Source organism: Croceicoccus sp. BE223, assembly GCF_031457155.1.
GTDB lineage: Bacteria > Pseudomonadota > Alphaproteobacteria > Sphingomonadales > Sphingomonadaceae > Croceicoccus.
This window is the reverse complement of record NZ_JAVDWB010000006.1, coordinates 168,742-225,322: the sequence shown is the minus strand read 5'-3', so window position 1 is coordinate 225,322 and position 56,581 is coordinate 168,742. Positions and strand designations below refer to the sequence as shown.

The window sequence follows — 56,581 nt, the reverse complement described above, 5'->3', positions numbered from 1 at the left end:
CGAGGCGGTCGATCTGCGCGCCTCGGTCCCGGTCGGTCCGGTCGAGCTTTACGGGCGGGTCGAAAACCTCTTCGATGCCGGGTACGAGACGACGGCGGGCTACAACACCGGCGGTCGCGGCGCGTATGTGGGCGCGCGGGTCCGGATGTGAGCGGGGGGCGCTGAGGATGCACATTGGCGCGAAGGTGGCGGGCATGGCGGCGATGCTGTTGGCCTGCGCCTGCGCGCCCGGCGCAGTTGGCGGCAGTGGCGGCGGTGGCGGTGGCGGCGGCAGTGGCGGCGGGGCGGAGCCGCTGCGCATCGTGTCGCTCAACCCCTGCGCCGACGCGATCCTTGCCGAAATCGCGCCGGACCGGCTCGTCGCGGTCTCGCATTACAGCCAGGACCCCGCCTCGACCTCGATGGACCTCACCCTTGCGCGCCGGTTTGCCGGCATCTCGGGCTCGGCGGAGGAGGTTGCCGCGCTCGCCCCCGATGTGGTGATCGCGGGCACCTTCCTGCCGCCCGCGACCGAGCAGGCGCTGGTTCGCATGGGGTTTCGCGTCGTCAAGACCGGTTCGATCGCGTCGGTCGACGATGCGCGGGCGCAAGTGCGCGACCTGGCGGCGCTGACCGGGCGCAAGGCTGCGGGAGAGGCGATGGTCGCGCAGATCGACCGCGCGCTCGCCGCTGCCGCGCCGCCGGTCGGGGCCGCACCGATCCCGGCGATGATCTGGCAGGGCGGCGGCATCGTTCCGGGCGAAACGACGCTGGTTTCCGATCTTCTGGCCCACACCGGTTTTGCCAATTTCAGCGCCGGGCGCGGGCTGGGGCAGGGTTCGGTCGTCCCGCTGGAGGACGTTCTGGCCAATCCGCCGCGCGTGCTGATGGTCGCGGGCGGCGGGCGGATGATGGAGCATCCCGCTCTCGCGTCGCTTGCCCCGGCGACGATGCGGGTGCCGCTCGATCCGGCGCTGACCTTCTGCGGCGGGCCGACCATCCCCCGCGCCGCCGCCCGCATGGCCGCCATCCGCCAACAGGTCCTGCGCTGATGCGGCTCAACCTCGCCCTCCTTCTCGCCATCGCCGTGGTCCTGCCGCTGTCGCTGCTGGCGGGGCGGGTGTGGATCGATCCGCTCGACAGCACCGTGCCGCATGCCGCCGCGATCCTGGCCCAGTTGCGCCTGCCGCGCGCCCTGCTCGCGGTGATCGTCGGCGCGGGGCTGGGCGGAGCCGGCGCGGCGATGCAGGGATACTTGCGCAATCCCTTGGCCGATCCCGGCCTGTTCGGCATCGCGCCCGCCGCCGCATTCGGCGCGGTGCTGACCCTGTTTCTGGGCATGGCGGCGGTGCCGTTCGTCCTGCCCGCCGCGGCCTTGGCGGGCGCGGCGGGGGCGATGGCGCTGCTGGCGCTGATCGCCGGGCGGACCGGCGGCATCGCGCTCTTCACGCTGGCGGGCCTGATGATCGCGAGCCTTGCCGGCACGCTCACCAGCCTCGCCATTTCGCTGTCGCCCAACCCCTTCGCCACCAGCGAGATCGTGACCTGGCTGATGGGCGCCATCGCGGATCGCAGCTGGGCCGATGTCGCCGTCGCCGCGCCGCTTACCGCGGCGGGCCTCGTCATCCTGTGGCGCATCGGCCCGCTGCTCGACGCGCTCATGCTGGGCGAGCAGGCGGCGCTGTCGCTGGGGGTGGAGGCACGGCGTCTCGTCTGGCAGATCGTCGCCGGGATCGGCCTCGTCGTCGGGGCGGGGGTGGCGGTGGCGGGCATCGTCGGCTTCGTCGGCCTGATGGTGCCGCATCTGGTGCGCCCTTTCACCGATCGCCGCCCGTCGAGCCTGCTCGTGCCCAGCGCCCTGGCCGGAGCCTTGCTGGTGCTGGTCGCCGACACGGCCTGCCGCCTGCTGCCGCTCGCCAGCGAGCTGCGGCTCGGCATCGCGCTCTCGCTGCTCGGCGCGCCGTTCTTCCTCGCGCTCCTGCTGCGGATGCGGAGGGAGCTGGCATGATCGTCGCGCGCGACCTGACCGTCCGGCGCGGCGGGCGCGACGTGGTGCGCGACGCCGGTTTCGCCCTGCGCCCCGGCGAACTCACCGCGATCTGCGGACCCAACGGCGCAGGCAAATCGAGCCTGCTCGCCGCGCTTGCCGCCTTACTGCCCTTCGAAGGCGAAGCTTTGCTGGCCGAGCGGCCCATCGCGGCGATCCCGGCGCGCGAACGGGCGCGCGCCATCGGCTTCCTGCCGCAACGGGCCGAAGCGGCGTGGGACGTGTCGGTGCGCACCCTTGTCGAACTGGGCCGCCTGCCGTGGCGCTCGGTGCCCGGGCGGCTCGCGCGGGCGAGCCGGGAAGCGGACCGTGCCGCCGTCGATGCCGCGCTTGCCGCGATGGAGCTGGCCGATCTTGCCGATCGCCCCGTCTCCAACCTGTCGGGCGGGGAGCGGGCGCGGGCCTTCATGGCGCGGGTGCTGGCGGGAGAGCCGGACTGGATCCTCGCCGACGAACCGCTCGCCAGCCTCGACCTCGCGCATCAGCAGCGGCTGGCCGCCTGCCTTGCCGATCAGGCGCGGCGGGGCCGGGGCGTTGTCGTCGTCATGCACGATCTCGCCGCGGCGATGAACCATGCCGACCGGGTCCTGGTGCTCGACCGGGGCCGGGTGGTCGGCGACGGGGCTCCCCTGTCGACGCTGACCGAAGCGCTGATCGGGCGGGTCTGGCAGGTCGAGGCGCACTGGCTCGGCGAACCGGGCCGCCGCGCGCTCGCCTTCGGGCAAGGCGCTTGAAGCGTGCAGGGCGGTTGAGGCGTGCAGGGCGCTTGAAGCGGGCGGGGCGAACGGGCAGACTGCGCTCCATGATCCGCCCGCGTCCCGCCGCCGCCTTCGCCGCCGCCTTCGCCGCTATCGCCTCCTTGGCGCTTGCACCGCCGCCCGTTCTTGCGGGAGAAGCGCCGCGGCCCGTCGATGTCCGCGCGGTCGCCGCGATCGACTGCACCCTTCGCCTCACCAGCGACACGATGACCGACGTGCCGATGATGCAGGATACCGCGCATGATGCGGCAGCCTGCCGCGCCGCCTGCGAACGCTATGCCGCGGCGGAACTGGTGCCGCTGCGCGAGGCGATGACGGTGCTGCGCTATACCTGCCTGTTGCGCGACGAGGTGGTCGCAGAGGTCGATCTCAAGGCCTGAGGATCAGGCCCGCAGCGCATAGCGCACCACCGGTTCGTAGTGCGAGCCGGAGCGGGTGAGCGTGCTTTCGTACAGGGTCAGGTGGTCGACCCGCATCGGCCCTGCCGAAAGGCCGCCATGCGCCGCCAGCCACGGCCCCACCAGCCCGGATGAACGGTTCAGCCGCGCCAGTGTCACATGCGGCGTGAAGCGACGGGTCTCGGGCGCGCACCCGGCCATGACCAGCGCTCGCTCCACCTTCTTCTGCAACGCCGCCAGTTCGGGGCTGGCCGCGACATCGGCCCAGATCGCGCTTGGCCAATCGCCCCGCGCGAAATGCCCGACGCCGCGCAGGGTCAGCGCAAAGGGCGCGGCGCGCACCCGGCCCAGTGCGGCGGCGATGTCCTCGGCCAGCGGGGTGTCGACCTCGCCGATGTAGCGCAAGGTCAGGTGAAGCTGCGTCTCGTCCTGCCAGCGGGCGTTCTCCACCCCGTCCATCATGTCGATCAGGGCATCGATGACCGGTTCGCTGGGGCGGACGGCGACGAAGAGACGGTGCGACATGGCCGCAGCTTTTGCCCGATCGCCGCGCGCGGGGCCAGATCGCCGCGCAACGTCGTCGCGAATCCCGGCATGCGCAGATCGGCGGTTGTGATCATTCCCGCCGATACCCACATCACGCCACTGCGGACGCCCCCGCGCGGCCTCTTTACACGACAGAACAAAAATGGAACACGCTGCATCATGGCACTGACCACGATCTCCGTGCGCGGCGCGCGCGAGCATAATCTCAAGGGCATCGACATCGATCTGCCGCGCGATGCGCTGATCGTGATCACCGGGCTGTCCGGCTCGGGCAAGTCGAGCCTCGCCTTCGACACGATCTATGCCGAAGGGCAGCGCCGTTACGTTGAGAGCCTCTCGGCCTATGCGCGCCAGTTCCTCGAGATGATGCAGAAGCCCGATGTCGAACACATCGACGGGCTCAGCCCCGCGATCAGCATCGAGCAGAAGACGACGAGCCGCAATCCGCGCTCCACCGTCGCGACGGTGACCGAGATCTACGACTACATGCGCCTGCTCTGGGCGCGGGTCGGGGTGCCCTATTCACCCGCCACCGGCCTGCCGATCGAGGCGCAGACGGTGTCGAACATGGTCGACCGCGTCATGGCCCTGCCCGAAGGGACGCGCGCCTACCTGCTGGCCCCGGTGGTGCGCGGGCGCAAGGGCGAATACCGGCGCGAACTGGCCGAATGGCAGAAAGCCGGCTTCCAGCGCGTGCGCATCGACGGCGAGATGTACCTGATCGAGGAAGCGCCTGCGCTCGACAAGAAGTACAAGCACGACATCGAAGTCGTGGTCGATCGCATCGCGGTGAAGCCGGGGATCGAGACGCGGCTGGCCGACAGCTTCGAACAGGCGCTGAAGCTGGCCGAGGGCCTCGCCTATGTCGATCTTGCCGACGGCGTCGTACCGGGGCGCGAGGGCGAGGCCGAGCGGAGCGCCGGCGCGGGCGGCAATGTCACCGGCGGCCAGATGAAGGGCGCAGGGCTTCCCGCCAACCGCATCGTCTTCAGCGAAAAGTTCGCCTGCCCGGTCAGCGGCTTCACGATCGAGGAGGTCGAGCCGCGCCTGTTCTCGTTCAACGCGCCGCAGGGGGCCTGCCCCGCCTGCGACGGGCTGGGCGAAAAGCTGCTGTTCGACCCGCAGCTGGTCGTGCCCAACGAGCACCTCTCGCTGAAGAAGGGCGCCATCGTTCCCTGGGCGAAGTCGAACCCGCCGTCCCCCTACTACATGCAGGTGTTGGCCAGCCTGGCGAAGGAATTCGGCTTCGGCCTCGACACGCCGTGGGACGAGCTTTCGGGCGAGGTGAAGGTCGTCATCCTCCACGGCACGGCCGGCAAGCCGGTGCCGCTGACCTTCAAGGACGGGCGCAAGGAATACACCGTCAAGAAGCCGTTCGAGGGCGTCATCGGCAACCTCAACCGCCGCATGCTGCAGACCGAGAGCGCCTGGATGCGCGAGGAGCTGGGCAAGTACCAGACCGCGCAGCCGTGCGAAGTGTGCGACGGCAAGCGGCTCAACGAAAAGGCGCTGGCGGTCAAGATCGCCGCCACCGACATCGCCACCCCCACCAAGATGAGCGTCGCCGACGCCAAGGGCTGGTTCCTCGCGCTGCCGGACAAGCTGAACGACACCCAGAACCAGATCGCCCGCGCCATCCTCAAGGAAATCAACGAGCGGCTGGGATTCCTCGACAACGTCGGGCTCGACTACCTCAACCTCGACCGGACCAGCGGCACCCTGTCCGGCGGAGAGAGCCAGCGCATCCGCCTTGCCAGCCAGATCGGCAGCGGGCTGTCGGGCGTGCTCTATGTCCTCGACGAGCCTTCCATCGGCCTGCACCAGCGCGACAACGACCGCCTGCTCGAAACGTTGAAGCGGCTGCGCGATCTCGGCAACACGGTCATCGTGGTGGAGCATGACGAGGACGCGATCCGCACCGCCGACTACGTGGTCGATCTCGGCCCCGGCGCGGGCGTCCACGGCGGCGAGATCGTCGCGCAGGGCACCTTGAAACAGGTGCTGAAGTCCAAGGCCTCGCTCACCGCCGCCTACCTCAACGGCACCCGGCGGATCGAGGTGCCGGCCACGCGCCGCAAGGGCAACGGCAAGACGCTCACCGTCCACGGCGCGCGGGCCAACAACCTGAAGGACGTGACCGCCGCGATCCCGCTCGGCACCTTTACCTGCGTCACCGGCGTATCGGGCAGCGGCAAGTCGAGCTTCACCATCGACACGCTCCACGCCGGCGCGGCGCGGGCGCTGAACGGGGCGCGGGTCGTCGCCGGCGCGCACGACAGGATCACCGGCCTCGAACACTGCGACAAGGTGATCGAGATCGACCAGTCCCCCATCGGCCGCACCCCGCGGTCGAACCCGGCCACCTACACCGGCGCCTTCACCCAGATCCGCGACTGGTTCGCGGGCCTGCCGGAATCGCAGGCGCGCGGGTACAAGGCGGGGCGCTTCAGCTTCAACGTCAAGGGCGGCCGGTGCGAGGCGTGCCAGGGCGACGGCCTGATCAAGATCGAGATGCACTTCCTGCCCGACGTCTACGTCACGTGCGAGGAATGCCACGGCAAGCGCTACAACCGCGAAACGCTGGAGGTGAAGTTCAAGGGCCACTCGATCGCCGACGTGCTCGACATGACGATCGAGGACGCGGAGGAGTTCTTCAAGGCCGTGCCGCCGATCCGCGACAAGATGCACATGCTGAACGAGGTGGGGCTGGGCTACGTCAAGGTCGGGCAGCAGGCGACGACGCTGTCGGGCGGAGAGGCGCAGCGGGTCAAGCTCGCCAAGGAACTCTCCCGCCGCTCCACCGGGCAGACGCTCTACATCCTCGACGAACCGACCACCGGCCTGCACTTCGAGGACGTGCGCAAGCTCTTGGAAGTGCTTCACCGCCTGGTCGAGCAGGGCAATTCGGTGGTGGTGATCGAACACAACCTCGACGTCATCAAGACGGCGGACTGGATCATCGACATGGGCCCCGAAGGCGGCGTCCGCGGCGGCGAGGTCGTCGCCGAAGGAACGCCGGAGCAGGTCGCGAAGAACGAGCGCAGCTTTACGGGGGGGTACTTGGCGGGGATGTTGGGGAAATAAATTTAGGATGGTATGATAGTTTTGGCGGATATCGGTTAGATTTAAGGGGCAAGTAGTTCCAATGAATATATCCAAGCTCCAAAACTAGGGCATTGCTCACATATAGTTTGAAGACCGATTTCAGAGGCTGCAATGTTGCCAAAAAGGACTTTGTCATAATTATTGATGATTGCTTGCACGCGCTTCGACGGAGCAGTCTCGGGCGAATCGTTAATATGCTCTGGGGTCTCAAACTGAGACCTGATCTCTTGCAGTTGAGGTGCTTTGCTGGCGAATCCGAGTGAATGAGCAAAAGTACTACAATCCGAAAACAGTAGAGCCTCAAATTCGTGCATCATAACGAATGGCAAAAATCGACCTACGATATTGGAACGAGTTTCAAAATCTGCGGATAGGGCCGTTCTAATAGAGACTGATTTCTCAGATGGATTGCCAACTGAATTGCGACCAGGCCATGTATTTGGCAAAGCATAATAGTCTACCATAGTTGTTGCGAAGCATTCTGTGTCTTCTTTTAGATGCCTCGAAACATCAGAGTAGACTACGTCCCAACTCTTTATACCCCCTCTTCTTGAACGATTTCGAGCATTGCCTAACAATCTCGCTCCAACCGACTTGTAGCCTAGATTGTATAAATGAGGCGCTAAAACCACATTTACAAAGGTTTCTTCGGTTTGTCCTTCTACGTGGACAAGGAGCCTAGTCATAACTTTTGCCTAGTCTTGGCCGTCCGCCAATCTCAGCTTTCTCCCAAAGTTGTCCAAGGCTGTAATCTTCTAGCCATCCTTCGAGCTTGGCTGATTCCAAGCGGGAAAATTGTGTGGCTCCATCCACCCTGTCAGCGACAAGAACATCGTCGGGTTCGAAGTTGTCCAACAGAAAGGCGGATTGGGTTGAAATAATAATTTGGCTCGTTTTTGAAGCGTATCTAATCAGACCAGCCAACACCGAGAGCGCATAGGGGTGAAGTCCAAGTTCAGGCTCGTCAATAAGGATAACTGATGGCTTATAAATACTTGGCTGTAGTAATAAGGTCGCGAGCGCGATGAACCTTAAGGTGCCATCGGAGAATGATGCCGCCGACATAAATTTATCGTGGCCATTTTCAATCCAGTCTAAATTCAACTTATTTTCATTAAGCTCAAGAGGTTCCAATACGAAACTACCAAAAAACGGAGCTACATCGCGAATAGTTGAAATAATTCTTTTGTAGTGATCGGGAAATTTCTCTTTTAAAAGATATAATACGGCCGCGATGTTTGAACCATCTGGACGAAGAAATCGGTTATCATTAAGTTCGGCAGTTTTTTTCAAAGGGGCATCTGATGAAGTATCGTGAAAGTGATAAAGTCTCCACTTTTCTAGATGCTGCCTAACATAATGGGCCACCGGGCGGGCCTGAGGTTCACTGATTCCCGCCTCGGCTTCCTTGCTAACGACCGGCAATCCGAACGGTTGGTCGTAACGACTTTTATCCCAAAATGATGCGCTTTCGGAGAACGGGACTAGGCGGTTTCGATCGTCACCAAGTAGCCTGATCTCGTATTGGTTAGTCTCGTCCTGAAAAGAGATACGAAACTCAAGCTCGTCGGTCTCGCTACGCCCATAGTACAAAAACTCATCGGCGCCCCCGCCGCGCTTCACTGTTTCCTCTAGACGACCCTCTCGAATGGCATGGAGGAACGAGAAGGCGGAAATGAAATTTGACTTTCCCGAACCGTTTGCGCCGATAATCACATTGACGTCGTGGAGCCTCAGCTTTTCGACGCTCTTCAGGCTCTTGAAGCCTTTAATGGTGATCCAGTCTAATGCGGGCATTATCGTCCAACTAGCTGTAAGCACGCCGCGGAGCAACGGATGTCTAGTCCAATTGCTTTCCTACAGCCCCCATCCCCTATAAATAGACCGGTTCCCTGCTCCCAGCCGCACAGGTGAACCGATGACCCGCACCCCCTCCGCCACGCCGAACCTGCCCGAACCCGTCGCGCCCGAAGCCGTCGCCCTGCGCGCCCGGGCCGATGGCTGGACGCTGGAGCGGCAGCGGGGCTTTCTCGAGGCGCTGGCCGATTGCGGGTCGGTGCGGGCGGCCTGTGCCCGGGTGGGGATGAGCGCGCAGTCCGCCTATGCGCTGCGCCGCCGCTCCAACGCGCGGGCCTTTCGCCAGGCGTGGGACGCGGCCCGCGCGATGGCCGCGCACGTGCTGGAGGAAGCGGCGTGGGACCGCGCCATCAACGGCACCGTCCGCCAGCATTTCTACCACGGCGAACTGGTCGGCGAAACGCGGGTCTATTCCGATCGCCTGCTGCTCGCCCTGATCGACCGCAACCGCGCCGCGCAGGCCCTGGCCGAAACCGAACCCGACGTCGTCGAGCGCGTCGCCGCCGACTGGGACGCGGCGCTGGACCGGCTCGGCACCGGAGACTGGCTGCGCAGCGAGGACGATGCGGACGAGGAATGGGCCGAAGCCTGGGCCGGCGACTGGGCCGAGGCGGCCTCCGAACTGCGCGACGGGGCCGGAGATCCCGCGCTCGAATCTCCATCGGCGTCCGCTTTCGCGCCGGGCGTGTCAACTTCGTCAACTTCCGACGCAGAATGCGGCGCTAACCCGGAATTTACCATCCCGCGCTAGGCGAAGGGAGTCTGTTCAGGAGGAATTGCGATGGTGGCGGGTGCACGGGTTGGACGAGCGGTGGCGGTGGCCGCGCTGATGGCGCTAACCGCGGCGTGCGACGATCCGCAGCCCGGCCTGCAGGACAAGGTGCGGGTGGAAAAGGTGGTCAGCTGCAAGGATGCCGTCGGCCACCTCGCCAAGACGAGCAAAACCCGCAACCAGCTTTGCGAATGCACTACCTCGCGCCTTGCGCAGGAGGGGCTGGCGATGGCCGACCTGATGGGCGACAAGCGCGACCGGGCGATGGAGCAGCTGCGCTGGTGCATGGCGCAAGTAGGTCTTTTGCCGAAACCGGCGCCGGCGGACCTGCGCTCCCCGATCGACCCGGCCCAGGTGGAGGAGATGGAGGCGAGCGCCACCCCCGCCGAGGCGAGCGAGACGGCGGCGCCCTGAAGCCCGGCCGCCTGAAGCCCGGTCGAGTCCCGCTCAGTCCGAAACGAGGGTTAGGGCGACCCGGTCCTGCCCGCGCGCCTTGATCCCGATGGCGTCGGCGGCGGCTTCGGACAGGTCGATCAGGCGGTTGCCGTGGAACGGCCCGCGGTCGTTGATGCGGACCACGATCGACTGCCCGGTGCGCTGCGAGGTGACCTTGACCTTGCTGCCGAAGGGCAGGGTGCGGTGCGCGGCGGTAAAGCCGCCGGGGTTGAACCGCTCGCCGCTGGCCGTGGGCCGTCCGGCGAAACGCGCGCCGTACCAGCTCGCATTGCCCGCGCCGATCGGCTCGGCCTCGTCCTCCGCTTCGGCCACTACCGGCGCCGGGGCGGCAAGCGCGGCCACGCGAACCGGTGCCGCGGGCACCAAGGCCTGGCGTGCGATGGGTGAGGCGATGTCGGTCTGGAAGCCCGGTTCCGCGACGGTCATGTCGTCGGACACGGCCCATGCGGCGGTCGCCGGGGCGATGGCCGCGAAGGCGAAGGCGAACGCCAGGCGCTGCATCCGGACAGTCCGGGTAGCTACGCGATGATGGCGTACGGTGCGGTGCAGTGATGTCCCGTCCATGGCGGTGTTATACCACCACGGAGCTGTGAATTGGTGTCGGCTGGTCCCACTTTCGCCACAATCGAACCGCGAATCACGCGGCGTCGGGCAATCTGGCGAGAATTGGAGGGGCGAGTCGCGCCACGGTCAGCAAAAAGCAAATGGGGCCGGTATCGCTACCGGCCCCACTCTCACCGACGCGTGGTCCCAGGGGGAACTTGGCGCCCGGCGTTTCAATTCCCGAGCCCTCAGGCCCGCGAACCTATGTCGCCCGGCGCTCGCGCCGGCATCCGGATCATCCGGGGGGTCGGTCCGGCGAAGAAGAGCGTTCTCTTCTCCCGTTCCGTGTCTCGGTCGATCCGAAACCGTCCTTCCGTTGTGGTCCGTCAATTTCCGTTCGGCCATGGCCCCAAGGGGTTTTGGCTTCCCTTCGATGTCGCACCGGGAAGCCCGGTCATGCCTTCGCGCCTTTCGCCGCTCCGGTCGTTCCTCATCCGCGACCCTCGAAAGGTCCGCCGGACGCTGGTTCGCCCCTTACTGCGCGGCATTCGCCGACATATCGTCCGTTCTCGAAATTCCCTTGGTTTTCGGTGCCTTGCGGCTCGATCCGGGGAGAGCTTCGTTCCCTTCCGACAACTGAAAGGTGATCCTAGCGGGCGAGTCGTTCAAGCGGGGACGCGAAAAGTTATCCACAGATCGCCGATTTGGCGGTGGACAAAGGTGGACAAACCCGTCATTGAGACCGGCTGCGCCGCATTCGCGAGATGGCTTCGCTATCGCGGAAGAAGAAACCGGCAGTTCTGTTGCCGCGGGGAGAGCCGGTTCAGCGGCCCCGCTTGGATAGCAGTTTCAGGCGCAGCGCGTTGAGCTTGATGAAGCCCTCGGCATCCTTCTGATCGTAGGCCCCGGCGTCGTCCTCGAACGTGACGTGGCGTTCCGAATAGAGCGAGTTCGGCGACTTGCGGCCGACGACACTGGCCGAGCCTTTGTAAAGCTTGAGGCGCACCGTGCCGTTGACCGGCGCCTGGCTGTGATCGATCGCGGCCTGAAGCATCTCGCGCTCGGGCGCGAACCAGAAGCCGTTGTAGATCAGTTCGGCATACTTGGGCATCAGCTCGTCCTTGAGGTGAGCCGCGCCCCGATCGAGCGTGATCTGTTCGATGCCGCGATGCGCGCGGGCATAGATCTCGCCGCCCGGCGTTTCATACATGCCGCGCGACTTCATGCCGACGAAGCGGTTCTCGACGAGGTCGAGCCGGCCGATCCCATGCTTTCGGCCCAGCTCGTTGAGGGCGGTCAGCAAGGTCGCCGGCGACATCGCCTCGCCGTTGAGGGACACGCCGTCGCCCTTCTCAAAACCGATCTCGATGTATTCGGGGGTATCGGGCGCGTCTTCCGGGTTCACCGTGCGCGAATAGACGTAGTCAGGGGTCTCCTCCCACGGATCCTCGAGAACCTTGCCCTCGGACGAGGTGTGCAGGAGGTTCGCGTCGGTGGAGAAGGGGCTTTCGCCGCGCTTGTCCTTCGGCACCGGGATCTGGTGCTGTTCGGCCCAGGCGATCAGCGCGGTGCGGCTCGTCAGGTCCCATTCGCGCCACGGGGCGATGACCTTGATGTCGGGATCGAGGGCATAGGCCGAGAGTTCGAAGCGGACCTGGTCGTTGCCCTTGCCGGTCGCGCCGTGTGCGATGGCATCGGCACCGGTCTCGTGGGCGATCTCGATCAGCCGCTTGGAGATGAGCGGGCGGGCGATCGAGGTGCCGAGCAGGTAGTCGCCTTCGTAGCGGGCGTTGGCACGCATCATCGGGAAGACGAAGTCGCGGACGAATTCCTCGCGCAGGTCGTCGATGTAGATGTGTTCGTCGGGCACGCCCATCAGCTGCGCCTTCTTGCGCGCCGGCTCCAGCTCCTCGCCCTGGCCGAGGTCGGCCGTGAAGGTCACGACCTCGCAGTTGTAGGTGACCTGCAGCCACTTCAGGATGACGGAGGTGTCGAGGCCGCCCGAGTAGGCCAGGACGACTTTCTTGATGGATTCGCTCATGCGCGCCGGTTAGGCGGGCGCCGCCCGGTTCGCAAGACTCTCTTGTCCCCGATGCCGCTACGGCAAGGCTATTCAGCGCCCGGCGAGCAGTTTCGCCTCCGCCGGCAGCATGTAATCGCGTGTCAGCGGCAGGGCGTGGCGATCGCGCACGTACTGGATCTGATAGTTGCACATGCCGCCGTTCTCGAAAGCGGCGGTCGCGCCCGAGAGATAGAACGTCCACATCCGGAAAAAGCGGGGGTCGTACATCGCCTCGATCTCCGCCTGATGGGCCATGCAGCGAGCATACCAGCAACGCAGCGTCTTGGCGTAGTGGACGCGCAGGGTTTCGACGTCGCTGGCGATCAGGCGCACCTTCTCGCTTGCCGCCACGGTTTCCGAGAGCGCCGGGATATAGCCGCCGGGGAAGATGTACTTGTTGGTGAAGGCGTCCGTCGTGCCCGGCCTGCCCATGCGTCCGATGGTGTGGACCAGCGCGACGCCGTCCTGGTGCATCAGGCTGCCGAGGCTACGGAAATAGGTTTCGAATTGCGGCTGGCCGACATGCTCGAACATCCCGACCGAGACCACCCGGTCGAATGTGCGGCCCGATCTGGCCAGGTCGCGATAGTCGATCAGCTCGAAGTGGGTGAGGTCGGCAACGCCGGCCGCCTCGGCCCGCTTGCGGGCAAGGGCGAGTTGTTCCTCGCTCAGCGTGATGCCGGTGACGTGCACGCCCGCCCGCTGGGCCAGGAAGATCGCCATTCCGCCCCAGCCGCAGCCGATGTCGAGCACCTTGTGCCCCGGTTCGAGCGCCAGCTTGGCGGCGATGTGCGCGAGCTTGGCTTCCTGCGCCTGTTCCAGCGTGGTGACCCCGTCGCCCCAGTAGGCGCAGGAATACTGCATGTGCGGCGTGTCGAGCATCAGCGTGTAGAGATCGTTGCCTATGTCGTAGTGGTGTGCGACGTTCGATTTCGCGCTTTGCGCACGGTTCGTGGCGGCGCGCAGGAAATCGAGGCGGTTGCGAATGCGGCGCAGCATGGTGGGCGGGCGAAGGCCCTGTGCCCGGTCCCACGGCTGGTTGGCGCGCAGCAGGTGAATCAGTTCCATGATGCCGCCGCCCTCGATGGTCAGCTTGCCGTCCATGTAGGCTTCGGCCGCGCCCAGCCGCGGATCGGTCAGGATCTGGCGCGCGGCCCCTTCGGCGAGGCGGATCGAAAGGTCCTCGAACCCCGGCGACTGGTGGCCAAAGCGGTCGACGCGCCCGCTGGCATAGTGAACTTCGAGCGTACCCTTGCTGACGGTGCTGGCGAAGAAACGGGCGAGAATACGGTCGGTTGCACTCATGGCCGGAATGTAAACCCGCGTTCCCGGCCGATTGCAAGCCGGGCTTCAGCCCTGTTCGCGGGCCAGAAACAGCACGTCGCGAACCTGCGTCATCAGGTGCTGTCCGGAATCGACGAAGATCGCCTGTCCGTTGGCGAGCGTGCCGCCCGCGAGGAACAGCGCCGCATCGGCCAGTTCCCTTGGCTGGGTCAGCCGGCGAAGCAGGTTCATCCGCCCGCTCGCTTCATGCTCGGCCTCGGCCTGGTCGAAACTGGGCAGCATTGCACCGGGATGCAGCGCGTGGACGCGGTCGGGCGTTCTTTCGCAGGCGATGGCAAGCATCTCGCTCGCTGCGGCGAGCGCGGCCTTGGCCATCGTGTAGCTGAAGAAATCAGGATTCATGTTCGCCAGCTTCTGATCAATCACGTTGATGACCGTGCGCCCGCCGGCGGCGCGGGCCTGCGCGAGAAAGGCCTGGGCCAGCAAGACGGGCGCGCGGGCATTGACTGCCATCGCCTCCCCGAAGACGGCATCGTCGGTCCGGGCGGCGGTATCGAGTTCGAAGACCGACGCGCAGTTCACCAGCGCCCGCCAATCCGGCAGCCGCGCGGCAAGGGCATCGACGGCAGAGGTGATCGCGGATCGGTCGGCCAGATCGAAGGCGATCGTCTCGGCACTGGGGAGCGACGCGGCGAGCGTCTCGGCCTCTTCGAACGAATCGCGATGATGAATCACGACGTGCCACCCTTCGGCGGCAAAGCGGCGGGCCATCGTGGCGCCAAGGCGCCGTGCAGCGCCGGTGATGAGGACAGAGGGAAGGGCGCTGCTCACCACGACTATGGACCATGGATCGAAGCCGAGGGCAATCGGGCAGATGGATGCGAAAAGGGGCCGGTTGCGCCTGGCAACCGGCCCCCTCGGTGATCATGTCGCTTGTGCGATCAACGGCAGCGGGCATCGCCCCTGTCGATCGCGCGACCGATGATCGCACCGGCCGCGGCACCCAGGATGGTGCCGGCCGTCCGATCCCGGCCACCGTCGACCTCGCGTCCGATCAAGGCACCGCCCGCGGCGCCGATGATCAGGCCAGTCGTGCCGTTATCGCGGCGGCAGTAGTACCGTCCGTCGTCGCCACGCCAGTAACGGTCGCCCCGATACATGCGGCGCGGTTCATAGTAGCGCCCGCGGCTATCGTAGTAGCGAGCGCTTTCCTTGGCCCGCTTGCCGTGGGCCGGGGCCCACGACGGCGGATCGGCAAAGGCAGGGGCGGCGGGGATCGCGACGGCTGCCGCCAGCACGGCACCGATCAAACCCTTCTTCATCACATCGTCCTTTCTCTTTCTCGACCGCTTTTGGGCGGCGCTTGAAGTCGAAACTGCAACCCCGAACTCGAACGGAGGATGAACCGCCCGGTCAGATTCCAGATTACCGGCCAAGGGTTTCCGAGATGCGATGAATTGCGCTTAAGCCGATCTTCACCATGACCGACCGCTCAGAGCGCGGCGATCTGTTCCTCCGCCGCGGCGATCGCGCCTTCGGGGCCATGCACGCCGACACCGTGAGCGCGCACGAACGTGACGTCGTCTACCCCGATGAAGTTCATGAACGCCTCGAGCAGACCCTCGTGGTAGGTCAGCGGCGCCTCGCCCGGTTGGTAGCGACCGCCGGCCGAGGAGCCGATGATGACGCGGCGACCGCCGGCCAGGCCTTCGACCCCGTTTTCGCCATAGCGGAACGTGACGCGCGGGATGCCGAGACGGTCGATCCACGATTTGAGGTTGGAGGGGATCGTGAAATTGTACATCGGCGCGCCGATCACCACTACGTCCGCCGCAAGGAATTCGTCGAGCACCTTGCGCTCCACCCCGGCGGCCGCCTTCATGTCGTCGGTCTGGTCTTCGGCGGGAAAACGGATCGCCCCGGTCAGCACCGGATTGAGGTGGGCGAGCGGCTCGGTGCCCAGGTCGCGATAGACGACCGTCGCGCCGGAACTGTCGGCCTTCAGCTTGTCGACGATGCGGGCGGTGAGGGCGCGGGTGACCGAGCTCGCCCCGGTGGTCGCGCTGTCGATGTGCAGGATATTCACTTTGCAATTCTCCGGTATCAAATGATAACTACCGACATATGGAGATCGACCTCGCACCTGCACAAGAAGGCACAGAAAGATCACAAGGTGACACGCATGTTACCGCGGCCATAGAGGCCGTTGGCGCGTGCCAGGCGGTGACCGACATGCTGTCGCGCGTCGGTGACAAGTGGTCGATGCAAGTGGTCATGAAGCTGGGCGAGCAATCGCGCCGCTTCAACGAGTTGCGCCGCATCGTCGACGGGATCTCGCAACGCATGCTGACCCGGACTCTCCGCAATCTCGAGCGTGACGGGCTGGTCAGCCGAACAGTGACGCCGACGGTTCCGCCGCGCGTGGATTACGCGCTGACCCCGCTCGGCCGGTCGTTGTGGGGGCCCGTGGCGGGGCTCAGCCAGTGGGTGCTGGACAATCGCGGCCGGATCGAATCATCGCGGGCGGCCTACGACTTGCGCGAAGAAGACTGATCAGCTTTCCAGTGCGGCCTGTTTCTCGGCCGCGATCCGGTCCAGTTCGGAGCGGCTCTTCTTTTCGGCAGCGGTCTTCAGCTGGCCGCAGGCCGCATCGATGTCGCGCCCGCGCGGGGTACGGACCGGCGCGCTGATTCCCGCCTCGAACACGATGTCGGAAAAGCGGCGGATCCGTTCGGGCGACGAACACTCGTAAGGGGCACCGGGCCACGGATTGAAGGGGATCAGGTTCACCTTGGCCGGCAGCTTGTACTGCTTGATCAGGCGCACGAGCTCGCGGGCGTCCTCGTCGCTGTCGTTGCGGTCCTTCAGCATCACGTATTCGAAGGTGATGCGCCGCGCGTTCGAGGCGCCGGGGTATTCGGCGCAGGCCTGCAGCAGTTCCTCGATCCCGTACTTGCGGTTGATCGGCACGATTTCGTCACGGATGTCCTTGGTCACCGCGTGGAGCGAGACGGCAAGATTGACGCCGATTTCCTGGCCGCACCGCTCCATCATCGGCACGACGCCGCTGGTCGAAAGGGTGATGCGCCGCTTCGAGAGCGCCAGTCCGTCGCCGTCCATCACGATTTTCAGCGCGTCGCGCACGTTGTCGAAATTGTAGAGCGGCTCGCCCATGCCCATCATCACGATGTTGGTCAGCAGGCGCCCGTCGGACGTATAGCTGCCCTCGTCCTCCTCGGCGTCGAGGCCGGACATCGAGCCCTTGGGCCACTCGCCCAGCGCATCGCGCGCCAGCATGACCTGGCCGACGATTTCGCCCGGCGTCAGGTTGCGGACGAGGCGCATCGTGCCGGTGTGGCAGAAGCGGCAATTCAGCGTGCAGCCGACCTGGCTCGAAACGCAAAGGGTGCCCCGGTCTGCGTCGGGGATGAAAACCATCTCGAAATCGTGGTTGTCCGCTGTCCGCAGCAGCCACTTGCGGGTGCCGTCGGTGGAATGCTGGGCCTCCACCACTTCGGGCCTTGCGATCACGAAACGCTGCGCCAGCCACGGGCGCGTCGTCTTGGCGATATCGGTCATCGCCTCGAAGTCGGATACGCCGCGGTGATATATCCAGTGCCAGACCTGCTTGCCGCGCAGCTTGGCGGCCTTGGCATCCAGCCCCGCCTGCTCGAACAGGGCGGCAATCTGTTTCTTGGGCAGTCCGAGCAGATCGATGCGACCGTCGGCGCGGGGGGTAACCTCCCGCGGGACGGGAACGGGATCGATGTGACCCGGGACAGGCATGTTCATGTGCATGGCGCGCCATATAGGGAGGAAACCCCGCGCGCGCAAAGGGCGCGCGAAATCGCGCCATGCCGCTTAGGTTCCACGGAAAATCGCTGTCGTCACGGCCGGTCGCATCTGAGGCACGCCTCGTCGTCGTTTCGTGCTGCAACTGCGTTAAGTCGTTCTGTTGTCTGGTGTTCATGAAACATCGCGCGATTTCAGACATTTCCCCGATCCACCCCGCAAGTCGGGGGAATGAGGGAAATGATTGGAGTTATCATGAAGAAGATTATTGCCATTCTCGCTGCGGGCACCGCTTTCGGCGCCGTCGCCATGCCTGCCGCCGCGCAGGACATGCAGGGCGGAAACTTCACTGGCCCGCGCGTCGAGGCGATCATCGGCTACGACGCCTCACAGGCTGGTTCCAGCTCCGACAACGACATCAACGACCAGGACGACCAAGACATCAGCGGCCTGCTCTATGGTGTGGGTATCGGCTATGACATCGACATGGGCGGAGCGGTCTTCGGCATCGAAGGTGAATACACCGACTCGACCGCGAAGACGGAATTCAGCGACGGTGCCGATTTCGAAGGTTTCGGCCTTGGCAGTGTCGACACCGGTCGTGACCTCTATGTCGGTGCGCGTATCGGTGCCAAGGTCAACAACGACCTGCTCGCCTATGTGAAGGGCGGCTACACCAACACGAAGTACAACGTGCTGGCGACTGACGGCGAAACCGAACTTGAGCAGGACATCAACGTCGATGGCTGGCGCGCGGGCGCGGGCCTTGAGTACGCGATGAGCGACAACATGTTCACCAAGATCGAGTACCGCTACTCGAAGTATTCGGAAGCGGAATTCGAGAATGGCGACATGCCGGACAGCGACCGCTTCGACATCGACACCGATCGTCACCAGGTCGTCGCGTCGGTCGGCATGCGCTTCTAAGCGCATTGCGATCAAAAGCTGAAAGGAGCGCGGGTCGGGCAACAGGCCCGCGCTTTTTCGCCGTCAGCGACAGGCCATTATCTCAGCGGCAGGCCATGATCGCTGCGTCGATGGCGCTTGGCGCGCCGCGCAGCTTATAGCTGTCACGAAAGAAACGTCCTGTCGCATCGCGCGCGCCAACCGTCATCGTGTCGGACCTGCGCATCGCCGCGGCGATTGCACCAGTCTGCGCGGGATTTGCGCTCCAGGCACTGTCGGCGGCTCCCGCCAGGCGGAAGCGCCGCCGGCCGACGTCGAGCGTGACGGCCGCGCCGCGGGCAAGCGTGCGGGAAAGGCGCATCGTGAATCGCTGCGGCGCGACGCCGACACTCGCGAACGGTTGGCGTTCGCGGGCATAGGGAGAGGATTCGGCCATGGCGATTGCGTAGCAGCGGCTGTCGTCGCGAAACGCACCCCAACCTGCGTGCGCCGAAACCGGCTGCGGCGCAGCGAGCCCGGGAGGCGCAAGCAGGAGCAGCGAGAACGATCCGATGAGAGGGCCGATCCGTCTAACCATAGGCGATCGCCACGATTTCCCACTCCTTGTCGCCGGAAGGAAGCCTTACCGTGCGCAAGTCGCCGATGCGCGCCCCGCGCAACGCCCGCGCCAGCGGCGAGCCCCAGCCGATGAGACCCGTTCCCGCATCCGCCTCGTCGTCACCGACAAGGGTCACGGTGCGGTGCACGTCGTCCTCGTCGGCGATGGTGACGGTCGCCCCGAAGAAGACCTTGCTCCGATCGGGCTGCTCGGCAGGATCGACCACGCGCGCCGCCTTCATCCGGCGCGCCAGGTGCGCCAGTTCCCGATCGATTTCGCGCAGCCGCTTGCGACCGTAGATGTAGTCGCCATTCTCGCTACGGTCGCCGTTGCCAGCGGCCCAGCTGACGATATCGACGATCTTGGGGCGTTCGGTCCCGAGCAGGAGGTCGTATCGCGCGCGCAGGGCCGCAAACCCCGCTGGCGTGATCGGATTGCCCTTGACCTTGACCGGATCGCTCATGCCCCGCCCTTGGCGCGCGAGGGCGATGCGGGCCATTACTGGCCCGGCCGTTTCCCAAGATAATAGCTGAGCGGATAGTCTCCGCTCCGATTGCCCGTTCCCGGATAGAGCGCATCGTAGAATGCCGCGTTTTCCAGCACGCGCGCCACGTAGCGCCGAGTTTCGGTGAACGGGATCTTTTCGATCCAGTCGACCCAGCCGATCTGCCCGGTGCGTGGATCGCCGTTCTGGCGCAGCCACTTGTTCACGTTGCCCGGCCCGGCGTTGTAGGCCGCCACGGCCAGCGGATACGAACCGCCGTAATTGTCCAGCATCCTGCCGAAATAGCCGGCGCCCAGCCGCACGTTGTATTGCGGATCGGCAATCAGCGAATCGCGATTGTACGACATGTACATCTTACCGGCCTGCTCCTGCGCAGTGCCGGGCATCAGCTGCATCAGTCCCCGCGCGCCGGCATGGCTGGTCGCGTCCTGCGCAAACTGGCTTTCCTGGCGGCTGATGGCGTGGATCATCGACCACGAACTGCCGACACCTGCCGGAACCTCGATCCGCGGGAAGGCGTAGTTGGCAAAGGCGTAAACCTGCGCGGTCGAAGCCTCGCGCCCGGCGATGACGCCGAGATCGCGGCGACCGATATCGCGGGCGAGATCGGCGATCAGGGCAAAATCCTCGGCAGTCTGCGCCTGCTGACCCAGTTCGCGGAAGAAGTAGACCGCCGTGCGCCAGTCTCCGGTGCGGCCGACTTCGCGTGCGGCCTGAACCAGCGGCTTGGCGTTGAAGGCGACACGCTTGTCCATGGAAGGCGCGGGCAGGGTGGCAGCGGGCGCCTTTAGCGGGCGGCCCAGCTTTTCCAGCGCGAGTTGGCCGTAGAACTGATCTGGGTAGGCGGCGGCGGCCTCGTAGTTGCGACGCGAGACATCCTTGAGGCCCGCGCGATCCGCCGCCAACCCGGCGAAATAGAATCCCTTGGTTCGAGCAGGGGCGGTGCGCTGGCTCTTGCCGTAGGTCTCGAACATCTCGGCCGCGCTGCGGGCATCCCCGCGCGCCAGTGCGGATTCTCCGAGCGGATAGAACAGCTTCTCGTATTCGTCGCGAATGCCGGTCGAAAGCTTCGACACATCCTCGTTCGGCGCAAAGGCCTCGGTTGCGCGGCGGGCGATCTTCACCGCCGTCTGGACATCGCCCATCGCCAGGGCATCGCCGGCCTGCAGCCGCATCTCTGTGACGAAAGCCTGCGGATCCGCGGGAGTGCGCGAAAGCCTGGGCGCGTTGACGATCGCGAACCGCGCGGCCGAGCCTTGGCCGCTGGTGCGCAACTGGCGCGCACGATTATAGAGCCAGCCCGGATCGCCGCTCGCCTCTGCCGGAACCGTCAGGCCGATCGTCGTGGGGTCCTGCCCCTGCAGTGCGGCGAGCCGGGCCATCATCAGGCCGCGCGATGGGCCGCTGACACGCACGACCTGGCGCTGCGCCGCCTCGACGTCGGCTTGCCACAACAATTCGTTCATGCGGGCGTTCTGATCATCGGCGGTGAAACGCGTGCCGAACAGGCTGGCCATGGTCGCCTCGGCGACAGGCGACATCGAACCGCCTCGCCACGCCTCGCGAGCGACGGTCAGCGCCTCGGGTCTGCCGAGAGCCTGCAAGGCCAATGCGTATTGCGCGCGGGCAAGATTGCCGACAGGCGGATGGCGATCGAAGAAAGCGACGAGACGGCCCGGCGCGACTTGCGAATTTTCCAGCGCCTTTTCCGCCTTGCCCTGCAGGAAATCCTCGCGCGGGAAGCCGGAATACTGGCTGATGAAGCCGGCATATTCCTCGAAACTGCCACCAGGCTGCGCGATCAGCTGGTTCCACCGGGTCACGGCATAGCTCATCGGGCCCGGCCGGGCGGCCATGCTGCGCATCCGCGCCTTGTCCCAATCGGACGGAGCCCATTGAATCTCGCCGAAAGTCTGCGGCGTTGCGCTGCGCGCCGGCGCCTGCGGCCTGGCGGCAAGGGCCTGCTCGTCCTGCGCCATGGCCGGAGCCGCGAACAGTCCGCCGGCAGCCATGCCGAAAACTGCGGCGGTTGCGAGCAAAGAGTATCGACGGTTTGCCATGCTGGACATAATAGGGTCACCCTCCTTATCAGCCCCTGAACGGTTAGGCGCAATCGGTGGTTCCGTCTTGACCGCAACGTCGTTTTCCACCGTTGAACCTGTCCCGAATCGGAGCCTTTCACTGATGTTTTCTGGGTCCATTCCCGCTCTTGTCACTCCGTTTCGCGACGGCGCCGTCGACGAAGATGCGTTTCGCCGACTGATCGACTTCCAGATCGAGAACGGCTCGTCCGCGCTTGTGCCCTGCGGCACGACGGGCGAGGCCTCGACGCTGACCAACGCGGAACACCACCGTGTAATCGAGATTTGTGTCGAGCATACGGCAGGGCGCGTCCCGGTCATCGCCGGTTGCGGTTCCAACGATACAGCCAATGCGCTGATGCACATGACCTTTTCGAAGCGCTACGGCGCATCCGCGGCACTGGTCGTCGCACCTTATTACAACCGGCCGAGCCAGGCCGGACTGATCGCGCACTTCTCGCACCTTGCGGAACGGGTCGATTTGCCGATCATACTCTACAACGTTCCCGGCCGCACGGTTACCGATATCGAGCCGGAAACGGTCTGCGAACTGGCCAAGCGCTTTCCCGACCGCATCGTCGGAATCAAGGACGCGAGCGGCGACCTGTCGCGGGTGGTCGATCACCGCATGGGCATCGGCCCGGATTTCTGCCAGCTTTCGGGCGACGACGAACTGTCGCTGCCCGCCAACGCCGCCGGCGCGGTCGGCTGCATCTCGGTCACGGCGAATGTCGCCCCCAAGCTCTGCGCCGAATTCCAGCAGGCCTGCGTCGACAACGACTTCGCCCGCGCGCGCGAGCTTAATGACCTGCTCTATCCGCTCCACTACGCGATGTTCGAGGACGCAAGCCCGGCACCCTGCAAGTATGCGATGTCGCGCGTGCTCGGCTGGATGACGGACGACTTGCGGCTGCCGCTGGTGAAATGCTCCGACAAGGCGAAGGCCGCGGTGGACGAGGCGCTGGCCCACGCCGGGCTGGTCTGAGGCGAGCGGCCTGCCCGGTCATCAGTCGGGCGGGCCATGCTGGCCGACGCAGGCCATCGCCCTCCGGAGCATCCGGAGCCGCGCTGCCGTGATCGCAAACCATGCCCCTTTCGCATCGCGACCGCTCGCACTACATGCGCGCCATGGCACGGCCCAAACCCACCGAGTTCGAAAAGACCAAGACCGTCGCCGAGAACCGGCGGGCGCGGTTCGACTATTTCATCGAGGACGTCTACGAGGCGGGCATCGCGTTGACCGGGACCGAGGTGAAGGCGCTTCGTTCCGGGGAAGGCTCGATCGCCGAATCTTATGCCGAGATCCGCGACGGACAGGTCTGGCTGGTGAATGCCAATGTGCCCGAATTCAGCCACGGCAATCGCTTCAACCACGAACCGAAGCGTCCTCGAAAGCTCCTGCTTCATGCGCGGCAAATCGAGAAGCTGTTCGGCGCGGTCGAGCGCAAGGGCATGACCCTCGTGCCGCTTTCGGTCTATTTCAACGGCAAGGGCCGGGCGAAGGTCGAGCTGGCGCTGGCCAAGGGCAAGCAGACTCACGACAAGCGCGCGTCGATCAAGGAGCGCGACTGGAAGCGCGACAAGGCCCGTGTCCTGCGCGAACATAGCTAGCGTCCGCTGCGACCTGGGCTTTGCCGTGCTTACGGCTGACAGTGGCTGCCGCGCGTCAGGTTGATGACAAATCGCGTCAGGCGCGGCAAGGATGGTGACGGCGTTAACCTGGGGTGTATGTGGGGCGCGCTATCGGGGTTTGACCGGGGCTGATGCCCGGTCGTGACGGCTGGAAAGAGTTTCATGACGAAGGGGATCGGGCGGCGGGTTGCGGCTTGGACACGTTCCAAGATGCCCACGCGCGAACAGATGGAGGCGAACCGCTTTATCCGCCCCTATGCGCATCGCGTCCTGCGATCCGAATTGTGGCGTTTTACCCGGCGATCGGTGCCGCGCGGCGTGGCGCTGGGCATCGCGGCCGGCATCATCATTCCGCTGGGCCAGATCTTCGTCGCCGCGATGCTGGCGCTGCCATTCCGGGCCAACGTGCCTGTCGCCGCGGCGCTGACGTTCGTCACCAACCCGATCACCACGCCGCTGGTCTGGCTTTTCGCCAACTGGCTGGGCTCGTTCCTGCTCCGCATCGACGAGGTGACGCGCGTCGCGCCGGTTTCGGTGGCGATGCAGCAGACCGACTTCGACCGTTTTCTCGAATGGCTGACGGGCGAAACGCTGGTCACCGCCTTCGGCCTCGTCGCGCTTGCCGTATTCACCAGTGCGCTTGGCTATCTCGTTTCGGGCTGGATCTGGCGCTGGATCGTCGCGCGCAAGCGGACGCGCATGATCCGCGCCCGCCGCGAACGGCTGGACAGGGCACGGCATACGGAAGCTGAGGCCTGATGCTCGGCCCGCTCCGCGATTTGCCTTCGCGTAGTGTGCCCGATGCGGCCCTGATCGGCCTGGCCATCGTGGCCAGCGCCATCGCCATCCAGGTGATGACCGACCTCTGGCCGCTGACGGCGGCCTATGCGGGGGCGCTGCTCGTCTTCATCGCGGTCATGCGCGCGGCCGTGCGGCGCGCGCCGGTGGATGCGGAGGAGCGGCTGGCCCCACCCGACTGGTCCGTCACCGTCGCCGCGATCGAACGGCCCGATGTCGCCACCGTCATTACCGAGCGGGGCGGCAAGGTTGTGTGCGCCAATACCCGCTATGGCGAATGGTTCGGCTTCTACAACTCGCCACCGGCACTGGCGCTCGACGAGGATTCGCAGGAGCGTCTGACGAGATCGGCCCAGGAGGCATGGCGCACCGGCGAGGCGGTCGCGCACTCGCTGGTCGGCACCAATGGGCGCTGGCATGCGGTGTTGCGGCGTGCGGGGCGCGGCCAGAACCACCTCGTGTGGGAGTTCGCGCCTGTCGAGACGGTCGATCTGGGCGCGCGGCTGGTGCGTCAGCTGGACGACAAGCTGGGCCGTGCGCTGGGCGCCGCCGGGGTGCAGGCGGTCGCGGTCAGCGCCGAGGGCGAGATCCTCGGGGCCAACGCCGATTTCGCACTGCGCGCGGCGGGGGACGTTCCCGAAAATCTCGTCGGCCGCGAATTCGTCGAGTTTCTCGTCACCGACGACTACGACCGCATCTACTATGCACGTGAGGGCACCAGCGGCGAGGATCTGCGCCTGATCCACCTGCCCGTCGTCGATCCCGACGATCCGCAGGCCAAGGGGCGAAACCCGCCCGTCCTGTTCCTCATTCTCGAAGGCGGGTTGCATGCCGGCAACGCCGCCGCGCTGCCGGAAATCGAGAGCCTGCTCGCACTGCTGCCGCTGGGTCTGGCGATGACCGACAGGGAGGGGCGTTTCCTGTTCGCGAACAAGGCCTTTCGCCGCGCCGCCGCGCTCGACACGCTGGGCGAGATCCCGTCGTTCCCCTCGGACCTCGTGGTGCGGGAGGACAAGAGCGCGCTGGCCGATTCGATCCGCCGCCATGCCGCCGGCACCCCCAGTTCCGGCGCGATGCCGGTGCGCCTTCAGGCAAGTCCCGAGGAGCCGGTCACTCTCAGCCTTGCCGGCGTGCGCGGACTGGGCGAGGCGGCGGTGCTGCTCAGCCTCAAGGACACGACCGAGGAAACGCGCCTCAAACGGCAGGTCGCGCAGGCGACCAAGATGCAGGCGGTCGGCCAGCTTGCCGGCGGCGTCGCGCACGATTTCAACAACGTGCTGACCGCGATCATCGGCTATTGCGACCTCATGCTCTTGCGCCACGCGCCCGGCGACAGCGACTATGACGACATCCAGCAGATCAGGGCCAACTCCAACCGCGCGGCTTCGCTGACGCGGCAGTTGCTTGCATTCTCGCGCCAGCAGACGCTGCGCCCGCAGATCGTGCAGTTGCCCGACGTCGTGGCAGAGGTCTCGGCGCTGCTCAAACGCCTGATCGGCGAGAAGATCCGGCTGGAAGTCAATCACGATCGCGCGCTCGGCGCGGTCCGTGCCGATCCGCAGCAGCTCGAACAGGTGATCGTGAACCTTGCCGTCAACGCGCGCGATGCGATGCTGGCCAAGGGCGAGGTGGGCACGCTCACCATCTCGACCCGCAAGATCACGCCGCGCGAAGTGCGCGCGCTGAAGAACGAGATCCTGCCGCCAGGGAACTACACCGCCCTCGTTGTCGAGGATACGGGCGAAGGAATACCCGCCGACAGCCTGGGCAAGATCTTCGAGCCCTTCTTCACCACCAAGGAAACCGGCAAGGGCACGGGCCTTGGCCTTTCCACCGTTTATGGCATCGTCAAGCAGTCCGATGGGTTTATCTTCGCCGACAGCGAAGTGGGCGTGGGCACGCGCTTCACGGTCTATCTGCCGGTCCACATAGTCATGGCCGGAGAGGCCGTGGCCGAAGTGAAGAAGGATGTCGAACCGCGCGCGGCTTTCGGCGGCACCGGCAAGATCCTGCTGGTCGAGGACGAGGACACCGTCCGTGCCGTTGCCGAGCGTGCGCTTGTCCGCCAGGGCTACACCGTCACCACCGCCGCCGACGGCGAGGAAGGGCTGGAGACCGTGCGCGAGGGGCAGGAATTCGACCTGGTAATCTCCGACGTCGTCATGCCGACGATGGACGGCCCGGCCATGGCGCGGGAGATCCGCAAGTTGCGACCGGCCCTGCCGGTGCTGTTCATGTCCGGTTATGCCGAGGAACAGCTGCGCCGCGAGATCGACATCGCCTCCATGTATTTCCTGCCCAAGCCGTTTTCCGTCGCACAGATCGGGGAAAAGGTCGCCTCGGTCCTATCCGCCACGCGCGAGCGGGGATAAGCCCTTGGAACGCGCGGTCGAATGCGCGTTCCGAATTTTTCGTTCTCCTCTTGTTCCAAAAGAACAAATGAGATACATCGATCTCATTCCGGTCTTGGGGGCCGGTTGGGGACAACGATGCGAAAGGCCGGAACGATGGCTGCGAATCTGAAGATTGTGGACAAGGATAGCAACGTGGATCGGCAAAAGGCGCTCGACGCCGCTCTCGCACAGATCGACCGGGCCTTCGGCAAGGGTTCGGCGATGAAGCTCGGCAGCCGGGAGAAGATTGAGATCGAGGCGATTTCGACCGGCTCGCTCGGCCTCGACATCGCTCTTGGCATCGGTGGCCTGCCGCGCGGTCGCATCGTCGAAATCTACGGCCCGGAAAGCTCGGGCAAGACGACGCTGGCGCTCCACGCCATCGCGGAAGCGCAGAAGGTCGGCGGCACGGCGGCTTTCGTCGACGCCGAACACGCCCTCGATCCGGCCTATGCCAAGAAGCTGGGCGTGGACATCGACGAACTGATCGTCTCGCAGCCGGACACCGGCGAGCAGGCGTTGGAAATCGTCGATACGCTCGTGCGCTCCAATGCCATCGACGTGCTCGTCATCGACTCGGTGGCGGCGCTGGTGCCCCGGGCCGAGATCGAGGGCGAGATGGGCGACAGCCACGTCGGCCTCCAGGCCCGCCTGATGAGTCAGGCGCTGCGCAAGCTGACCGGGTCGATCAACCGTTCGCGCTGCCTGGTGATTTTCATCAACCAGGTCCGCATGAAGATCGGCGTGATGTACGGCAACCCGGAGACGACGACCGGCGGCAACGCGCTCAAGTTCTATGCGTCGGTGCGCCTCGACATCCGGCGCACCGGCCAGATCAAGGACCGCGACGATATTGTCGGCAACGCGACGCGCGTGAAGGTCGTGAAGAACAAGGTTGCGCCGCCGTTCAAGCAGGTCGAGTTCGACATCATGTACGGCGAGGGCGTGTCGAAGATCGGCGAGATTCTCGATCTTGGCGTGAAGGCAGGGCTGGTCGAGAAATCGGGCGCGTGGTTCAGCTACGACTCCGTGCGCATTGGCCAGGGGCGCGAGAACGCGAAGAACTTCCTCAAGGAAAACCCGGAGCTTTGCAGCAAGCTGGAAAACGCCATTCGCGGCAAGACCGACGAGATGGCCGAAGTGATGATGGTCGGCCCTGACGGCGACGAGTGATCGACTGATTCGCCGGATTTCGAGACAAGGCGGGTGCGGCAGGAGCCGCGCCCGCCTTTTGCATGCGGGAAATCGGCATTGGCGATGTCTCCGATCGGGATTATCGGGCACTTCACCGCTTGTGGCTCATGCCGCTCTCGCCTAACTGCGCTGACATGAGCTCGACGAACGAAATCCGCGCCTCCTTCCTCGATTATTTCGGCAAGGCCGGGCATGAAAAGGTCCACTCGGCGCCCCTGGTGCCGTACAACGATCCCACGCTGATGTTCGTGAACGCCGGCATGGTCCCGTTCAAGAACGTGTTCACCGGCTTGGAGACGCGCGATCCGCCTCGGGCAACGTCGTCGCAGAAGTGCGTTCGAGCGGGCGGCAAGCACAACGATCTCGACAATGTCGGTTACACCGCTCGGCACCACACGTTCTTCGAGATGCTGGGCAACTTCTCGTTCGGCGACTACTTCAAGGAACAGGCGATCGAGCATGCCTGGACGCTCCTGACCAAGGAGTGGGGCATACCCGCCGACAAGCTGACGACGACGGTCTATCACACCGACGACGAGGCTTTCGCTCTCTGGAAGAAGATCGCGGGTCTTCCCGATCATCGGATCATCCGAATCCCGACGTCCGACAATTTCTGGTCGATGGGCGATACCGGTCCGTGCGGTCCGTGCAGCGAAATCTTCTACGATCATGGCGAGCATATCCCCGGCGGCCCTCCGGGCTCCCCGGACGAGGATGGCGATCGTTTCATCGAGATCTGGAACCTCGTCTTCATGCAGTTCGAGCAGAAGGGAGACGGTTCGCGCGACCCGCTGCCGAAGCCGTCGATCGACACCGGCATGGGGCTCGAGCGGATTGCCGCAGTCATGCAGGGCGTGCACGACAACTACGACATCGACACGTTCAAGGCGCTGATCGCCGCCTCGGAAAGCCTGACGGGTGTGAAGGCCGAGGGTGCCAGCAAAGCCAGCCATCGGGTCATCGCCGACCATCTGCGCTCGACCAGCTTCCTCCTCGCCGACGGTGTGTTGCCGTCTAATGAAGGGCGCGGCTACGTCCTTCGCCGGATCATGCGCCGCGCGATGCGCCATGCCCATCTGCTCGGCGCAAGCGAGCCGCTCATGCACAGGCTCGTGCCCTCGCTCGTGACCGAGATGGGGCAGGCCTATCCCGAATTGTCGCGTGCCCAGGCGCTCATCACCGAAGTGCTCGAGCGCGAGGAGACGCGCTTTCGCCAGACGCTCGACAAGGGCCTGCGCCTGCTCGATGAAGCGACCGACGGTATGGAGAGCGGCGCCGAGCTGCCCGGCGAGACTGCGTTCCGCCTCTACGACACCTTCGGCTTCCCCTATGACCTGACCGAAGACGCCCTCCGCTCACGCGGGATCGGCGTCGATCGCGCCGGCTTCGACGCGGCGATGGCGCAGCAGAAGGCCGCCGCCCGCGCGGCCTGGAAGGGAAGCGGCGACGCGGCATCCGGCGAAATCTGGTTCGACATTGCCGAGCGCGAGGGCGCGACCGAATTCACCGGCTACACCTCGACCGAGGGCGAGGGCCGGGTCGTCGCCCTGCTGGTCGACGGTGCGGAGGTGGAAACGGCCTCGGCTGGACAGGATGTCGTCGTCCTGACCAACCAGACCCCCTTTTACGGCGAAAGCGGCGGGCAGAGCGGCGATTCGGGAACGATCAAGGCCGGCGACCTGTCGATCGCCGTGTCCGACACCTCCAAGCCGCTCGGACGCCTCCACGCGCACCACGGACGGATCGAGAGCGGCTCGATTGCCGTGGGCGAGAGCGTCCATCTTGTCGTCGATACGGCCCGGCGGGATGCGATCCGGGCCAACCATTCGGCTACCCACCTGCTGCACGCGGCGCTGCGGCACCGCCTCGGCGGTCACGTGACGCAGAAGGGCTCGCTGGTCGCGGCCGATCGCCTTCGCTTCGACTTCTCGCATCCCAAGGCGCTCACCGACGAGGATATCCGCGCCATCGAGGCGGAGGTGAATGCCCAGATCCGCGGCAACGAGGCCGTCACCACCCGGTTGATGAGCCCCAAAGACGCGATAGAGGCCGGCGCCATGGCGCTGTTCGGCGAAAAGTACGGCGATGAGGTGCGCGTTCTTTCCATGGGACGCGGGGATGCCAACGCCTATTCGGTGGAACTGTGCGGCGGCACCCACGTCAACGCGCTGGGGGACATTGCGGTTTTCCGCATCGTTTCCGAAAGCGCGGTGTCATCGGGCGTGCGCCGGATCGAGGCGCTGACCGGCGAAGCGGCACGAGAATGGCTGGTCGGGCGCGAAGATGCGCTGAAGGCCATCGCCTCGGCCATGAAGGCCGCACCCGACGAGGTCACCGGCCGCGTGATCGCGCTGATCGACGAGCGCAAGCGATTGGAACGCGAGCTGGCCGAAACCAAGAAGGCCCTGGCGCTGGCCGGGGCTTCGGGTGGCAGCGCGCCGGCACCGGCAGACCAAAGCGTCGGCGGCGTCGCATTTTCGGGCCAGGTCCTGGACGGGATGGATCCCAAGGAACTGCGCGGCCTGCTCGACGCGGCGAAGAAGCGGCTCGGATCGGGCATTGCGGCGATCGTCGCGGTGAACGACGGTCGCGCTGCCTTCGCCGTGGCTGTCACCGACGACCTGACCGAACGGTTCAGTGCGGTCGATCTGGTGCGCAAGGGGGTCGAAGTGCTGGGCGGCAAGGGCGGCGGTGGTCGTGCCGACATGGCCCAGGGCGGCGGACCCGATGGCGGCAAGGCGGCCGACGCGATCTCAGCGGTGCGCGAAGTGCTGGCGCAGGAAGCCGTCGCGGGCTGATCACTTCGGCGCCGGGCGCCTGACGATCAGGCGCTTCCGGTGCCAGGTGGCTGGGTCACGCGATCGGCCAGGCTGGTCTTCAGCTTGGGCTTCTGCTTCAGCTCGCCCTCGCGCATGATCTGTTCGCGGAATTCGTCTCGCTTTTCGTGGATTGAGGCGATGACCGGTCCCATCGGCACGCCGACGTTGACCAGCGCCGATTCCGAAAGCTGCAGCGAGCTTTCCAGTGTTTCCGGCACCGCTTCGGTGGCGCCGGCGCGGTAGAGTTCGGCGGCGTGTCCGGAATCCCGGGCGCGGGCGATGATCGGCGTGTCGGGATAGCTTGCCCGCAACTTGCGCAGAAGCCGGGCGGCCAGCACCGGTTCGTCCATCGTCAGGATGATCGCGCTGGCCCCGGCAAGGTCGATCCGTTCGAGCGCCGGTCCGCGCGCGTCGGCAAAAAGCAGCGGATGCTTCTTGCGCCGGGCGAGATCGACCAGTTCCGGATCGGAATCGATCGCGAGAAACGGCCGGTTGTGCCGCATCATCATGTCCGCCACGAGCTGGCCGACCCGGCCGTATCCCAGGATGATCGCGCGCCCCATCGAAGCGTCGCTTTCGGTTTCCTCCCCCACATGGCCAGGCGCGACATCGACGCGGCGGCCGATGTTGCGGCCGACGAGGGCGAGGATGGGCGTGATCGTCAGGCCGATGGCAGTGACGATCTGCCAGAACTGCGCGGTCTGGGGCTGGATCAACTGAGCCGAGGCGGCGGCCGACAGGACGATCAGCGTGGTTTCGGACGGGCTTGCCATCATGATCCCCGTTTCGACCGCCGTGCCGCGCCGTGCGCCCATCATGCGCAGCAGCACGCCGGTGACGAGCGCCTTGACCAGCAGGACGCCGGTGACCGCGACGGCGATTGGCCAGGCGTTGGCGATGATGACGCCGAGATCGACGCCCATGCCCACCGTGATGAGGAAGATGCCGAGCGCCAGCCCCTTGAACGGCGCGGTGATGCCCTCGACCTCGGTGTGGTACTCGGTCTCGGCGATGAGAAGGCCGGCGAGCAGCGCGCCGACGATCGGCGACAGACCGACGGCCGCCGTCGCCAGCGAGGCGACGATCACCACCAGCAGGCTGGCGGCCAAAAAGAGTTCGGGGCTTTTCGTGCGCGCCGCCTGGCCGAACAGCCGGGGCAGCAGGAAGCGGCCCGCGATCATCAGGACGATGACGGTGACGGCGCCGGTCCAGATCGTGCGCCAGAGACCTTCCGATCCCTCGACCGCGGCATAGGGTGCCATCGCGCCGAGGAGGAAGATGATCGGGACGATGGCGATGTCCTCGAACAGGAGCATCGACAGCGCCGCCTTGCCTACCGGGCTGCGCGTGCCGGAAATCGGCAGGACCAGCGCGGTCGAGGACAAGGCCAGTGCGAGGCCGAGGCCCAGCGCCCCGGACCAGTACTGGCCCATCGTCATCAAGACGAAGGCGATGACCACGGCGCTGATCGAAAGCTCCATCGCGCCGAGGCCGAACACCATTCGCCGCAGCTGCCACAGGCGGTTGAACGAGAGTTCGAGACCGATCGTGAACAGCAGCAGAATGATGCCGAATTCGGCGAAGGGCTCCAGTCCCTGGGGGTCGGTAATGGTGACGTATTGCAGCCACGGATAATCGAAGACGAGCCGGCCGAGGCCGAATGGTCCGACCAGCATGCCAACGAGGATGAAGCCGATGATCGGGGTGATGCGGAACCGGGCGAAGACCGGGATCACGATTCCCGCCGCGCCCAAGATCACCAGCGCATCGGACAGGACAGGTGAAAAATGCAGTTCGCTCGCCATCGCGAACAGGCCTAGGGTGCAATGGGCGTGTTGGCCAGAGCGGGAGCGGGGCTATGGGCGATATCCTGATCGTGGCTGGCGGGCCTGCGGGGCTTGTCGCCGGGCTGCTGTTCGCCCGGGCTGTCCTGCGCACGCGGGTGCTGGTGCGCGGGGCATGGAGGCCGGGCTGGATCCCGATCAGGGGCTTCGGCGGGTGCAGGCTCGCCGCGAAGGACCGGTCAAGCTTGTCCAGGCCGCCCAGCGGATGGTGCAGGACCGCCTGATCGTGCCGGCGATCAAGGGGGAGGTGACGCGCGCGCTCGCGGCACTCGAGCTGCTCAACGACGTGCCAATGGTTCCGCCGGATACCCGGCAGGCTCATCGGCCTTTTCGTGCGACGCGAAAGGGTTCGCTCTCCGCAGGTCCGCTAACCGCGCACGAAAACGGCCGGCCGGGACCATACCCGACCGGCCGCCCGCGAAGTCATGCCCGTTCGGCGTCAGAGTAGGGCTTCGATCTCGTCCATCGTCCTGGAAAAATTGGCCACGAAGTCGCGATAGACGTCGGGCTTGGTCATATCGAGCCCGGCTTTTCTCTTGAGAATGTCGATCGGATAGTCGGAGCCGCCGGCCTTCAGCACGTCGATCATCATCTTCTGCTCCTTCTTGCCGCCGTTCAGGATCTTTTCGGCGAACCAGGTGCCTGCGGAGATCGAGGTCGCGTACTGGAACACATAGAAGCTGTCCGAGCGGAAGAAGTGGCTGATGAACGACCACTCGTGGCGCACGTTGTCGGGCAGGATCATCTTCGGGCCGTGGTAGCGGCGCAGGATGTCGTAGTAGATCTCGGCGAACTTCTCGCCCGACAGGCCTTCGCCAGCCTCGGCCAGTTCGTGCGCCTTCAATTCGAATTCCGCGAACTGCGTCTGGCGGAAGAAGGTGCCGCGCGCCGCCTCGAGCTGGGTGCCGAGGTAGAACAGCTTCTCCTGCTTCGTCTTCGCGCGCTGCTGCATGTAGTGGCTGAGGAACACTTCGTTCACGGTCGAGGCAATCTCGGCGATGAAGGTCGCGTAGTCGGCCGTTTCGTAAGGGTTGTTGGCCTTGGCCAGCAGCGTGTGGATCGCATGGCCCCATTCGTGCGCGTAAGTGGACATGGACTCGTAGTCCTCGCCCAGGTTCAGCAGCAGGTACGGGTGAACGTCGTAGGCGCCGCCCTGCATGTAGGCGCCCGAATCCTTGCCCAGGCGCGGCAGCGGGTCCATCCACTTCTTCGTCGTGGCGTCGGTCAGGAGCGAGATGTATTCCGGGCCGAACGGCTTGAGCGCCTCGATCGTCAGCGCCCGCATCTGGGTGAGATTGAACTTGCGGTCCATCGTCACCAGCGGCGGATAGATGTCGTAGTAGCCGATGTCGGGCAGGCCCATGATGCGGCGGCGCAATTCGAAGTAGCGGTGAAGCTGGGGCAGGCCCTTGTTCACTTCGTCGACCAGCGTGCGGTAGACACCTTCGGGCAGGTTCGGCCCGTCGAGCGCCCAGGCCAGGGTGTTGGGATAGTTGCGGGCCTTGGCCTTGAACACGTCACCCTTGAGCTTGGAGGCGTAGGCCGCGCCGAGCGAGTTGCTGAATCCGCCATAGGCGTCCCAGAATTTCTGGAAAATCAGCTTGCGATCCTCGCGATTGGCGGCATCGCGGTTGAGCGAGTAGCCCTGATCGTCGAGGCGGACGTCCTCGCCGGTGGAAAGCGTCACCGTCGGCCAGGGAATGTCGGAGGCAGTGAGCTGGCTGCGAATGTCCTGCGGTCCGCCCAGCGGCGCGCTGGCGCTGGCCAGCAGCCCTTCGCCCTGCGTGTCGAGCGTGTGCGGCGCGGCGCGCAGCGTGTTCTCGAGCGCGAAGGCGAAGCGGTCCTTCAGCACCTTGTTCTGCGCGATATAGCCGCGAACCGTATCGGAGCCGAGAGCGAGCACCTCTGGCGCGGACCAGGCGGTCGCCTCGCCCAGCGCGGTGTAGAGATCCGAAGCCTGGCTGACGCGTTCTTGGTTCTTCGCGACGCGCACGTCGGCGTCGGCGTTGAGGTGCGCATAGATGTAGACCCGGCCCACTTCCTTGCCGACGTCCGACATGTCGACGAGCGCCTTCGCCATGGCGTCCGCGCCGTCCTTGTAAGTCCCCTTGTAGGCGGCGAGGCGGGGCAGTGCGGCCAGCTGCGCCTTGCGCGCCTCGTCCCATGCGTCCCAGCTCGGATACAGCTCGGAAAGATCCCACTCGCCCGCGCCAGTGTCCGCGGCGAGCGTGGCTTGCGCAAGGGCCGGAGCCGCGCTGGCAAAGGGCAGGAAGGCGCTCATCGCCAGCAGGTTCCGGCGGTTGGTTTCAAGCATATGACAGTCCCGGTCCGCGCCCGCGCCGAGGGACGGGGGCAATGATTGGTTGCTAGCGTAACCATAGGGGATGACAATAGCCTGAATTGCCCGCCGGTCGGGCGATATATGTCGTTTGTCGATTGGCGGTGGCCCAGCACCACGCGTCTTACCCGCCGCCCAGCGTTCTGGTGCCGAGCGGCTTGGTCGTCGTGTCGTCGGGCTTGACCGCGACTGCCGGCGGCTTGCCGACCTGGTCGTCCCATTCGATCCGGTAGAGGTCGAAGCGCCGGTCGGCGAGGTTGCGGACCGTCCCTTCGGCGCGTGCCCACGACAGGTCGGCTAGGTTCACGTCGCTGATCGTCAGCGTTTCGACGTTCTCGCTCGCCTCTGCCGCGATGCCGTCGCGCGCGAAGGGGAAGTCGCACGGGGTGAGGATGCACGACTGGGCATACTGGATGTCCATGTTGCCGACGTTCGGCAAGTTGCCGCAATTTCCGCTCATCACCACGAAGCACTGGTTTTCGATCGCGCGGGCCTGTGCGCAATAGCGCACGCGCATGTAGCCCTGCCGGCTGTCGGTGCAAAAGGGGACGAAGATGATCCGCGCCCCTTCGTCGACCAGGCGGCGGGCGAGTTCGGGGAATTCGCTGTCATAACAGATCAGCACGCCGATCGGTCCGCAGTCGGTCTGGATGGCGTCGATCGAATCGCCGCCCTTGATGTTCCACCAATAGTCCTCGTTCGGCGTGGGGTGGATCTTCTCCTGCTCGTGGATCGAACCGTCGCGCAGGCAGACATAGGCGACGTTGTGGATGTCGCCGTCCTCCATCCGCGTCGGATGCGAACCGCCGATGATGTTGATGTTGTATTCCAGCGCCATCTTGGACAGCGCCTTCTTGATCCTGGGCGTATAGGCGGACAGCGCCTCGATCGCTTCCTGGCTGCTCAGCTCCTGGTCGGCGAAGGAGAGCAGGGGAAGCGTGAACAGTTCGGGAAAGAGGATGAAGTCCGCCTCGTAATCGGCTGCGACATCGACGAAATATTCGATGCCCTTCATGAATTCGTCGTAGCTCTTCACCGCCCGCGCCTGCAGCTGGCAAGTGGCGATCCGCACGCTTTCCACGTCGCGCGGCACGCGGTGCTTGTTCGGCTTGTCGTGATCGACGTAGGGGTTGCGCCAGACGAGGTGCGCCGCGAACGACTTCGATTTCTTGTCCTCGGGCAGGTAGCCCTTCAGCACGCCGATGGGTTCGAACCCGTTGGCAAGCTGGAAACGCAGGACCGGGTCGTGGATTTTCCCCTCGATCACCTTGTCGATGTAGTCCTGCGGCCCGTCCACCCGGCGCCAGTGGCGCGAGAGGTTGGGCAAGCGGCCGCCGAACGCGATGCCGCTCAGGTCCAGCCGCTCGGCCAGCGCACGGCGTTCCTCGTAGAGACGCCGCCCGATGCGGGTGCCGCGCACCTTGGGGTCGACGCACATCTCGTAGCCGTAGAGCCATTCGCCGTTGGGCTTGTGGCGGCTGCCGAAGCCGTTGCCGGTGATCTCGTCCCAGGTGTGCTGGCGCAGCGCGAGGTTGGCCGGCACCCGCATCGACGCGCAGTAGCCGACCAGCTTGCCGTCCAGCTTGGCGACGAAGCAGCCCTCCGGGTAATTGTTCAGCTGGCCGCGGATCTCGCCGAAGGTGTAGGGTGGAAGATCGACATAGACCCGCCGGATCAGCGCGGCGATAGCGGAGACATCGCGGGGCTCGGCCTGGCGAACCTCGAGGCGGGCTTTGCTGCTTTGTTCGGTCATCGCAGCCACATCTAGTGCCCCGAACCGCGATAGGAAGGGCAAAGCCCGCGCGCTGGGCAAAAGAAAGCCCTCCGCCCGCGAACGGGGGAGGGCCGACTTTCTTTCGGATAACCGTCCGAGGCTTACGCCGCGGCGGCCATTTCCTTCTCGAGACCTTCGACGATGGCTTCGAAGAACTGCTCGGTCGTCATCCAGTCCTGCGACGGGCCGATCAGCAGCGCGAGGTCCTTGGTCATCTTGCCGTCCTCGACAGCCTTGATGCAGACCCGCTCCAGCGTTTCGGCGAACTTTACCACCTCGGGCGTGTTGTCGAACTTGCCGCGGTACATCAGGCCGCGCGTCCACGCGAAGATCGAGGCGATCGGGTTGGTCGAGGTCGCCTTGCCCTGCTGGTGCTGGCGATAGTGGCGGGTGACAGTGCCGTGGGCGGCCTCGGCTTCCACCGTCTTGCCGTCGGGCGCCATCAGGACCGAGGTCATCAGGCCCAGCGAGCCATATCCTTGCGCGACGGTGTCGGACTGGACGTCGCCGTCGTAGTTCTTGCAGGCCCAGACGAACTTGCCCGACCACTTGAGCGCCGAGGCGACCATGTCGTCGATCAGGCGGTGCTCGTAGTGGATGCCGGCTTCCTTGAACTTCTCGGCGAAGCCCTCGGTGTTGAACACCTCTTCGAACAGGTCCTTGAAGCGACCGTCATAGGCCTTCATGATCGTGTTCTTGGTCGACAGGTAGACCGGCCACTTCAGGCCCAGTCCGTAGTTGAACGAGGCGCGGGCGAAGTCGCGGATCGAATCGTCGAGGTTGTACATCGCCATGGCGACGCCCGGGCTCGGGAACTTGAAGACCTCCAGGTCGAGGTCGCCCTGGCCATCCTCGCTGTCGAAGACGAGGCGCAAGGTGCCCTTGCCGGGGATCAGCGTGTCGGTGGCGCGATACTGGTCGCCGAAGGCGTGGCGGCCGACGACGATCGGGTCGGTCCAGCCCGGAACGAGCCGGGGAACGTTGTCGATGACGATCGGCTCGCGGAAGACGACTCCGCCCAGGATGTTGCGGATCGTGCCGTTGGGCGACTTCCACATCTTCTTCAGGCTGAATTCCTCGACGCGGGCTTCGTCCGGCGTGATCGTCGCGCACTTCACGCCGACGCCGTACTGCTTGATGGCGTTGGCCGAATCGATGGTCACCTGGTCGTCGGTCGCATCGCGGTTTTCAACCGAAAGGTCGTAGTACTTCAGGTCGATGTCGAGGTAGGGCAGGATCAGGCGTTCGCGAATCCATTGCCAGATGATGCGGGTCATCTCGTCGCCGTCGATCTCGACGACCGGGTTCGCTACCTTGATCTTCTGCATGGACTGTTTCTCTCGGCTGACAGGAAGGGAGAAGCGCGCCGCCGGGGCGCGCCGCAGGTTCGCCGCGCCTCTAGGCAAAGACGAGGGCCAGCGCAAGGGCGGGGCGGGTATCCTCGCGCATGCGAATTGCCGGCGCGAAGGGGCGCATGGTATCTCAGCGAACGGGGGAAACCGCGGCGATGGTGGGCGTAGCAAGGATTGAACTTGCGACCCCTACGATGTCAACATAGTGCTCTACCACTGAGCTATACGCCCACACCATCGGCGGTCCCGCGCGGTGCCGAATGGCTTTGCCGCGGGGCAGGGGGGTGCCAATAGCGGCGAGTTCGGAGGCGTTCAAGCCCGATTGCGCGCCGCTGGCAAAAAAATCGTCATGCCGCCGGGAAGGCCGGAAACGACGACTAGAGGTTCGCGTTCAGCATCCCGCCGTCGAACATGCGCTCCACCTCCAGCACCAGGTCGCGCAAGTGGAACGGCTTCGACAGGACCTTGGCCTGCGGCGCCTCGCGGCTGGCCTTCATGGTGACCGCGGCAAACCCGGTGATGAACATCACCTTGGTCGTCGGCGAAACCTGGGCGCAGCGCTGGGCCAGTTCGATGCCGTCCATTTCCGGCATCACGATGTCGGAGAGCAAGAGGTCGAAATGCTGGTCGGTCAGCAACGGCAGGGCGTGGGTGCCGCGGTCGACGGCGACGACTTCGTAGCCGGCATTTTCCAGCGCGCGCGTCAGGTACGTGCGCATCGAATCTTCGTCTTCGGCCAGCAGGATGCGAATCATGGTATCCTCAATAATCGCGGCCTTGCGGGGCCGGAAAGCGGTGCGGCGGGGGCTGTGCAAAGATCGCCTCGGCAACCACGCCAGCCCCGACCGCCCCGCCGTCGTCCCCCGGCGAACGGTGCGAAGCCCACACTATAACACTTTTTGTGCATGATCGGTTGAATTTAGCCGCTGTGCACCTTTGGAACAGGCGCGCACGGAGGGCGCGGCATTGACGCACGCCGCGCGCCGGTCCAGCAATCATGACGATGAACCCAGCAGAGCCAGGACCAGACGATCCCGACACCACCGGCGCCCGGTCGGGGTTGACGATGCTGGCGGCGGGGGGATCGATCCCGGGGTTAGCCCGTCCGGCCTATACCCTGCATGCCCCTGAAGTGCCGCTGACGCCGGTGCTGATCGCGGTGCCGCATGCGGGCCGCGCCTACGCGCCCGATCTGATGCAGCGCCTGCGCCATGCAGACGATACGCCGCGCCGGCTCGAGGACCGTTTCGTCGACGTGCTGGCCCGCGAAGTGGCGGTGCGATGCGGTGCGGCATTGCTGCTCGCGCAGGCGCCGCGAGCGATGATCGATCTCAATCGCGACCCGCGCGATCTCGACCTCGGCATGTTTTCGGGGTCCGAGGAGGAGAAGGCGGCGATGCGGCGGGGCATGCCCCGCGGCGGGGCGCAATCCGCGCGGGCGATGCGCGGACTGGGGCTGTTTCCGCGTCGGCTTTCGGGGATCGGCGAATTGTGGCGCGGCCCGATGCGACCGGTCGAAGCCTCGCATCGGATCGCGGCGATCCATGCGCCGTACCACGATGCGCTGGCGGCGCAGCTCGACGCCATTCGCGAGCGGTGGGGCGGGGCCTTGCTGGTCGATTTCCATTCGATGCCCGACCTGCCGCAGGGCGGGGGCACGCATGTCCCCGCAACCCACGTGCTGGGCGACCGTTTTGGCGCAAGCTGCGGGCGCGACGTGGTGGCGGCTGGTCTGGCCAGGCTCGATGCTGCGGGGGTGCAAGGCGCCTACAACCGTCCCTACGCGGGCGGCTACGTGCTCGAACGGCATGGCGCCCCGAGAGCCGGAGTGCACGCCGTGCAGATCGAGATCGCCCGGAGCCTTTATCTCGACGATGCGCTCGATCGACCGGGGGCGGGAATCGGGCGGCAGGCGACGATCATGGCGCAGGTTGTCGGCGCGATGGCGGACGTCGTCGCCTTGTCCGGGACCGCCTGGCCCCAGGCTGCTGAATAAGGCCCGAGGGGCGCAGCGATCGTCCGGCCAGCAAGGGGCGATAAAAAACCACCCCGTGCGTACACGGGGTGGTCAAGGTTCAGGGAGGTTGACGCACAGAATGCGTCATTCCGGAAGGGCCATGAGGGAAGCCGCGACCGGATGACCATGAAATAGAGGAGAATGCGCTCTGTTGCAAGAGTGCATCACGCAAGATTTATTTTATTTTATCCCCGGTACTGACGGAACAAGGGCTGCCTTCGTACAAGACAGCCCATGTTGCCAACGGGTTAGGGCTGTTCCGCCGATCAGGCGTTGGCGGTCGCCTTCTGGCCCGGCGCCTTGCCCATCGCGGCTTGGCGCGAAAAGATGTCGCGCATCAGGCTGAGCGAAAACAGGTGCGCGAAGACGAGAGGCAGCAGGCCCGACTGGTTCCACGACCGCAGCTGGTCGCCGCGAACGTCACGCAGCTTGTCCTGGTTGACCATCTGGAAGCCGCGATAGACGTAGGGCTGCTCGTTCTCGCGCGTGATCGAGACTTCGCCGTCCATAAGCAGATCGGCCTTCTTAAGCTCGTCAATGAACGCTTTCGTCTTCATGCCGGCCTGTTCGAAGTTCTCGTTGAAACGCAGGATGTTCTGGGTCGCTTCGGTCGGCTGGGCATCGTCGCCGAACAGGCGCTCGCCGTCCTCGAACTCGCCCACCAGGCCGCTCGACGCATCGAAGCAGAGCGAGAGCTGGTCGCTGTCGGGCGACAGCTTGGCAAGGAGGAACGGGTAGCGGCGCACATAGGCCGGAACGTAGCACTCGGTCGTCATGCCGCCTTCGGCATCGAAGAAGGTGTTGACCCCTTCGTTCAGGCCCATCAGCGCCAGCGGCACCGGGTTCGTGCCCGAGGAGAATACGATCGGGAAGAAGCGCTGCGCCATCGGGAATTCTTCGACGGTAATCGGCACGGCATGCTCGTTCGCCAGCCACAGCGCCTTGTCCGTCGGCTTGGCGCGGAAGTTGGCGTGCTGGTTGCTGTTGAGCGGAACGAGCGTCTTGTAGAAAAGCGGCAGATTGTCGTTCGGCGCGCTGGCCATGTTCTCTCTCCGGACAGGAAGTTTCGCAAAGGGATGAGGCCGCCCCGGGCGGCAATCGGGCGCGGTTTAGGGACTTAGCTGCAGCCGCGCAAGGCGCGCGGGCGCAGCTTGCCAACCTATCGGCGGATTTTCAGCGGGCCGGGCTCAGACCAGCTTGCCGGGATTGAGCAGGCCCGCCGGGTCGAGCGCCTGCTTCACCGCCGCCATCACCGCCAGCGCGGCGGGATCGTGCGTGTCGCGCAGCGTCTGCAGCTTGTCCTGCCCGATGCCGTGCTCGGCGCTGATCGAACCGCCCCATTCGGTGACGAGGGCATAGACGAAGGCGCTGATCGGCTTGCCCGTGGCCTGCTCCCACTCGACCCGCTCGGTTCCCGCCGGGGCGATGACGTGGAGATGGACGTTGCCGTCGCCAAGGTGGCCGAAGGCGACGATTTCGTGGCCGGGCCAGCGGGCCGCCACTGCCGCTTCGACGGCGTCGATGAAGTCGGGCATCCGTTCGACCGGGACCGAGATGTCGTGCTGCATCGCCGGGCCGCGCGCGCGTTCTGCCGGGGCGATGTTCTCGCGAAGTTGCCAGAACGCCTCTGCCTGCGTCTCGCTGGCCGCGATGACCGCGTCGTCGCACAGCCTTTCCTCGAAAGCCTGGGCAAGGAGATCCTCGACCTCGTCGCCCAGTCTGGCGGCGCCCTGGCGGTCCGCATCGAATTCCATCAGGGCGTACCAGGGGTGGCTTTCGCCAAGCGGGTCGCGCGCATCCGGCATGTGGTCCAGCACCGCTTCGAGCGACTGGCGCGGCATGATCTCGAACCCTTCGAGCGCGGCGGGCATCGCTCTCTGGCAAAAGACCAGCAAGGCGCGCGCGCGGTTGGCCGACTGGAGGCCGGCGATCACCACGCGCCGCTCCGCGATCGCCGGTGACAGGCGGACGACGACCCTGGTGACGATGCCGAGCGTTCCCTCGCTGCCGATGAAGATCTGCTTGAGATCGAAGCCGCGATTGTCCTTCACCAGGTTCGAGGTGAGATCGAGGACCTGACCGTCGGCCAGCACGGTCTCCAGCCCTGCGATGAGGTTGCGCATCATGCCGTGGCGCAGGACTTGCGTGCCGCCCGCGTTGGTCGAGACCAGCCCGCCCATCGTCGCCGAACCCTTGCCGCCCAGCGACAGGGGAAAGCGCAGGCCCCGGGCCTCGGCCGCTTCATGGAGGACCTGCAGGATCGCGCCCGCGCCGCAAGTCGCGGTCATCGCCTCTGCATCGATCACGATCTCGTTCATCCGGCGCGTGGAAAGAAGCAGTGCCGTCCCGCTGGCGTCGGGCACGGCGCCCCCGACCATGCCCGAATTGCCCCCCTGCGCCACGATGGGCACGCCGTTTTCGGCGCAAAGGCGAACGATGGCGGCAAGTTCGCCCGCATCGGCGGGCTGGGCGAGCGCCCGCGCCTTGCCGTGATACCGGCCGCGCCAGTCGGTCAGCCACGGCTCGATGTCTTCGTCCTGGGTGAGGAGCCCGCGCGCGCCGAGGATGGCGCGCGCCGCATCGAGAAACGCAGCGCCGCGCGTGGCGGCGTCGATCGTGTCGCTGGTCGTCGTCATGGGGCGCTTCTAATCCGCCCGCGCGCGTTTGTCTTGGCCTGTCATGCACCGACGAAGGGGCCGATGGTGCATGCCGGTTAAGGGCCCATTCAAGGCCTCGGCGGCATCACGGCTCGCGTCCTACGGAAAGGCGACGGGCGCAGTCCGTTTGCGGGACAGGCGACAACTTCGACTTGCGGAGCGCGGGCCTATTACCTTACCGCTCGCATCCTTCATGCTGGAGCAGGGAATTGGGTTTGGGCATCGGTGCGACGTGGCTTGTGCCGCTGGCCCTGGCTGGGGCGAGCGCCGATTTGCCGGCAGAGCCGTTGCAGCCCCTGCCGGTGGAAATCGACCTGTCCATCGACCAGATCCAGCATCAGGCGACCGTGCGCCAGCGCGTGATGATCCGCATTACCCCGCTCAGCCGTTCTTCCCCGCCACCGGTATCCGTACCCGTGCCGACGCACCGGCCCCGTGCCGAAGGCGAAGACATGGGGCAATGCATTCCCCTCGCCAACGTCGCGGGCGTAAAGCTGGGGCAGGGGCGCAACCTGCTGCTGATCCTGCGCAACCGCCGCGTGATCTCCGCATTGCTCGACCGGACCTGCCAGGTCAGCAGCTTCTATTCGGGTTTCTACGTGGAACGGCCCGCCGACGGCATGCTCTGTGCCGGGCGAGAGGCGCTCCATGCGCGGTCGGGCGCGGACTGCCAGTTCGGATCGTTCCGCGACGTCACGCCGCCCAGGGACTGAACCGCGTTCGTTCGTTGCCGCCGGACTTGACTTTTCGCGCTCCATGCGCATAGCGACCGCAAGGGTTTTTGCCGCATGGCGGCATGCTGACCGGTCGGACCCTGCCCGGTATCGCCAGCGCACTTGCGCAGGCTGCATCGGGCACTGCCCGCCACTACGATTTTTCCGATCTGTTTCTTTAACGATGTTCCGGCCCTTCTGCCGGGAAGCCCATATGGGATGATTGCATGAATTTCGCCGATCTCGGCCTTTCTGAAGAACTTCTCAAATCGGTCGAGGCGGCCGGTTACTCCGAACCGACCGCGATCCAGGCACAGGCGATCCCGAGCGTGCTGATGATGCGCGACATCATCGGCATCGCCCAGACCGGCACCGGCAAGACCGCCAGCTTCGTGCTGCCGATGATCGACATCCTGGCCCACGGGCGTCGCCGTGCGCGCATGCCGCGTTCGCTGATTCTCGAACCGACGCGCGAACTCGCCGCGCAGGTCGCCGAGAATTTCGAGAAGTACGGCACCAACCACGATCTCAAGATGGCGCTGCTGATCGGCGGCGTGCAGATGGGCGACCAGGTCAAGGCGCTGGACGAAGGCGTCGACGTGCTGATCGCCACGCCGGGCCGATTGATGGACCTTTTCGAGCGGGGCAAGATCCTGCTGACGGGCTGCGACCTTCTGGTCATCGACGAGGCGGACCGCATGCTCGACATGGGCTTCATCCCCGATATCGAGACGATCTGCACCAAGCTTCCGGCCCAGCGCCAGACCCTTCTGTTCAGCGCGACGATGCCGCCGCCGATCAAGAAGCTGGCCGACAAGTTCCTGTCGAACCCCAAGAACATCGAGGTCAGCCGCGCGGCGTCGACCAACAAGGACATCGAGCAGTTCAAGGTCGAGGTGAACGCCCGCAAGAAGCGCGAGGCGCTGCGCCACATCCTGGAAACCGACAACGTAAACACCGCCATCGTCTTCGCCAACCGCAAGACCACGGTTCGGGAACTGAACCAGAGCCTGCAGCGCCACGGCTTCCGCACCGGCGAGATCCATGGCGACATGGACCAGTCGGCGCGCCTCGCCGAGCTCGCGCTGTTCAAGGAAGGCAAGATCAACATCCTGTGCGCCAGCGACGTCGCCGCCCGCGGGCTGGACATCAAGGGCGTGAGCCACGTCGTCAATTTCGACTGTCCGTGGCACCCCGACGACTACGTGCACCGCATCGGCCGCACGGGCCGGGCCGGGGCGAAAGGCCGTGCCTTCACCCTGATCGCCCCCGAGGATGCCGAGGCGCTGTCCAACGTCGAGAAGCTGACCGGCAACAAGCTGCCGAAGTTCGAGATGACGGCAGGGGCGGGCGCGTCCGATGGCGACGAGGCCGACGCCCGTCCTGCCCGCTCGCGCAAGCGCGCCGAACCCAAGGACGAGGGCGTGGCCGCCAAGCCGCGCAGCCGCCGCCGCGACGACGAGCCGAGCGGCGCGGAGCCGAGCGAGGACAGCGCTCTCCGTGAGCCCCGCGCGGAACCGCGCAGGCAGCCCCGTCGCGCCGAGCCGCGCAAGGCCGAGAGCGCTCGCGACGATCATCGTCGTCACTATCACGACAGCGAACCGGTCGCTCCCGGCGTCTGGAACGGCCCTGTGCCCGACTTCCTCGCCCATTCGGCAGTGGTCTGACACGCAAATCGAAAGGCCCGGCCGGATCGCTCCGCCGGGCCTTCTTGCATTTCCGGGCTCTCAGGCCGGTTTTACGAAACTGTCGATGACCCGCTTGGTCGAGCCGCTGTCGAACGCGATCTCGAGCTTGTTGCCTTCCTGCCCCAGCACGGCGCCGTATCCGAACTTGTCGTGGAAGACGCGGTCGCCCACGGCGATGTCGCTGCGCGCCTTGGCCGCGAAGCTTGCGGCGCTGCGCCGCGCTTCGGGGATGCGCCTGGGCGAAGGATCATAGTCCGCGGCGGCGGCGCGTTGCCAACCGGGGCCGCGGGTCATCGTGCGCGCGGGCTGAGCGGCGGCGACATGCGCGAAGGGATCGGAATGTTCGCTCCACTGCGCGCGCCACAGCGATGCGCCGCCGGTCATCGTCGTCTCGCTGTCGACGAGTTCGGCCGGAAGCTCGGACACGAAGCGCGACGGGATGGAACTGGTCCACTGGCCGTAAATGCGCCGGTTCGCAGCATGGAGGATGGTGCATTCGCGCCGCGCACGGGTGATCGCGACATAGGCGAGGCGGCGCTCCTCCTCGAGGCTGCGAAGGCCGCCCTCGTCGATCGCACGCTGCGAAGGGAAGACGCCTTCCTCCCATCCGGGCAGGAAGACATGGTCGAATTCCAGGCCCTTGGCCGCGTGCATGGTCATGATCGTCAGCGTGTCGTCGGCATCGGCGTTCTCGTTGTCCATGACGAGGCTGACATGCTCGAGAAACTCGCCGAGCGTCTCGTAATCCTCCATCGCGCGGGCCAGTTCCGAGAGGTTTTCCAGCCGCCCGGCCGCCTCGGCGCTCTTTTCCGCCTGCAGCATCGCGGTGTAGCCGCTTTCGTCGAGAACGGTGCGTGCCAGTTCCGCCGGGCTCAGCATCTGCGCCAGTTCGCGCCAGCGTGCAAAATCGCGCATCAGGGCGATGAAGGCGTTGCGCGCCCGTGCGGGAAGTTCGTCGGTATCGCAGAGGTCGATGGTTGCGGCGGCCAGCGGCAGGCCCTGGCGACGAGCGTGGACATGGACCTTTTCCAGCGTCTTGGCGCCAAGCCCGCGCTTGGGCTGGTTGTAGATCCGCTCGAAAGCGAGGTCGTCCGCCGGCTGGGCAATTACGCGCAGATAGGCCAGCGCATCGCGGATCTCCGCGCGTTCGTAGAAGCGGAAGCCGCCGACGATCTTGTAGGGCAGGCCGATCTGGATGAAGCGGTCCTCGAACTCGCGGGTCTGGAACTGCGCGCGCACGAGGATCGCGGCGTGCGACAGCTTGATACCGCGACGGGTCAGCTTCTCCGCCTCGTCACCGATGCGCCGGGCTTCCTCCGGGCCGTCCCACACACCCACCACGCGTATCCTCTCGCCAGCGGGAATCTCCGTCCATAAGGTCTTGCCCAGCCGTTCGCTGTTGGCATTGATCAGGCCCGATGCGGCGGCGAGGATTTCGGGGGTGGAACGATAGTTCTGTTCCAGCCGGATGACCTTCGCGCCGGGGAAATCCTTTTCGAAACGCAGGATGTTGGCGACTTCGGCGCCTCGCCAAGAATAGATCGACTGGTCGTCGTCGCCAACCACGCAGATGTTGTGGCGCGGCTGGGCAAGCAGGCGCAGCCACAGATACTGGACCGAGTTGGTGTCCTGGTACTCGTCCACCATGATGTACTTGAAACGCTGCCGGTAGCTTTCCAGCACGTCCTTCTCGCGGCGGAAGATGTTGACCATGTGCAGCAGCAGATCGCCGAAGTCGCAGGCGTTGAGCGCCTTCAACCGATTCTGATAAAGTCCGTAGAAATGCGCGCCCTTGCCGTTGGCATAGGCTTCGTTTTCCACGGCATCGAGATCGGCGGGATTCAGTCCGCGGTTCTTCCAGCGATCGATCAGGCCGGCCAGTTGCCGCGCGGGCCAGCGTTTTTCATCCAGGTTTTCCGCCTGGATCAATTGCTTGAGCAGTCGCAGCTGGTCGTCCGTGTCGACGATGGTGTAGTTCGATTGCAGACCGACGATCTCGGCATGGCGGCGCAGCATCTTGGCCGCGACGGCATGGAACGTGCCCAGCCAAGGCATCCCCTCCACAGCAGGGCCGATCATCCGGCCCACCCGTTCGCGCATTTCGCGAGCGGCCTTGTTGGTGAAGGTGACGCAGAGGATCTCGCTCGGCCAAGCGCGTTTGGTTGCGACGAGATGTGCCAGGCGTGCGGTGAGCGCTGCCGTCTTGCCCGTTCCCGCCCCGGCCAGCATCAGCACCGGCCCTTCTGTCGTCATCACCGCTTCGCGTTGCGGCGGATTCAGCCCGAAAAGCCATGGTTCCTGCGGGTTTGCCGCAGGCGCGGCTATCGCCGACGAGGTGGGGGATTCAGGATCGATCACCCGCGAACAGTTAGGGAACGCGCGCCGCGCGCGCAAGGGCGGACAGGCGCTGCCTTTGGAACGAATCCGGCGTGGCAGGCGTAGAATCGGTCAAACACCCAATTGGATTTCAGGAGTAATTCGATGAAGACCCTTTTGAAGGCCGGTGCCGCCATGTTGCTGGGCACCGCCGCGATCGCCGCCCCTACGCTGACTTCGGCGCAGACCAGCACGACGGTCAATTCGGTCAACGACAAGCGGGGCTACGACGCCCTCGACGCTGCGCAAAAGGCCGAATATGACGCTTGGCCGGCTTCGTACCAGACAGTCTATACCGGCTGGCCGGCCGAGTATCAGAGCGAATTCTGGACCTATCCGGTCGATTACCGCACGGCGTACTGGGGCTGGCCCGCTGATTACCAGACCGCATACTGGGCATGGCCGGTCGATTATCGGACCTCTTACTGGACTTGGCCCAATAACTACCAGTCCTATTACTGGGCGCTGACGCCCGAACAGCAGACCGCCTGGTGGGCGCTGACCCCCGAACAGCGTGGTCAGATCGTCGCGATGACGCCGGAGCAGCAGATGGCGGCCTGGTCGTCGATCAACGAGCAGATCGCCGTGAAGCAGGCGGCAGAAACCAGGACGGTCATGACGCCGAGTCCCGCGGCGCAGCCGGCCCCGGCGGCGCGCACCGGTGAATATCCGGTCTGCGGCGGCGCGATCCAGGACAGCTGCATCAATCCGCGGGAGGCGGGCAAGAACTATGGCAACCGTCCGCTCGATTACTGGCCGGGCAAGCCCGCCAGCGAGATGTAAGGACGAAAGGCAAACCGCCGCGGAGAGTGCGATCGCCGCGGACGCGTTGGGGGCGGTTCGGATTTCGGTCCGGCCGCCCCGTTCGCGTTGTTACCTTCGTTTAATCCCCGTCCTGTAACCGGGTTGCCAATCGGCCCGCTCTGCGGCCTAATCCGTGTCACCGGGAAACAAGGGGATATCTTGATGAAACGAACACTCGCACCCGCCATCGCGCTGGGCCTTTCGCTCATGATCGCCGCGCCTGCATGGGCGGATGACGGCGTGAAGTCCGAAGTCGTCGAACGAGACGCAAAGGGCCATGCCACGAAGGTCAAGGTTGGAGAGACGATCTACGCGGTCTGCACACCCGAATCGCAGGATGGTTGCATCAACCCGCGCGAAGCCGGGCTCAATTTCGGCAGCACGCCGCTCGATCACTGGCCGGGCGCACCCGCCAGCGGCCTGACCGCGGCGGAAAAGATGCGCACCGCGGAGCAGAACGAGGCGGCGCGGGCGAAGCTGGAAGCCGCAGCGCAGCCCCCGGAACAGCAGAGCGCTGAATAGAACGCGATCAATCGGCGGCAGGGCGCAGCAGATGGAGCCGCGCCTTGCCGCTGTCGCGCGTTGCCTCGATCGTGAAGCCCTTGACCGCGACGTCCTCGCCTTTGGCCGTCTCGATGCTCACCCATGTCGAGGACGCGATCCAGCCGAGGCGGTTCAGCTTGTCGAGCGCGACCGGCCCGGCACCCGTGCCATAGGGCGGATCCATGAAAACGATGTCCGGCTGCGACTTCGCCGGACCCAGGCCCATGACAGACGCGGCGCGCACGTCGCACTTCGCCTGGGCGTCGAACGCCGCGATGTTGGCGCGCAGCGTCCGAACCGCGGCCGCGTCCTGCTCCACGAAAAGCGCTTGCGCCGCGCCGCGTGACAGCGCCTCCAGCCCCAGCGCGCCCGATCCGGCGAAAAGGTCGGCGACGGAAAGACCTTCGAACGAACCGATCCGGCTGACCAGCATCGAGAACAGCGTCTCGCGCGTGCGGTCCGCGGTTGGCCGGGTGGTGTCGCCATCGGGCGCGGCGACGCGCCGGCCGCGCCATTCGCCGGCGATTATCCGCATGCCGCCGGGCTTTCCGGCGCCCTTCGTGCCCCTGGCCATCAGGTCTTTGGCGCTTTCATCAAGGCTTTGCGGAAGCGCTCGACCTCCTGTTGCGGCACTTCGTAGACGGCGCCGCGCTGCAAGTCGCCCAGCCCGAACGGGCCGTAGCCGGTCCGCAGCAGGCGGCTGACTTGCAGTCCGAGATGCTCGAGCACGTTGCGCACTTCGCGGTTCTTGCCCTCGGTCAGGGTCAGCTCGATCCAGTTCTGCAGCCCGTTGCGGCGTTCGAGGTTCGCCTCGATCTGGCCGTAGTGGATGCCGTCGACGGTGACACCTTCGAACAGCGCCTCGAGGTCGTTCTGGCCGATCTTGCCCATCGCCTTGGCGCGATAGGTGCGCGGCACGCCCGAGGAGGGCAGTTCCAGTGCCCGCTTCAGCTCTCCGTCGTTGGTCAGCAGCAGCAGCCCTTCGGTGTTGAAATCGAGCCTGCCCACCGGCATGACCCGCGGCGCTCCGGCCGGCAGGGCGTTGCGCAGCGCGGTGTAGATCGTCGGCCGCCCTTTCGGATCGCGCTCCGCCGTTAACAGCCCGGCGGGCTTGTGGAACAGGAACAGGCGGGTGCGTTCGGGCGCCGCGACCGGCTGTCCGTCGACGGTCACGCCGTTGAGCGAGGTGAGCACCGTGGCGGGTGTCGTCAGCACTTCGCCGTTCAGCGCGACGCGACCATCCTCGATCATGCGCTCCACCTCGCGGCGGCTGGCGATGCCGGCGCGGGCCAGCAGCTTGGCGATGCGGTCGCCATCGCGCTTCGGCAGATCGGCCGAGGGCGGCGTCGGGCCTTTGGCCGCGCCTCCCGCGGGCTTGCGGCGGAAAGGGGGGCGCTTGCCGGGACGGCGGTCCTCTGGGGCGGGTGGTTTGCGGGGCGGCTTGTTCACGCCAGCGCCATGCGCCATCGGCTCTTTCAAGACAAGGACACGATTTGCGAGCCTCAGGCGAGTTAACCGGGGACAGGCGGGGCCTGCGATTGCAAGTCCTTGTCCGGGCACTACTCTCCGCCGCAACGGCAATCACGGGTGAAGCGGATGACCAGCACGATCAACGAGGCGGAAAGCAACCCCGACGCCGAAACCCCGGCCGTCGCCGCCCCGCGTGCGCAAAAGCCGGGCCTGCGCAAGTTGCTGGCATCGCTCGGCAATCGCAAGACCGCCTACATGCTGCTGTTCGGCTTTGCCTCCGGCCTGCCCTATACCCTGCTGCTTTCGACGCTCTACGCCTGGATGAGCGATGCCGAGGTCGACCTTGAAACGATGGGCGTCTTCTCGCTTATCGGGCTGGCCTTCGCGTTCAAGTTCCTGTGGTCGCCGCTGCTCGACCGGATCGACATTCCGGGTCTCAGGCGGCTCGGCCATCGCAAGCAGTGGATCGTCAGCGCGCAGGCGCTGCTGGCGGTGATTCTGGTCATGGTGTCGCAGCTCGATCCCTCCGGCGCGATCGGCGCGCTTTCGCTGCTGGCGGGCATCGGCGCCTTCGCCAGCGCAACGCAGGACGTCGTGATGGACGCCTGGCGCGTCGATGTCGCGGACGAGGTGGCGACCATCGACATCCTCTCCACCGTCTACCAGTTCGGCTGGCGCTCGGCGGTGCTTGTCGGCGGCGCGCTGGCGCTCTTCATGGCGGAACGGACGAGCTGGCCTGTCGTCTACGCCCTACTGGGCGGGGTCATGGCGCTTGTCGGCTTCGCCAGCATCTTCGCGCCCGAGCCAGCGCAGACGACGGCCTCGCTGACCGCCGACGACGATGCCCTGCGCGGCTTGCGCGATCCCGGCCAGCTTTCGCCGCGCATTCGCGGCTGGGCGCTGGCGATCGTCGGCATGCTCTGGGCCTGGGCGCTGGTGACGGTGGGCGTCTTCATGGTCCGGTCGCTGTCCAGCGATACGGCCTCGCGCCCCGATTCGGTGGACTTCATCCAGAACATGGGCCCGGTGATCGTCATCGCCACGGTCATCGTGCCGGTGATCATCGCGGCGGTGCTCGAAAACTGGCGGCGCAAGGGGCGCCATGTCCTGGCACAGACCGCGCCGCGTTCGGGCGGCCTCGACAGTTTCGTCGACCAGGGATACCGCGCGCTGATCCTGCCGCTGACCGAATTCGTCGGGCGGCTGGGCTGGGCGGTCATCATCGTGCTGACGCTGGTGCTGTTCTATCGCTTCACCGACACGGTGTGGGGCAGCTTCGCCTATCCATTCTACCTCGGCGAACTGCAGTATTCGAAGGACGAGGTGGCCATCGCCTCCAAGTTCTTCGGCGTCGGCGCACTGATGCTGGGCATTGCGCTCGGGGGCACGCTGTTCAGTTTCATCGGGCGGATGCCGGTCTTGCTGCTGGGCGCGCTCACCGCGGCCCTGTCGAACCTGCTCTATGCCGATCTTGCCTTGGGCGGCGCGACGATGGAGGCGGTGGCGCGCTTCACCGGCTTCGGTGCGCTGGTCGAATCGTTCGGCGGCGACTTGCGGCTGGCCAAGCTGATGGTCGCCATCGCGGGCGAGAACCTCGCCGGCGGCCTCGCCGGGGCGGCGCTGGTCGCCTACTTGTCGTCGATCACGGCCAAGGGGTATTCCGCCGTCCAATATGCGCTGTTGTCGTCGCTGACGTTCCTGATCGGCACGCTGGGCCGCGGCGCGCTGGGGCAGATGATCGACGAGCAGGGCTACTACCCGGTCTTCATCCTGACGACGCTGCTCGGCTTCGTCGCGGTGGTGTTCTGTGTGATCGAATGGGTGCGCCAGTTCCGGCTGGGCGCGCGGGCCGGGGTGACGGCGGTGAACGGCTAGGCGGCTAGTCGGGAAGCGGGCCGTTGGCGCGCAGCACTTCGCCCGCGAGATAGAGCGAGCCGCAGACAAGGATCGTGCCGTCGGTTTCGATGGCCGACAGGGCATGCTCGATGCTGTCGGCCGTGTGGGTGTGCGGCACGCCCGCGTCGGCGGCGATCGCGGCCAGATCGACGGGCGCAAAGGCTTCGTGCGAGGCAAGCGGCACGGCGGTAAAGCTTGCCAGGCGGTCGCCGAAAGGTGCGAGAAACCCCCGCGCGTCCTTGGCTGCCAACATCGCGCCGACGGCGTGGATCGGCCCATCGAGCGAGGCGAGGTAATCGGCCAGCACCCGCCCCGCATCAGGGTTGTGCCCGCCATCGAGCAGGACGCGAGCGTGGGGGGCAAGCCGGGTCAGCGGGCCATCTGGCAGCCATTGCAGCCGCGCCGGCCAGCGAGCATGCCGGAGCCCTTCGGCCATCGCCCGGGCCGATACGATCACCCGGTCCTGATGCCGGAGCATCGCTATCGCCAGTGCCGCGTTGTCGCCTTGGAACGCACCGGGAAGGGCGGGCAGCGGCAGGGTCAGCGCACCGTCCCGGTCGCGGTATTCGAGAGCGAGATCTGCATCCGCGTGCCAATCCTGCCCGCGCATATGGAGCGGCGCGCCGGCGACGCGGGCCGCGCGCTCGATCTCCGACTGCGCCTCTGGCCCGTAGCGCTGCGTTACGAGCGGCGCACCGGGCTTGACGATGCCCGATTTCTCGAACGCGATGCGCGCCATGGGATGGGTCGGCGCGCCGTCCTCCGGTGCCAGCAGAAACCGTTCGTGGTCGATGCCGAGCGAGGCGATACCGCAGCAGGCCGGGTGGACGATGACGTTGGTGGCATCGAACCGTCCGCCAAGGCCGACCTCGATCACGCAGGCATCGGCGGGCACGCGCGCGAAACCGAGGAAAGCGGCAACGGTGGTGATCTCGAAGAAACTCGCGCCGATGTCCGCCCCGGCGTCGAGCACCTCTCGCAGCAAGTCTGCCAGCATGGCATCGCCGATCAGCCGGTCGGCAAGCCGGATCCGTTCGTTGTAACGGACAAGGTGCGGGCTGGTGTACTGGTGCACCCGATGGCCACCGGCCTGGAGCATGGCCACCAGGAACGCGCTCGTCGAACCCTTGCCGTTGGTGCCCGCGATGTGAAACACCGGCGGCAGCGACAGGTGGGGATCGCCAAGCCGGGCGAGCAGTTCGCGCACAGGGCCGAGCCCGAGCCGACCCTGCGGCAGGCTGAGCGCCGCGAGCCGGTCGAGTTGCGCCTGCACCGCCGGACTGTCGGAGGTCGCGAAGTCGCGCATGCTAGGCCTGCGCAGTCTGCGGTTCAGGCGGCCTGCCTTGCCGCCATCAGGTAATCGATCACGTCCGCCAGCGTTCGGCGCAGGTCCTTGCGGTGGACGACCATGTCGATCATCCCGTGCGCGTGGAGGTATTCGGCGCGCTGGAACCCTTCGGGCAACTTTTCGCGGATCGTGTCCTGGATAACCCGCTGGCCGGCAAAGCCGATGAGGGCGTTGGGCTCGGCCATCTGCACATCACCGAGCATCGCATAACTGGCCGTGACGCCGCCCGTGGTCGGATCGGTCAGGACGACGAGATAGGGCAGGCCCGCGGCCTTTAGGCGCTGGATCGCCACGGTGGTGCGCGGCATCTGCATTAGCGAAAGGATGCCTTCCTGCATCCGCGCGCCGCCCGCGGCGGTGAAGATGACGTAGGGGCACTTCTCGGCCACCGCGCGGTCGACCCCGGCGAGGAAAGCGTCGCCGACCGCCATGCCCATCGATCCGCCCATGAAGCCGAAGTCCTGCACGCCGACGACCGCCTTGCGCCCGTCGATTCTGCCAACCGCGTGAGTCAGCGCATCGGGGTGCGGCGCACCGAGGCGTGCGGCCTTCAACCGGTCGCTGTAGCGCTTGGAATCCTTGAACTTGAGCGGGTCTTCCTTGACGCTCGGCGCGGGCAGGACCGTGTAACCGGGGTCCATCACCTGGCCCAGGCGCGCATCGGCGCCGATGCGGCCGTGATCGTCGCAACGCGGGCAGACCCAGAGGTTTTCCTCGTAGTCCTTGGTGAACAGCATTTCCTGGCAGTTCTTGCATTTCTGCCAGAGATTGTCGGGTGTATCGCGCTTGGCGACGAAGGGAATGCGGCTGCGGACGCGGGTGAGCCAGCTCATGCGATTTCCTTTCGGGCGGCGTGGACGGCGTCGGCCAGCGCGGCGGTCAGCTCGCGGACCTTCGCGGGTGCATCGGCGTCGTGCTGTCCGACCAGCTCGACCAGCGCCGATCCGACGACGACGCCATCGGCGAAGCGGGCGATGGCGCCGGCCTGTTCGGGAGTGCGGACGCCGAAGCCAACGGCAATGGGAAGGTCGGTTCCGGCCTTGAGACGGGCCACCGCCTCCTGGATCGAGGCCGTCGCCGCCTGTTGCAGGCCGGTGATGCCCGCGACGGAAACGTAGTAGAGGAAGCCGGTCGCCGTTTCAAGCACTTGCGGCAAGCGCGCCGCGTCCGTGGTCGGCGTGGCAAGGCGGATGGTGGCGACGCCGGCACCACGCAGGGCGGGGCCGAGTTCGGCGTCCTCCTCGGGCGGGGTATCGACGCAAATCACGCCATCGACGCCGGCCCTCGCGCACGCGTTGGCGAACCAGTCGGCTCCGCGCCGGATCATCGGATTGGCATAGCCCATCAGCACCAGCGGAATCTCTGGGTGGCGCGCGCGAAAGGCCGCAGCGATCTCGAAGATCTCGGCCGTAGTGATCGCACCGCCGGACCGGGCCGGGTCGAGCGCGCGCAAGTTGGCGAGCTGGATCGACGGGCCGTCCGCCATCGGATCGGTGAACGGCATGCCCAGTTCGATCACGTCTGCCCCGCCGTCGACCAGCGCATCGAGGATCGCGGCGGTGTCGCCGTCACCCGCGGTGACGAAGCAGACGAGCGCGGGGTGCGCCTTGCCGAAGGCGGCTGCGAAGCGGCTCACAGTTCCACCCCCAGGTGTCCGGCGACGGTGAAAATGTCCTTGTCGCCACGTCCGCACAGGTTCGCGCAGATGATGGCGTCGCGCGGCATCTCGCGCGCGACCTTGACCACCGCCGCAATCGCGTGGCTGGGTTCGAGCGCGGGAATGATGCCCTCGGTCCGGCAGAGAAGCTGGAACGCGTCCAGCGCCTCCTTGTCGGTAGCCGAGGTATATTCGACGCGTCCCGTCTCCTTGAGCCACGAATGCTCGGGGCCGATGCCGGGATAGTCGAGGCCCGCCGAGATCGAGTGGCCTTCGGTGATCTGGCCGTCCTCGTCCTGCAAAAGATAGGTCTTGTTGCCGTGAAGCACGCCCGGCGATCCGCCCGCGAGCGAGGCGGCGTGTTCCTTGTCGAGCCCGTGACCGGCCGCCTCGACCCCCAGCATCCTGACCGAGGGATCGTCGAGGAAGGGATGGAACAGGCCGATCGCGTTCGATCCGCCGCCGATTGCCGCGACCAGCAGGTCGGGCAGGCGGCCGGTGCGTTCGAGCAGCTGTGCGCGGGCCTCCTGGCCGATCACCGACTGGAAATCGCGGACCAGTTCCGGATAGGGATGCGGTCCGGCGGCGGTGCCGATGATGTAAAAAGTGTCGTGGACGTTGGCGACCCAGTCGCGCAGCGCCTCGTTCATCGCGTCCTTCAGCGTTGCGGCGCCGGCCTTCACCGGCTTCACTTCTGCACCCAGCAGGCGCATGCGGAAGACGTTGGGCTGTTGCCGCTCTACATCCTTGGCGCCCATGTAGACGACGCAGGGCAGGCCGAAGCGCGCCGCGACGGTGGCGGTGGCGACGCCGTGCTGGCCCGCGCCGGTTTCGGCGATGATCCGGGTCTTGCCCATGCGGATCGCCAGAAGGATCTGACCGACGCAGTTGTTGATCTTGTGCGCGCCGGTGTGGTTCAGTTCGTCGCGCTTGAACCAGACCTGCGCACCCTTTCCGTCGGGAGCGGACTTGCGCAGTTCCTCGGTCAGCCGCTCCGCGTAGTAGAGCGGGCTGGGCCGGCCGACGTAGTTGGCGAGCAGGTCGTCCAGTTCCTCGCGAAACGCGGGGTCGCTCTTGGCCTTCACATACTCCTTCTCGAGATCGAGAATGAGCGGCATCAGCGTTTCCGACACGTAACGGCCGCCGAACTGGCCGAAGTGGCCACGCTCGTCCGGCTGGTTGCGGAAGGAGTTCAGGGTCGTGGTCTCGTTCATGGCTCGCGCTTGGCAGAAGGGTTGCAGGCTGTCCAGATCACGCGGCACGCACCGCGCGGCAGAAGGCGGCGATTTTGGCCGGGTCCTTGACCCCCGGCGCGCTCTCGACGCCGGACGATACGTCGATCAGGGGGGCGGCGGTGACGGCCAGCGCCTCGGCCACGTTGTCGAGACCGATGCCGCCGGCCAGGCCCCAGTCGTTCGGCCCGCGCCACTTGGTGAGCAGCGACCAGTCGAACCGCAGACCCATGCCGCCCGGCAGCGTCCCCTTTGGCGTCTTGGCATCGAAGAGGATCAGGTCGACCGCGTCGCGATAGAGCGTAGCGCGGGCGATGTCGGCTTCGCCCGCGACGGACAGCGCCTTC

The 56,581-nt window shown here is 65.9% G+C and carries 51 protein-coding genes and 1 tRNA gene (2 of these 52 running past the window's edge); 23 read left to right on the top strand and 29 right to left on the bottom strand.

The window, feature by feature from the left end:
- The 5 genes from J2X37_RS13435 to J2X37_RS13415 form a co-directional block, all read left to right on the top strand.
- Positions 1–151: the 3' portion of a TonB-dependent receptor domain-containing protein gene (locus tag J2X37_RS13435; protein ID WP_310022138.1), read on the top strand. The gene continues 1,766 nt to the left of window position 1, outside the view; the window shows 151 of its 1,917 coding nt (coding positions 1,767–1,917); its start codon lies beyond the left edge, outside the window; its stop codon occupies positions 149–151.
- Between the two features lie 16 nt (positions 152–167).
- Positions 168–1,031 carry a helical backbone metal receptor gene (locus tag J2X37_RS13430; RefSeq protein WP_310022136.1) on the top strand — a complete coding sequence of 288 codons (864 nt, stop codon included), beginning with the start codon at positions 168–170 and terminating at the stop codon, positions 1,029–1,031.
- Positions 1,031–1,987, top strand: a complete 957-nt coding sequence (locus tag J2X37_RS13425) for an iron ABC transporter permease (RefSeq protein WP_310022134.1) — start codon at positions 1,031–1,033, stop codon at positions 1,985–1,987. The genes J2X37_RS13430 and J2X37_RS13425 overlap by 1 nt, the downstream gene beginning before the upstream one ends.
- Positions 1,984–2,760, top strand: a complete 777-nt coding sequence (locus J2X37_RS13420; protein ID WP_310022132.1) for an ABC transporter ATP-binding protein — start codon at positions 1,984–1,986, stop codon at positions 2,758–2,760. The genes J2X37_RS13425 and J2X37_RS13420 overlap by 4 nt, the downstream gene beginning before the upstream one ends.
- A 68-nt stretch (positions 2,761–2,828) precedes the next feature.
- The gene (locus J2X37_RS13415; RefSeq protein ID WP_310022130.1) at positions 2,829–3,164 is read left to right on the top strand and encodes a hypothetical protein; all 336 of its coding nucleotides are present in this window, start codon (positions 2,829–2,831) and stop codon (positions 3,162–3,164) included.
- Between the two features lie 3 nt (positions 3,165–3,167).
- Here the strand turns inward: J2X37_RS13415 and thpR are convergent, their stop codons facing one another.
- A complete protein-coding gene (thpR, locus tag J2X37_RS13410; RefSeq protein ID WP_310022127.1) occupies positions 3,168–3,707 on the bottom strand; it encodes an RNA 2',3'-cyclic phosphodiesterase in 540 nt (179 codons plus the stop codon).
- A 180-nt stretch (positions 3,708–3,887) separates the two neighbouring features.
- Between thpR and uvrA the strand changes: the two genes are divergently transcribed.
- A complete protein-coding gene (gene uvrA, locus J2X37_RS13405) occupies positions 3,888–6,812 on the top strand; it encodes an excinuclease ABC subunit UvrA (RefSeq protein ID WP_310022125.1) in 2,925 nt (974 codons plus the stop codon).
- A gap of 41 nt (positions 6,813–6,853) precedes the next feature.
- Here the strand turns inward: uvrA and J2X37_RS16560 are convergent, their stop codons facing one another.
- Both J2X37_RS16560 and J2X37_RS13400 read right to left on the bottom strand, forming a co-directional pair.
- Complete coding sequence (locus J2X37_RS16560; RefSeq protein WP_404979624.1) at positions 6,854–7,519, bottom strand: DUF4276 family protein; 666 nt, start codon at positions 7,517–7,519, stop codon at positions 6,854–6,856.
- A complete protein-coding gene (locus J2X37_RS13400; RefSeq protein ID WP_310022123.1) occupies positions 7,512–8,630 on the bottom strand; it encodes an AAA family ATPase in 1,119 nt (372 codons plus the stop codon). Before J2X37_RS13400 ends, J2X37_RS16560 begins: the two co-directional genes overlap by 8 nt.
- Positions 8,631–8,751: 121 nt before the next feature.
- On the opposite strand from J2X37_RS13400, the gene J2X37_RS13395 reads away from it, so the two are divergent.
- Both J2X37_RS13395 and J2X37_RS13390 read left to right on the top strand, forming a co-directional pair.
- Positions 8,752–9,441, top strand: a complete 690-nt coding sequence (locus J2X37_RS13395) for a hypothetical protein (RefSeq protein WP_310022120.1) — start codon at positions 8,752–8,754, stop codon at positions 9,439–9,441.
- A gap of 60 nt (positions 9,442–9,501) precedes the next feature.
- Positions 9,502–9,876 carry a hypothetical protein gene (locus tag J2X37_RS13390; RefSeq protein ID WP_310022118.1) on the top strand — a complete coding sequence of 125 codons (375 nt, stop codon included), beginning with the start codon at positions 9,502–9,504 and terminating at the stop codon, positions 9,874–9,876.
- A 33-nt stretch (positions 9,877–9,909) separates the two neighbouring features.
- Here J2X37_RS13390 and J2X37_RS13385 read toward each other — a convergent pair whose 3' ends face one another.
- The 6 genes from J2X37_RS13385 to J2X37_RS13360 all read right to left on the bottom strand — a co-directional run bounded on the left by J2X37_RS13385 (position 9,910) and on the right by J2X37_RS13360 (position 15,893).
- A complete protein-coding gene (locus tag J2X37_RS13385) occupies positions 9,910–10,419 on the bottom strand; it encodes a septal ring lytic transglycosylase RlpA family protein (protein ID WP_310022116.1) in 510 nt (169 codons plus the stop codon).
- 865 nt (positions 10,420–11,284) lie between these two features.
- A complete protein-coding gene (locus J2X37_RS13380; protein ID WP_310022114.1) occupies positions 11,285–12,502 on the bottom strand; it encodes an argininosuccinate synthase in 1,218 nt (405 codons plus the stop codon).
- 72 nt (positions 12,503–12,574) lie between these two features.
- On the bottom strand, positions 12,575–13,828 hold the full coding sequence (locus J2X37_RS13375) for a class I SAM-dependent methyltransferase (RefSeq protein WP_310022112.1): 1,254 nt from the start codon (positions 13,826–13,828) through the stop codon (positions 12,575–12,577).
- Between the two features lie 45 nt (positions 13,829–13,873).
- Positions 13,874–14,638, bottom strand: coding sequence for an SDR family oxidoreductase (locus tag J2X37_RS13370; protein WP_310022110.1), 765 nt, complete (start codon positions 14,636–14,638; stop codon positions 13,874–13,876).
- A gap of 110 nt (positions 14,639–14,748) precedes the next feature.
- The gene (locus J2X37_RS13365) at positions 14,749–15,129 is read right to left on the bottom strand and encodes a glycine zipper 2TM domain-containing protein (protein ID WP_310022108.1); all 381 of its coding nucleotides are present in this window, start codon (positions 15,127–15,129) and stop codon (positions 14,749–14,751) included.
- Between the two features lie 170 nt (positions 15,130–15,299).
- Complete coding sequence (locus J2X37_RS13360) at positions 15,300–15,893, bottom strand: NAD(P)H-dependent oxidoreductase (RefSeq protein WP_310022106.1); 594 nt, start codon at positions 15,891–15,893, stop codon at positions 15,300–15,302.
- A gap of 38 nt (positions 15,894–15,931) precedes the next feature.
- On the opposite strand from J2X37_RS13360, the gene J2X37_RS13355 reads away from it, so the two are divergent.
- Positions 15,932–16,360: a helix-turn-helix domain-containing protein gene (locus J2X37_RS13355; RefSeq protein WP_310022104.1), complete on the top strand. Its 429-nt coding sequence runs from the start codon at positions 15,932–15,934 to the stop codon at positions 16,358–16,360.
- Here the strand turns inward: J2X37_RS13355 and rlmN are convergent, their stop codons facing one another.
- Positions 16,361–17,599 (bottom strand): 23S rRNA (adenine(2503)-C(2))-methyltransferase RlmN, encoded by a 1,239-nt coding sequence (gene rlmN, locus J2X37_RS13350; RefSeq protein ID WP_310022102.1) that lies wholly within the window; start codon positions 17,597–17,599, stop codon positions 16,361–16,363.
- A 255-nt stretch (positions 17,600–17,854) separates the two neighbouring features.
- Between rlmN and J2X37_RS13345 the strand changes: the two genes are divergently transcribed.
- Positions 17,855–18,526, top strand: a complete 672-nt coding sequence (locus tag J2X37_RS13345) for an outer membrane beta-barrel protein (RefSeq protein WP_310022100.1) — start codon at positions 17,855–17,857, stop codon at positions 18,524–18,526.
- 82 nt (positions 18,527–18,608) lie between these two features.
- On the opposite strand, the gene J2X37_RS13340 is transcribed toward J2X37_RS13345, so the two are convergent.
- The 3 genes from J2X37_RS13340 to J2X37_RS13330 all read right to left on the bottom strand — a co-directional run bounded on the left by J2X37_RS13340 (position 18,609) and on the right by J2X37_RS13330 (position 21,620).
- The gene (locus J2X37_RS13340) at positions 18,609–18,941 is read right to left on the bottom strand and encodes a hypothetical protein (RefSeq protein ID WP_310022098.1); all 333 of its coding nucleotides are present in this window, start codon (positions 18,939–18,941) and stop codon (positions 18,609–18,611) included.
- 133 nt (positions 18,942–19,074) lie between these two features.
- Entirely contained in the window at positions 19,075–19,566 is a 492-nt protein-coding gene (gene greB / locus J2X37_RS13335; protein ID WP_310022096.1) for a transcription elongation factor GreB, read from the bottom strand.
- A 35-nt stretch (positions 19,567–19,601) separates the two neighbouring features.
- Positions 19,602–21,620, bottom strand: coding sequence for a lytic transglycosylase domain-containing protein (locus J2X37_RS13330; protein ID WP_310022094.1), 2,019 nt, complete (start codon positions 21,618–21,620; stop codon positions 19,602–19,604).
- 172 nt (positions 21,621–21,792) lie between these two features.
- On the opposite strand from J2X37_RS13330, the gene dapA reads away from it, so the two are divergent.
- The 6 genes from dapA to alaS all read left to right on the top strand — a co-directional run bounded on the left by dapA (position 21,793) and on the right by alaS (position 30,504).
- A complete protein-coding gene (dapA, locus tag J2X37_RS13325) occupies positions 21,793–22,674 on the top strand; it encodes a 4-hydroxy-tetrahydrodipicolinate synthase (RefSeq protein ID WP_310022092.1) in 882 nt (293 codons plus the stop codon).
- A 143-nt stretch (positions 22,675–22,817) separates the two neighbouring features.
- Positions 22,818–23,300, top strand: coding sequence for an SsrA-binding protein SmpB (smpB, locus tag J2X37_RS13320; RefSeq protein WP_310022090.1), 483 nt, complete (start codon positions 22,818–22,820; stop codon positions 23,298–23,300).
- A gap of 231 nt (positions 23,301–23,531) precedes the next feature.
- On the top strand, positions 23,532–24,080 hold the full coding sequence (locus tag J2X37_RS13315; RefSeq protein ID WP_310022087.1) for a DUF2062 domain-containing protein: 549 nt from the start codon (positions 23,532–23,534) through the stop codon (positions 24,078–24,080).
- Positions 24,080–26,491, top strand: coding sequence for a response regulator (locus J2X37_RS13310; protein ID WP_310022085.1), 2,412 nt, complete (start codon positions 24,080–24,082; stop codon positions 26,489–26,491). The genes J2X37_RS13315 and J2X37_RS13310 overlap by 1 nt, the downstream gene beginning before the upstream one ends.
- Positions 26,492–26,626: 135 nt before the next feature.
- Positions 26,627–27,685 (top strand): recombinase RecA, encoded by a 1,059-nt coding sequence (gene recA, locus J2X37_RS13305; RefSeq protein WP_310022083.1) that lies wholly within the window; start codon positions 26,627–26,629, stop codon positions 27,683–27,685.
- A gap of 155 nt (positions 27,686–27,840) precedes the next feature.
- On the top strand, positions 27,841–30,504 hold the full coding sequence (gene alaS, locus J2X37_RS13300; protein WP_310022081.1) for an alanine--tRNA ligase: 2,664 nt from the start codon (positions 27,841–27,843) through the stop codon (positions 30,502–30,504).
- 26 nt (positions 30,505–30,530) lie between these two features.
- Here the strand turns inward: alaS and J2X37_RS13295 are convergent, their stop codons facing one another.
- The gene (locus tag J2X37_RS13295; protein WP_310022079.1) at positions 30,531–32,330 is read right to left on the bottom strand and encodes a cation:proton antiporter; all 1,800 of its coding nucleotides are present in this window, start codon (positions 32,328–32,330) and stop codon (positions 30,531–30,533) included.
- Between the two features lie 154 nt (positions 32,331–32,484).
- Here J2X37_RS13295 and J2X37_RS13290 point away from each other — a divergent pair, with 154 nt between their 5' ends.
- Entirely contained in the window at positions 32,485–32,817 is a 333-nt protein-coding gene (locus tag J2X37_RS13290; protein ID WP_310022077.1) for a hypothetical protein, read from the top strand.
- On the opposite strand, the gene J2X37_RS13285 is transcribed toward J2X37_RS13290, so the two are convergent.
- The 5 genes from J2X37_RS13285 to cpdR form a co-directional block, all read right to left on the bottom strand.
- Positions 32,809–34,683, bottom strand: a complete 1,875-nt coding sequence (locus J2X37_RS13285; protein ID WP_310022074.1) for a M3 family oligoendopeptidase — start codon at positions 34,681–34,683, stop codon at positions 32,809–32,811. The two genes, J2X37_RS13290 and J2X37_RS13285, sit on opposite strands and share 9 nt — an antisense overlap.
- Positions 34,684–34,831: 148 nt before the next feature.
- Positions 34,832–36,460: a GNAT family N-acetyltransferase gene (locus J2X37_RS13280; protein WP_310022072.1), complete on the bottom strand. Its 1,629-nt coding sequence runs from the start codon at positions 36,458–36,460 to the stop codon at positions 34,832–34,834.
- A gap of 122 nt (positions 36,461–36,582) precedes the next feature.
- The gene (locus J2X37_RS13275; RefSeq protein WP_310022069.1) at positions 36,583–37,809 is read right to left on the bottom strand and encodes an NADP-dependent isocitrate dehydrogenase; all 1,227 of its coding nucleotides are present in this window, start codon (positions 37,807–37,809) and stop codon (positions 36,583–36,585) included.
- Positions 37,810–37,989: 180 nt separating this feature from the next.
- A tRNA-Val gene (locus J2X37_RS13270) sits at positions 37,990–38,064 on the bottom strand.
- Positions 38,065–38,210: 146 nt separating this feature from the next.
- Entirely contained in the window at positions 38,211–38,588 is a 378-nt protein-coding gene (gene cpdR, locus J2X37_RS13265) for a cell cycle two-component system response regulator CpdR (RefSeq protein ID WP_310022067.1), read from the bottom strand.
- Positions 38,589–38,836: 248 nt separating this feature from the next.
- On the opposite strand from cpdR, the gene J2X37_RS13260 reads away from it, so the two are divergent.
- Entirely contained in the window at positions 38,837–39,829 is a 993-nt protein-coding gene (locus J2X37_RS13260) for an N-formylglutamate amidohydrolase (protein WP_310022065.1), read from the top strand.
- A 287-nt stretch (positions 39,830–40,116) separates the two neighbouring features.
- Here the strand turns inward: J2X37_RS13260 and J2X37_RS13255 are convergent, their stop codons facing one another.
- The gene (locus J2X37_RS13255) at positions 40,117–40,893 is read right to left on the bottom strand and encodes a SapC family protein (protein ID WP_310022063.1); all 777 of its coding nucleotides are present in this window, start codon (positions 40,891–40,893) and stop codon (positions 40,117–40,119) included.
- Positions 40,894–41,037: 144 nt separating this feature from the next.
- A complete protein-coding gene (locus J2X37_RS13250) occupies positions 41,038–42,486 on the bottom strand; it encodes an FAD-binding oxidoreductase (protein ID WP_310022060.1) in 1,449 nt (482 codons plus the stop codon).
- A gap of 230 nt (positions 42,487–42,716) precedes the next feature.
- Here J2X37_RS13250 and J2X37_RS13245 point away from each other — a divergent pair, with 230 nt between their 5' ends.
- Together J2X37_RS13245 and J2X37_RS13240 are read left to right on the top strand one after the other, a co-directional pair.
- Positions 42,717–43,220: a hypothetical protein gene (locus J2X37_RS13245; protein ID WP_310022058.1), complete on the top strand. Its 504-nt coding sequence runs from the start codon at positions 42,717–42,719 to the stop codon at positions 43,218–43,220.
- Positions 43,221–43,447: 227 nt separating this feature from the next.
- Positions 43,448–44,887, top strand: a complete 1,440-nt coding sequence (locus J2X37_RS13240; RefSeq protein ID WP_310022056.1) for a DEAD/DEAH box helicase — start codon at positions 43,448–43,450, stop codon at positions 44,885–44,887.
- A 60-nt stretch (positions 44,888–44,947) separates the two neighbouring features.
- Here J2X37_RS13240 and J2X37_RS13235 read toward each other — a convergent pair whose 3' ends face one another.
- Positions 44,948–47,233 (bottom strand): UvrD-helicase domain-containing protein, encoded by a 2,286-nt coding sequence (locus J2X37_RS13235; protein ID WP_310022285.1) that lies wholly within the window; start codon positions 47,231–47,233, stop codon positions 44,948–44,950.
- 156 nt (positions 47,234–47,389) lie between these two features.
- Here J2X37_RS13235 and J2X37_RS13230 point away from each other — a divergent pair, with 156 nt between their 5' ends.
- Both J2X37_RS13230 and J2X37_RS13225 read left to right on the top strand, forming a co-directional pair.
- Positions 47,390–48,067 (top strand): hypothetical protein, encoded by a 678-nt coding sequence (locus J2X37_RS13230; protein ID WP_310022054.1) that lies wholly within the window; start codon positions 47,390–47,392, stop codon positions 48,065–48,067.
- Positions 48,068–48,250: 183 nt separating this feature from the next.
- Entirely contained in the window at positions 48,251–48,610 is a 360-nt protein-coding gene (locus tag J2X37_RS13225) for a hypothetical protein (RefSeq protein ID WP_310022052.1), read from the top strand.
- A gap of 7 nt (positions 48,611–48,617) precedes the next feature.
- Here J2X37_RS13225 and rsmD read toward each other — a convergent pair whose 3' ends face one another.
- Positions 48,618–49,166, bottom strand: coding sequence for a 16S rRNA (guanine(966)-N(2))-methyltransferase RsmD (rsmD, locus tag J2X37_RS13220; RefSeq protein WP_310022049.1), 549 nt, complete (start codon positions 49,164–49,166; stop codon positions 48,618–48,620).
- A gap of 38 nt (positions 49,167–49,204) precedes the next feature.
- Positions 49,205–50,098, bottom strand: coding sequence for a pseudouridine synthase (locus J2X37_RS13215; RefSeq protein ID WP_404979623.1), 894 nt, complete (start codon positions 50,096–50,098; stop codon positions 49,205–49,207).
- A 129-nt stretch (positions 50,099–50,227) separates the two neighbouring features.
- Between J2X37_RS13215 and J2X37_RS13210 the strand changes: the two genes are divergently transcribed.
- A complete protein-coding gene (locus tag J2X37_RS13210; protein WP_310022047.1) occupies positions 50,228–51,976 on the top strand; it encodes an AmpG family muropeptide MFS transporter in 1,749 nt (582 codons plus the stop codon).
- A 4-nt stretch (positions 51,977–51,980) separates the two neighbouring features.
- On the opposite strand, the gene J2X37_RS13205 is transcribed toward J2X37_RS13210, so the two are convergent.
- The 5 genes in view from J2X37_RS13205 to J2X37_RS13185 are tightly spaced (at most 37 nt apart) and all read right to left on the bottom strand, a layout consistent with a single transcriptional unit that may run on beyond the window.
- Entirely contained in the window at positions 51,981–53,303 is a 1,323-nt protein-coding gene (locus J2X37_RS13205; protein WP_310022045.1) for a folylpolyglutamate synthase/dihydrofolate synthase family protein, read from the bottom strand.
- Between the two features lie 23 nt (positions 53,304–53,326).
- Positions 53,327–54,178: an acetyl-CoA carboxylase, carboxyltransferase subunit beta gene (accD, locus tag J2X37_RS13200; protein ID WP_310022043.1), complete on the bottom strand. Its 852-nt coding sequence runs from the start codon at positions 54,176–54,178 to the stop codon at positions 53,327–53,329.
- Positions 54,175–54,981, bottom strand: a complete 807-nt coding sequence (gene trpA, locus J2X37_RS13195; RefSeq protein WP_310022041.1) for a tryptophan synthase subunit alpha — start codon at positions 54,979–54,981, stop codon at positions 54,175–54,177. The genes accD and trpA overlap by 4 nt, the downstream gene beginning before the upstream one ends.
- On the bottom strand, positions 54,978–56,216 hold the full coding sequence (gene trpB, locus J2X37_RS13190; RefSeq protein ID WP_310022038.1) for a tryptophan synthase subunit beta: 1,239 nt from the start codon (positions 56,214–56,216) through the stop codon (positions 54,978–54,980). Before trpB ends, trpA begins: the two co-directional genes overlap by 4 nt.
- A 37-nt stretch (positions 56,217–56,253) precedes the next feature.
- Positions 56,254–56,581: the 3' portion of a phosphoribosylanthranilate isomerase gene (locus J2X37_RS13185; protein ID WP_310022036.1), read on the bottom strand. 311 nt of this gene lie beyond the right edge of the window; only the last 328 of its 639 coding nucleotides appear in the window; its start codon lies beyond the right edge, outside the window; it ends in the stop codon at positions 56,254–56,256.

Bases quoted from the DNA above. Each gene is read 5' to 3' on its own strand.
- J2X37_RS13430 (WP_310022136.1), top strand. From the start codon at position 168: ATGCACATTGGCGCGAAGGTGGCGGGCATGGCGGCGATGCTGTTGGCC.
- J2X37_RS13425 (WP_310022134.1), top strand. From the start codon at position 1,031: ATGCGGCTCAACCTCGCCCTCCTTCTCGCCATCGCCGTGGTCCTGCCG.
- J2X37_RS13420 (WP_310022132.1), top strand. From the start codon at position 1,984: ATGATCGTCGCGCGCGACCTGACCGTCCGGCGCGGCGGGCGCGACGTG.
- J2X37_RS13415 (WP_310022130.1), top strand. From the start codon at position 2,829: ATGATCCGCCCGCGTCCCGCCGCCGCCTTCGCCGCCGCCTTCGCCGCT.
- thpR (WP_310022127.1), bottom strand. From the start codon at position 3,707: ATGTCGCACCGTCTCTTCGTCGCCGTCCGCCCCAGCGAACCGGTCATC.
- uvrA (WP_310022125.1), top strand. From the start codon at position 3,888: ATGGCACTGACCACGATCTCCGTGCGCGGCGCGCGCGAGCATAATCTC.
- J2X37_RS16560 (WP_404979624.1), bottom strand. From the start codon at position 7,519: ATGACTAGGCTCCTTGTCCACGTAGAAGGACAAACCGAAGAAACCTTT.
- J2X37_RS13400 (WP_310022123.1), bottom strand. From the start codon at position 8,630: ATGCCCGCATTAGACTGGATCACCATTAAAGGCTTCAAGAGCCTGAAG.
- J2X37_RS13395 (WP_310022120.1), top strand. From the start codon at position 8,752: ATGACCCGCACCCCCTCCGCCACGCCGAACCTGCCCGAACCCGTCGCG.
- J2X37_RS13385 (WP_310022116.1), bottom strand. From the start codon at position 10,419: ATGCAGCGCCTGGCGTTCGCCTTCGCCTTCGCGGCCATCGCCCCGGCG.
- J2X37_RS13380 (WP_310022114.1), bottom strand. From the start codon at position 12,502: ATGAGCGAATCCATCAAGAAAGTCGTCCTGGCCTACTCGGGCGGCCTC.
- J2X37_RS13375 (WP_310022112.1), bottom strand. From the start codon at position 13,828: ATGAGTGCAACCGACCGTATTCTCGCCCGTTTCTTCGCCAGCACCGTC.
- J2X37_RS13365 (WP_310022108.1), bottom strand. From the start codon at position 15,129: ATGAAGAAGGGTTTGATCGGTGCCGTGCTGGCGGCAGCCGTCGCGATC.
- J2X37_RS13355 (WP_310022104.1), top strand. From the start codon at position 15,932: ATGGAGATCGACCTCGCACCTGCACAAGAAGGCACAGAAAGATCACAA.
- rlmN (WP_310022102.1), bottom strand. From the start codon at position 17,599: ATGAACATGCCTGTCCCGGGTCACATCGATCCCGTTCCCGTCCCGCGG.
- J2X37_RS13345 (WP_310022100.1), top strand. From the start codon at position 17,855: ATGAAGAAGATTATTGCCATTCTCGCTGCGGGCACCGCTTTCGGCGCC.
- J2X37_RS13340 (WP_310022098.1), bottom strand. From the start codon at position 18,941: ATGGCCGAATCCTCTCCCTATGCCCGCGAACGCCAACCGTTCGCGAGT.
- greB (WP_310022096.1), bottom strand. From the start codon at position 19,566: ATGAGCGATCCGGTCAAGGTCAAGGGCAATCCGATCACGCCAGCGGGG.
- J2X37_RS13330 (WP_310022094.1), bottom strand. From the start codon at position 21,620: ATGGCTGCCGGCGGACTGTTCGCGGCTCCGGCCATGGCGCAGGACGAG.
- dapA (WP_310022092.1), top strand. From the start codon at position 21,793: ATGTTTTCTGGGTCCATTCCCGCTCTTGTCACTCCGTTTCGCGACGGC.
- smpB (WP_310022090.1), top strand. From the start codon at position 22,818: ATGGCACGGCCCAAACCCACCGAGTTCGAAAAGACCAAGACCGTCGCC.
- J2X37_RS13315 (WP_310022087.1), top strand. From the start codon at position 23,532: ATGCCCACGCGCGAACAGATGGAGGCGAACCGCTTTATCCGCCCCTAT.
- J2X37_RS13310 (WP_310022085.1), top strand. From the start codon at position 24,080: ATGCTCGGCCCGCTCCGCGATTTGCCTTCGCGTAGTGTGCCCGATGCG.
- recA (WP_310022083.1), top strand. From the start codon at position 26,627: ATGGCTGCGAATCTGAAGATTGTGGACAAGGATAGCAACGTGGATCGG.
- alaS (WP_310022081.1), top strand. From the start codon at position 27,841: ATGAGCTCGACGAACGAAATCCGCGCCTCCTTCCTCGATTATTTCGGC.
- J2X37_RS13295 (WP_310022079.1), bottom strand. From the start codon at position 32,330: ATGGCGAGCGAACTGCATTTTTCACCTGTCCTGTCCGATGCGCTGGTG.
- J2X37_RS13290 (WP_310022077.1), top strand. From the start codon at position 32,485: ATGGAGGCCGGGCTGGATCCCGATCAGGGGCTTCGGCGGGTGCAGGCT.
- J2X37_RS13285 (WP_310022074.1), bottom strand. From the start codon at position 34,683: ATGCTTGAAACCAACCGCCGGAACCTGCTGGCGATGAGCGCCTTCCTG.
- J2X37_RS13280 (WP_310022072.1), bottom strand. From the start codon at position 36,460: ATGACCGAACAAAGCAGCAAAGCCCGCCTCGAGGTTCGCCAGGCCGAG.
- J2X37_RS13275 (WP_310022069.1), bottom strand. From the start codon at position 37,809: ATGCAGAAGATCAAGGTAGCGAACCCGGTCGTCGAGATCGACGGCGAC.
- cpdR (WP_310022067.1), bottom strand. From the start codon at position 38,588: ATGATTCGCATCCTGCTGGCCGAAGACGAAGATTCGATGCGCACGTAC.
- J2X37_RS13260 (WP_310022065.1), top strand. From the start codon at position 38,837: ATGAACCCAGCAGAGCCAGGACCAGACGATCCCGACACCACCGGCGCC.
- J2X37_RS13255 (WP_310022063.1), bottom strand. From the start codon at position 40,893: ATGGCCAGCGCGCCGAACGACAATCTGCCGCTTTTCTACAAGACGCTC.
- J2X37_RS13250 (WP_310022060.1), bottom strand. From the start codon at position 42,486: ATGACGACGACCAGCGACACGATCGACGCCGCCACGCGCGGCGCTGCG.
- J2X37_RS13240 (WP_310022056.1), top strand. From the start codon at position 43,448: ATGAATTTCGCCGATCTCGGCCTTTCTGAAGAACTTCTCAAATCGGTC.
- J2X37_RS13230 (WP_310022054.1), top strand. From the start codon at position 47,390: ATGAAGACCCTTTTGAAGGCCGGTGCCGCCATGTTGCTGGGCACCGCC.
- J2X37_RS13225 (WP_310022052.1), top strand. From the start codon at position 48,251: ATGAAACGAACACTCGCACCCGCCATCGCGCTGGGCCTTTCGCTCATG.
- rsmD (WP_310022049.1), bottom strand. From the start codon at position 49,166: ATGCGGATAATCGCCGGCGAATGGCGCGGCCGGCGCGTCGCCGCGCCC.
- J2X37_RS13215 (WP_404979623.1), bottom strand. From the start codon at position 50,098: ATGGCGCATGGCGCTGGCGTGAACAAGCCGCCCCGCAAACCACCCGCC.
- J2X37_RS13210 (WP_310022047.1), top strand. From the start codon at position 50,228: ATGACCAGCACGATCAACGAGGCGGAAAGCAACCCCGACGCCGAAACC.
- J2X37_RS13205 (WP_310022045.1), bottom strand. From the start codon at position 53,303: ATGCGCGACTTCGCGACCTCCGACAGTCCGGCGGTGCAGGCGCAACTC.
- accD (WP_310022043.1), bottom strand. From the start codon at position 54,178: ATGAGCTGGCTCACCCGCGTCCGCAGCCGCATTCCCTTCGTCGCCAAG.
- trpB (WP_310022038.1), bottom strand. From the start codon at position 56,216: ATGAACGAGACCACGACCCTGAACTCCTTCCGCAACCAGCCGGACGAG.